Annotated in this window: 47 protein-coding genes and 1 pseudogene (1 of these 48 only partly in view); 24 read left to right on the forward strand and 24 right to left on the reverse strand. The window is 73.8% G+C overall.

What is annotated here, in order from left to right:
• Positions 1-40 precede the first annotated feature (40 nt).
• Together ACIPK4_RS26390 and ACIPK4_RS26395 are read left to right on the forward strand one after the other, a co-directional pair.
• Positions 41-112: a hypothetical protein gene (locus ACIPK4_RS26390; protein ID WP_402316881.1), complete on the forward strand. Its 72-nt coding sequence runs from the start codon at positions 41-43 to the stop codon at positions 110-112.
• The gene (locus ACIPK4_RS26395; protein ID WP_402316599.1) at positions 97-468 is read left to right on the forward strand and encodes a hypothetical protein; all 372 of its coding nucleotides are present in this window, start codon (positions 97-99) and stop codon (positions 466-468) included. The genes ACIPK4_RS26390 and ACIPK4_RS26395 overlap by 16 nt, the downstream gene beginning before the upstream one ends.
• A gap of 45 nt (positions 469-513) precedes the next feature.
• Here ACIPK4_RS26395 and ACIPK4_RS26400 read toward each other — a convergent pair whose 3' ends face one another.
• Entirely contained in the window at positions 514-768 is a 255-nt protein-coding gene (locus ACIPK4_RS26400) for a phosphopantetheine-binding protein (protein WP_054222263.1), read from the reverse strand.
• A gap of 134 nt (positions 769-902) precedes the next feature.
• Between ACIPK4_RS26400 and ACIPK4_RS26405 the strand changes: the two genes are divergently transcribed.
• Positions 903-2,411 carry an AMP-binding protein gene (locus ACIPK4_RS26405; protein WP_402316603.1) on the forward strand — a complete coding sequence of 503 codons (1,509 nt, stop codon included), beginning with the start codon at positions 903-905 and terminating at the stop codon, positions 2,409-2,411.
• Between the two features lie 46 nt (positions 2,412-2,457).
• Here the strand turns inward: ACIPK4_RS26405 and ACIPK4_RS26410 are convergent, their stop codons facing one another.
• Positions 2,458-5,064 carry an AAA family ATPase gene (locus tag ACIPK4_RS26410; RefSeq protein ID WP_402316605.1) on the reverse strand — a complete coding sequence of 869 codons (2,607 nt, stop codon included), beginning with the start codon at positions 5,062-5,064 and terminating at the stop codon, positions 2,458-2,460.
• A gap of 128 nt (positions 5,065-5,192) precedes the next feature.
• A complete protein-coding gene (locus tag ACIPK4_RS26415) occupies positions 5,193-5,531 on the reverse strand; it encodes a PqqD family protein (protein ID WP_385194846.1) in 339 nt (112 codons plus the stop codon).
• Between the two features lie 597 nt (positions 5,532-6,128).
• Between ACIPK4_RS26415 and ACIPK4_RS26420 the strand changes: the two genes are divergently transcribed.
• Positions 6,129-7,976 carry a 2-oxoacid:acceptor oxidoreductase subunit alpha gene (locus tag ACIPK4_RS26420; protein ID WP_402316884.1) on the forward strand — a complete coding sequence of 616 codons (1,848 nt, stop codon included), beginning with the start codon at positions 6,129-6,131 and terminating at the stop codon, positions 7,974-7,976.
• Between the two features lie 40 nt (positions 7,977-8,016).
• A complete protein-coding gene (locus ACIPK4_RS26425; RefSeq protein WP_402316887.1) occupies positions 8,017-9,018 on the forward strand; it encodes a 2-oxoacid:ferredoxin oxidoreductase subunit beta in 1,002 nt (333 codons plus the stop codon).
• A 31-nt stretch (positions 9,019-9,049) separates the two neighbouring features.
• On the opposite strand, the gene ACIPK4_RS26430 is transcribed toward ACIPK4_RS26425, so the two are convergent.
• Entirely contained in the window at positions 9,050-9,304 is a 255-nt protein-coding gene (locus tag ACIPK4_RS26430) for an acyl carrier protein (protein WP_402316608.1), read from the reverse strand.
• A gap of 218 nt (positions 9,305-9,522) precedes the next feature.
• Between ACIPK4_RS26430 and ACIPK4_RS26435 the strand changes: the two are divergent.
• Positions 9,523-9,867 (forward strand): annotated as a pseudogene (locus ACIPK4_RS26435) (glycosyltransferase family 2 protein); the annotation flags it as partial.
• 56 nt (positions 9,868-9,923) lie between these two features.
• Here ACIPK4_RS26435 and ACIPK4_RS26440 read toward each other — a convergent pair.
• Positions 9,924-12,647 (reverse strand): BREX system ATP-binding domain-containing protein, encoded by a 2,724-nt coding sequence (locus ACIPK4_RS26440; RefSeq protein WP_402316611.1) that lies wholly within the window; start codon positions 12,645-12,647, stop codon positions 9,924-9,926.
• A 457-nt stretch (positions 12,648-13,104) separates the two neighbouring features.
• Between ACIPK4_RS26440 and ACIPK4_RS26445 the strand changes: the two genes are divergently transcribed.
• The 3 genes from ACIPK4_RS26445 (at position 13,105) to ACIPK4_RS26455 (ending at position 16,017) form a co-directional block, all read left to right on the forward strand.
• Positions 13,105-13,971: a 4'-phosphopantetheinyl transferase family protein gene (locus tag ACIPK4_RS26445; protein ID WP_402316614.1), complete on the forward strand. Its 867-nt coding sequence runs from the start codon at positions 13,105-13,107 to the stop codon at positions 13,969-13,971.
• A gap of 148 nt (positions 13,972-14,119) precedes the next feature.
• Positions 14,120-15,766: an acyl-CoA carboxylase subunit beta gene (locus tag ACIPK4_RS26450; RefSeq protein WP_402316616.1), complete on the forward strand. Its 1,647-nt coding sequence runs from the start codon at positions 14,120-14,122 to the stop codon at positions 15,764-15,766.
• A complete protein-coding gene (locus tag ACIPK4_RS26455) occupies positions 15,763-16,017 on the forward strand; it encodes an acyl-CoA carboxylase subunit epsilon (protein WP_402316618.1) in 255 nt (84 codons plus the stop codon). The genes ACIPK4_RS26450 and ACIPK4_RS26455 overlap by 4 nt, the downstream gene beginning before the upstream one ends.
• Positions 16,018-16,263: 246 nt before the next feature.
• Here ACIPK4_RS26455 and ACIPK4_RS26460 read toward each other — a convergent pair whose 3' ends face one another.
• Positions 16,264-16,989: a TetR/AcrR family transcriptional regulator gene (locus tag ACIPK4_RS26460; RefSeq protein ID WP_402316620.1), complete on the reverse strand. Its 726-nt coding sequence runs from the start codon at positions 16,987-16,989 to the stop codon at positions 16,264-16,266.
• A gap of 112 nt (positions 16,990-17,101) precedes the next feature.
• On the opposite strand from ACIPK4_RS26460, the gene ACIPK4_RS26465 reads away from it, so the two are divergent.
• Complete coding sequence (locus ACIPK4_RS26465; protein ID WP_402316622.1) at positions 17,102-18,187, forward strand: alpha/beta fold hydrolase; 1,086 nt, start codon at positions 17,102-17,104, stop codon at positions 18,185-18,187.
• A gap of 54 nt (positions 18,188-18,241) precedes the next feature.
• Entirely contained in the window at positions 18,242-19,132 is an 891-nt protein-coding gene (locus ACIPK4_RS26470; RefSeq protein ID WP_402316625.1) for a sigma-70 family RNA polymerase sigma factor, read from the forward strand.
• A 161-nt stretch (positions 19,133-19,293) separates the two neighbouring features.
• Here the strand turns inward: ACIPK4_RS26470 and ACIPK4_RS26475 are convergent, their stop codons facing one another.
• From ACIPK4_RS26475 to ACIPK4_RS26515, 9 genes are all read right to left on the reverse strand, one after another.
• Positions 19,294-20,571 (reverse strand): acetyl-CoA carboxylase biotin carboxylase subunit family protein, encoded by a 1,278-nt coding sequence (locus ACIPK4_RS26475; protein WP_402316627.1) that lies wholly within the window; start codon positions 20,569-20,571, stop codon positions 19,294-19,296.
• Entirely contained in the window at positions 20,564-21,928 is a 1,365-nt protein-coding gene (locus tag ACIPK4_RS26480) for an MFS transporter (RefSeq protein ID WP_402316630.1), read from the reverse strand. Before ACIPK4_RS26480 ends, ACIPK4_RS26475 begins: the two co-directional genes overlap by 8 nt.
• Positions 21,915-22,649 (reverse strand): thioesterase II family protein, encoded by a 735-nt coding sequence (locus ACIPK4_RS26485; protein WP_402316633.1) that lies wholly within the window; start codon positions 22,647-22,649, stop codon positions 21,915-21,917. The genes ACIPK4_RS26480 and ACIPK4_RS26485 overlap by 14 nt, the downstream gene beginning before the upstream one ends.
• Positions 22,646-25,717: a type I polyketide synthase gene (locus ACIPK4_RS26490; RefSeq protein ID WP_402316636.1), complete on the reverse strand. Its 3,072-nt coding sequence runs from the start codon at positions 25,715-25,717 to the stop codon at positions 22,646-22,648. The genes ACIPK4_RS26485 and ACIPK4_RS26490 overlap by 4 nt, the downstream gene beginning before the upstream one ends.
• Positions 25,714-28,329 carry an amino acid adenylation domain-containing protein gene (locus ACIPK4_RS26495; protein ID WP_402316639.1) on the reverse strand — a complete coding sequence of 872 codons (2,616 nt, stop codon included), beginning with the start codon at positions 28,327-28,329 and terminating at the stop codon, positions 25,714-25,716. Before ACIPK4_RS26495 ends, ACIPK4_RS26490 begins: the two co-directional genes overlap by 4 nt.
• A 42-nt stretch (positions 28,330-28,371) precedes the next feature.
• A complete protein-coding gene (locus ACIPK4_RS26500; protein ID WP_402316641.1) occupies positions 28,372-28,977 on the reverse strand; it encodes a hypothetical protein in 606 nt (201 codons plus the stop codon).
• A 101-nt stretch (positions 28,978-29,078) separates the two neighbouring features.
• Positions 29,079-30,359, reverse strand: coding sequence for an MFS transporter (locus tag ACIPK4_RS26505; protein WP_402316643.1), 1,281 nt, complete (start codon positions 30,357-30,359; stop codon positions 29,079-29,081).
• The gene (locus ACIPK4_RS26510) at positions 30,356-32,956 is read right to left on the reverse strand and encodes an ATP-grasp domain-containing protein (RefSeq protein ID WP_402316646.1); all 2,601 of its coding nucleotides are present in this window, start codon (positions 32,954-32,956) and stop codon (positions 30,356-30,358) included. The genes ACIPK4_RS26505 and ACIPK4_RS26510 overlap by 4 nt, the downstream gene beginning before the upstream one ends.
• 72 nt (positions 32,957-33,028) lie before the next feature.
• Positions 33,029-33,295, reverse strand: a complete 267-nt coding sequence (locus ACIPK4_RS26515; RefSeq protein ID WP_054227458.1) for a hypothetical protein — start codon at positions 33,293-33,295, stop codon at positions 33,029-33,031.
• 318 nt (positions 33,296-33,613) lie between these two features.
• On the opposite strand from ACIPK4_RS26515, the gene ACIPK4_RS26520 reads away from it, so the two are divergent.
• A complete protein-coding gene (locus tag ACIPK4_RS26520; protein ID WP_402316649.1) occupies positions 33,614-34,837 on the forward strand; it encodes a helix-turn-helix domain-containing protein in 1,224 nt (407 codons plus the stop codon).
• 99 nt (positions 34,838-34,936) lie between these two features.
• Here ACIPK4_RS26520 and ACIPK4_RS26525 read toward each other — a convergent pair whose 3' ends face one another.
• Positions 34,937-36,133, reverse strand: coding sequence for an MFS transporter (locus ACIPK4_RS26525; RefSeq protein WP_402316652.1), 1,197 nt, complete (start codon positions 36,131-36,133; stop codon positions 34,937-34,939).
• 145 nt (positions 36,134-36,278) lie between these two features.
• On the opposite strand from ACIPK4_RS26525, the gene ACIPK4_RS26530 reads away from it, so the two are divergent.
• From ACIPK4_RS26530 to ACIPK4_RS26565, 8 genes are all read left to right on the forward strand, one after another.
• The gene (locus tag ACIPK4_RS26530; RefSeq protein ID WP_402316654.1) at positions 36,279-37,556 is read left to right on the forward strand and encodes an ATP-grasp domain-containing protein; all 1,278 of its coding nucleotides are present in this window, start codon (positions 36,279-36,281) and stop codon (positions 37,554-37,556) included.
• Positions 37,553-39,844 (forward strand): ATP-grasp domain-containing protein, encoded by a 2,292-nt coding sequence (locus ACIPK4_RS26535; protein ID WP_402316656.1) that lies wholly within the window; start codon positions 37,553-37,555, stop codon positions 39,842-39,844. Before ACIPK4_RS26530 ends, ACIPK4_RS26535 begins: the two co-directional genes overlap by 4 nt.
• Positions 39,841-41,787 carry an alpha/beta hydrolase family protein gene (locus ACIPK4_RS26540; protein ID WP_402316659.1) on the forward strand — a complete coding sequence of 649 codons (1,947 nt, stop codon included), beginning with the start codon at positions 39,841-39,843 and terminating at the stop codon, positions 41,785-41,787. The genes ACIPK4_RS26535 and ACIPK4_RS26540 overlap by 4 nt, the downstream gene beginning before the upstream one ends.
• A 66-nt stretch (positions 41,788-41,853) precedes the next feature.
• On the forward strand, positions 41,854-43,056 hold the full coding sequence (locus tag ACIPK4_RS26545; RefSeq protein ID WP_402316662.1) for a fatty acid desaturase family protein: 1,203 nt from the start codon (positions 41,854-41,856) through the stop codon (positions 43,054-43,056).
• Positions 43,053-44,030, forward strand: a complete 978-nt coding sequence (locus tag ACIPK4_RS26550; RefSeq protein WP_402316663.1) for a proline dehydrogenase family protein — start codon at positions 43,053-43,055, stop codon at positions 44,028-44,030. The genes ACIPK4_RS26545 and ACIPK4_RS26550 overlap by 4 nt, the downstream gene beginning before the upstream one ends.
• A gap of 74 nt (positions 44,031-44,104) precedes the next feature.
• Complete coding sequence (locus ACIPK4_RS26555; RefSeq protein WP_402316665.1) at positions 44,105-45,235, forward strand: aminotransferase class V-fold PLP-dependent enzyme; 1,131 nt, start codon at positions 44,105-44,107, stop codon at positions 45,233-45,235.
• Complete coding sequence (locus ACIPK4_RS26560) at positions 45,232-48,384, forward strand: amino acid adenylation domain-containing protein (protein ID WP_402316668.1); 3,153 nt, start codon at positions 45,232-45,234, stop codon at positions 48,382-48,384. The genes ACIPK4_RS26555 and ACIPK4_RS26560 overlap by 4 nt, the downstream gene beginning before the upstream one ends.
• Positions 48,381-49,574 (forward strand): cytochrome P450, encoded by a 1,194-nt coding sequence (locus tag ACIPK4_RS26565; RefSeq protein ID WP_054220580.1) that lies wholly within the window; start codon positions 48,381-48,383, stop codon positions 49,572-49,574. The genes ACIPK4_RS26560 and ACIPK4_RS26565 overlap by 4 nt, the downstream gene beginning before the upstream one ends.
• Positions 49,575-49,748: 174 nt before the next feature.
• Here the strand turns inward: ACIPK4_RS26565 and ACIPK4_RS26570 are convergent, their stop codons facing one another.
• Positions 49,749-50,654, reverse strand: coding sequence for an aminoglycoside phosphotransferase family protein (locus ACIPK4_RS26570; protein WP_402316672.1), 906 nt, complete (start codon positions 50,652-50,654; stop codon positions 49,749-49,751).
• A 125-nt stretch (positions 50,655-50,779) separates the two neighbouring features.
• On the opposite strand from ACIPK4_RS26570, the gene ACIPK4_RS26575 reads away from it, so the two are divergent.
• On the forward strand, positions 50,780-51,238 hold the full coding sequence (locus tag ACIPK4_RS26575) for a MarR family transcriptional regulator (protein ID WP_402316674.1): 459 nt from the start codon (positions 50,780-50,782) through the stop codon (positions 51,236-51,238).
• A gap of 103 nt (positions 51,239-51,341) precedes the next feature.
• Here ACIPK4_RS26575 and ACIPK4_RS26580 read toward each other — a convergent pair whose 3' ends face one another.
• The 5 genes from ACIPK4_RS26580 to ACIPK4_RS26600 all read right to left on the reverse strand — a co-directional run bounded on the left by ACIPK4_RS26580 (position 51,342) and on the right by ACIPK4_RS26600 (position 53,922).
• Positions 51,342-51,851 (reverse strand): hypothetical protein, encoded by a 510-nt coding sequence (locus ACIPK4_RS26580; RefSeq protein ID WP_402316676.1) that lies wholly within the window; start codon positions 51,849-51,851, stop codon positions 51,342-51,344.
• Between the two features lie 22 nt (positions 51,852-51,873).
• Positions 51,874-52,926, reverse strand: coding sequence for a MerR family transcriptional regulator (locus ACIPK4_RS26585; protein ID WP_402316890.1), 1,053 nt, complete (start codon positions 52,924-52,926; stop codon positions 51,874-51,876).
• A gap of 95 nt (positions 52,927-53,021) precedes the next feature.
• The gene (locus tag ACIPK4_RS26590) at positions 53,022-53,312 is read right to left on the reverse strand and encodes a hypothetical protein (protein WP_402316679.1); all 291 of its coding nucleotides are present in this window, start codon (positions 53,310-53,312) and stop codon (positions 53,022-53,024) included.
• Entirely contained in the window at positions 53,255-53,683 is a 429-nt protein-coding gene (locus tag ACIPK4_RS26595; protein WP_402316681.1) for a hypothetical protein, read from the reverse strand. Before ACIPK4_RS26595 ends, ACIPK4_RS26590 begins: the two co-directional genes overlap by 58 nt.
• Positions 53,647-53,922, reverse strand: a complete 276-nt coding sequence (locus ACIPK4_RS26600) for a hypothetical protein (RefSeq protein WP_402316684.1) — start codon at positions 53,920-53,922, stop codon at positions 53,647-53,649. Before ACIPK4_RS26600 ends, ACIPK4_RS26595 begins: the two co-directional genes overlap by 37 nt.
• A gap of 78 nt (positions 53,923-54,000) precedes the next feature.
• Here ACIPK4_RS26600 and ACIPK4_RS26605 point away from each other — a divergent pair, with 78 nt between their 5' ends.
• Positions 54,001-54,618, forward strand: coding sequence for a DJ-1/PfpI family protein (locus ACIPK4_RS26605; RefSeq protein WP_402316686.1), 618 nt, complete (start codon positions 54,001-54,003; stop codon positions 54,616-54,618).
• A gap of 418 nt (positions 54,619-55,036) precedes the next feature.
• Here the strand turns inward: ACIPK4_RS26605 and ACIPK4_RS26610 are convergent, their stop codons facing one another.
• Positions 55,037-55,480, reverse strand: a complete 444-nt coding sequence (locus ACIPK4_RS26610) for a MarR family winged helix-turn-helix transcriptional regulator (protein WP_402316687.1) — start codon at positions 55,478-55,480, stop codon at positions 55,037-55,039.
• A 100-nt stretch (positions 55,481-55,580) separates the two neighbouring features.
• On the opposite strand from ACIPK4_RS26610, the gene ACIPK4_RS26615 reads away from it, so the two are divergent.
• Positions 55,581-55,973, forward strand: coding sequence for a nuclear transport factor 2 family protein (locus ACIPK4_RS26615; protein WP_376197450.1), 393 nt, complete (start codon positions 55,581-55,583; stop codon positions 55,971-55,973).
• Positions 55,974-56,063: 90 nt separating this feature from the next.
• On the opposite strand, the gene ACIPK4_RS26620 is transcribed toward ACIPK4_RS26615, so the two are convergent.
• Positions 56,064-56,540 (reverse strand): hypothetical protein, encoded by a 477-nt coding sequence (locus ACIPK4_RS26620; RefSeq protein WP_402316691.1) that lies wholly within the window; start codon positions 56,538-56,540, stop codon positions 56,064-56,066.
• A gap of 182 nt (positions 56,541-56,722) precedes the next feature.
• On the opposite strand from ACIPK4_RS26620, the gene ACIPK4_RS26625 reads away from it, so the two are divergent.
• Positions 56,723-56,828, forward strand: the beginning of a protein-coding gene (locus tag ACIPK4_RS26625) for an alpha/beta hydrolase (protein ID WP_402316694.1). 908 nt of this gene lie beyond the right edge of the window; 106 of the gene's 1,014 nt are visible here — the first part of the coding sequence; it begins with the start codon at positions 56,723-56,725; its stop codon lies off the right edge, out of view.

A 56,828-nucleotide genomic window follows, 5' to 3' on the forward strand; every position in this document is an offset into this window, starting at 1 on the left:
GTGGCACGACGTCACCTGCGTCGTGGACGAGGACTTCGCGATGCTCACCCTGCGCAAGTCCCGGCTGGAGTGGCTCCAGCAGCGGCTGCGGGCGGCATGCCGCTGTACGTGATGGAGCCGCCGCTGCACTCCCCGGCGTTCGGCGGGCTGCGCCGCCGCGTCGAGGACGAGGTCCTGGCGGGGCTCACCTTCCGCGACCCGCACCTGCCCGTCGTCGCCGACCAGGACGGGGCCGTGCTCACGACGGGCGACGAGGTGCGCACCCTGCTGCTCGACGGCTGTGTCCGGCCGGTGGACTGGCCGGGCGTGCTCGGCTCGCTGCGCGACAAGGGCGTCGGAACCCTCTACGTGGCCGGACAGGACGCCCTGTTCGGCCGGGTGGGGGCGGCGACCCGCAACTTCAAGGTCGTACCCGTCAACCCCCGGCTGGCCATGCGGCCGCGCCGCCGGACCGCGACCGCCGCCTGAGGGCGGCGGCCGCGGCCGCGGCGGCGGGTCCGGTGCTGCGGCCGGTCAGCGGTTCGCGGCCTCGCGCAGCGCGCCGATCTGCTCCCACAGCACCGCGGGGGTGGCGAAGGTCTCCAGCGACAGCGCCTCGTCCGTGAACCGGACGTCGTACGCCCCCTCCAGGGACCCCAGGAGCTCGACCACGCCGAGCGAGTCCAGGCCCACGGCCCGCAGATCGGTGTCGGCCTCGAGCGGCTCTTCCGCACTGAGGAACGGCAGGTACTCCCGCAGCAGTTCCTCGAAATTCTTGTCCCAGCCCATGGTGACCCCAGTCTTTCCGCAGTGTCGGTCTCGTTTACCAAGCACGTGACGCTAAGACCGGCGGCGGCCGCCCGGGAACCCCGGCCCGACCCCTAACCCGCGAAGAAATCAACACATCTCTTTCGGAGTGATGCATGTCTGACACCAAGCGCCACGCCTTGTACGAGCGCTTCCGCCGCGGGCTGGCCCTGTCCCCCGACCGCCCCGCCCTGCGGATCGGCTCCGAGACCCACACCTATCGCGAGCTGCACGAGCAGGCCCTCACCTGGGCCGGTTCCCTCGGCGCCGCCCGGGTCGTGGGCGTCCTCGCCGGCAAGAGCGCGACCGCGTACGCCGGCATCCTCGGCGGGCTCTACGCGGGCGCCACCGTCGTCCCCCTGCACCCCGACTTCCCCGCGGTCCGGACCCGGCGCATGCTCGAACTCTCCGGCGCGGCCGCCCTGATCGTCGACGACCAGGGCCGCGCCGCCCTCGGTGAGGGCCTCGACGTCCCCGGCATCCCGCTCGTCGCACCCGACCCGGACCGCGCCCTCGACGAGCCGCGCCCCGTCGAGGCCACCGACACGGCGTACATGCTGTTCACCTCGGGTTCCACCGGCCGCCCCAAGGGCGTGCCGATCAGCCACGGCAGCACGCACCACTACTTCGAGCTCCTCGACGCCCGCTACGGATTCACCCCCGACGACGTCTTCACCCAGACCTTCGACCTGAACTTCGACTGCGGCATGTTCGACCTGTTCTGCGCCTGGGGCGCGGGCGGCGTCGTCGACGTCGTACCGCCGAGCGCCTACCTCGACATGCCGGCCCACCTCGAACGGCGCGGGATCACCGTCTGGTTCTCCACCCCCAGCGCCATCGGCCTCATCCGCCGCATGGGCGGCCTGACCGCGGGCGCGCTGCCCACGCTGCGCTGGAGCTTCTTCGCCGGCGAGGCGCTGCGGGTGCAGGACGCCGCCGACTGGCAGGCCGCCGCGCCCGCCTCCACCCTGGAGAACATCTACGGGCCGACCGAGCTGACCGTCACCATCACCGCGTACCGCTGGGACCCGCAGACGTCACCCGGCCAGGCCGTCAACGGGCTCGTCCCGATCGGCGCCGTCCACGCCGGTCACGACCACGTCCTCCTCGACGAAGACGGCGCCGAGACCGCCGTCGAGGGCGAACTGCTGATCACCGGACCGCAGATGGCCACCGGCTACCTCGACCCGCAGGACGACGGGGGCCGCTTCGTCGAGCGCGACGGCCGCGTCTGGTACCGCACCGGGGACCGGGTCCGCCGACTGCCCGGCGGGGACCTGATCTACCTGGGCCGGCTGGACTCCCAGGTCCAGGTCCAGGGCTGGCGGGTCGAGCTCGCCGAGGTCGACCACGCACTGCGCGCCTGCGCGGGCGTCGAGGACGTGGTGACCGTCGCGCGGCCCGTGGACGGCAGCACCGAGCTCGTCGTCTTCTACACCGGCGAGGTCCGCCCCGCGGCCGAACTCGCCCGGAGCCTGCGCGAGGTCCTGCCGCACGGCATGTTGCCCCGCCGCTTCGAGCACGTTCCCGAGTTCCCCCTCAACTCCAACCGCAAGGTGGACCGGCCGGTGCTCGCCGCCCGGGCCGGCGACCTGCTCGCACCGCGCGCCCGGCGCGCGGCCTGACCCGGGCGTGCGGTCCCCGGCCGGGCCGGGGACCGCGGGCGGCCCCTCAGACCACGGCCGCCGGCGCCACTGGCTCCAGGCCCATGGGCAGGTCGCCGCGCGAGGTGATCTGGAGCTTGCGGTACACGCGCGTCAGGTGCTGCTCGACCGTGCTGACCGTCAGGTAGAGCTTCGCCGAGATCTCCCGGTTGGTCAGCCCCTGCGCCGCCAGCGTCGCCACCCGCTGCTCGGAACTGCTGAGCTTCGCCGCGGCGCCCGCGCCCGCACCCGCACCCGTGCCCGCACCGGCACCCGCACCCGCACCCGCCTCGGGCGGCGTCCGGTCCCGGGCGGCCGGAGCCGCCAACGGCGCATCGGGCAGGATCTCCCGGCACAGCGCGGTGGCGTCCGACTCCTTCGCCAGGTTCCACGCCGAACGGATCATCGCGCTGCCCTTCGAGGCAGAACCGTCCGCCTGGAGCGCCCGCCCCAGCTCGGCCATCGCCCGCGCCGTCTCCACCCGGTCCCCGGAGCGGTGCAGCGCGTCCACGGCCTGGCCCAGTACGGCCGTACGCCGCTTGGGATCGCCGGCCAGCGCCCGGATCCGCAGCGACACCCCCTGCACCCAGGGCCGCTGCGCGTCCGGCAGGGCGAGCTGCCGCAGGGCGAGCTGCTCGGCCCGCGCCCTCTCGCCCAGTCGCAGCAGCGCCTCCGCCGCATCCGTACGCCACGGCAGGAACGCCGGCCGGTCCATGTGGCCGCTCTCCATCAGGCGTCCGGCCTCCAGGAAGTCCGCGAGCGCCGCGTGCGGCTGATTGACCGCCAGCCGGTACAGCCCGCGGGCCCGCAGGAACGCCAGCCCGTACAGGCCCGTGAGCAGGCCCTGCGGCACCTGCCGGTCCGCGAGCCGGGACGCCTCCGTGAACCGGCCCATCGCCGTGCACGCCCGGATCAGCACCGCCGCCGGTGCGCACGGGAAGCTCCCGCCGCGCTCCGGAAGGGCCTCCAGGGCGGCCGTCGCCTGCCCGTGTGCACCCCGCAGATCGCCCATCCGCAGCAGCGCCTCGGCGTGCAGGGCGGCGAACACCGCGTGCCAGCCCGGCGCCTGGCAGCGGCGGGCCTCCTCCAGCAGGGTCCGGCTCCACGGCACGGCCCGCTCGGGATGCTCCGAGCAGATCAGCGACCGTACGGCCTGCGCCAGCGGCGCCACCGTGGCATCGGTCAGCCGGGCCGACTGGAGCAGCCGCTCGCTCACCGCGGCCGGGGCGTCCACCAGCGTGTCCAGCGGGGAGGCGGCCGGCTCGCCGACGGCGTCCGGCAGCAGCCCGGCGGCCTCGGCGACCTGCCCCTGCGCGAGCAGCAGCGCGGCCAGCGGCTGCACCTGCTCGGTGTCCAGCAGGCCGGCCCGCGCGGACTCCAGCAGCGCGCCCAGCCGCCGCTCGGCGGCCGCCGGGTCGAACCGGGCGGTGATCTGCGCGAGCCGCACCCGGATCCCGCGGCGCACGTGCTCCTCGCCCCGTCCCTGCACGGCGAGTTCCAGCAGCCGCGACGCCTCCCGCGCGTCATTGCGTACGAGGAGCTCCTCGGCCGCGTCCCGCAGTACGGCGACCTCCGCGGGCCCGCACTCCACGGGGCCGCCCCCGTCACCGGCGGCCAGCAGGTGCCCGGCCACGGCGAGCACCGGCCCCCGGTCCTCGCCCAGCACCCGGGCGGCCGCGACGTGCAGCGCGGTCCGGGTCTGCGGATCGCAGTCCTCCAGTGCCGCGGCACGTGCCGCGGGGTGACGGAAGCCCGTCCCGTCCAGCAGGCCCGAAGCCTCCAGCGCGGCCAGCCCGCGCCGGGCCGCCGCCGCGTCGAGCCCGGTCAGCCGGGTGACACGGGCGGCGGACGCCTGCTCGCCGAGCAGCGCCACCGCCCGGGCCAGCGCGGGCCCGTCCGGCCCGCTGCGCCGCAGGCACGTCGCGACGGCCTGGGCGAACGGCCCGCCCGGCTCGGGGCCGCCGGCGTCCGCGTCCGCGAACCCCGCGGCCTCCTCGACGAGCGCGCGCAGCAGCAGGGGGTTGCCGCCGCTGATCCGGTGCAGCTGCACGGCGTCCTCGGGGCGGCCCCGTACGAGCGCCACCTCGTCCGCGGTGAGCCGCTCCAGGCGGATCCGCCGGAAGTGCGGCTGGCGCATCAGCTCGGTGGTGAACGCGGGATCCTGCGCCGGGACGTGCAGTGCGCCGGCGACCACGACGAGCACCGGGGCGGTCCGCGCGTGCCGGGCCAGGTACTGCACGTACTGCAACGACTCGCGGTCCGCGTACTGGACGTCGTCGACGCAGAGCACGACCGGGCCGTCCATGCTCAGTTCGCGCAGCTCCGCGCAGAACGCCTGCATCGCCTCGACCCGCGAGGGCGCCCCGGGGCCGTCGGACGGCCTCGGCAGGGCGAAGACCTGCTCGCTGTTGACCAGCTGGCGCAGCACACCGAGCGGCACCTGCTGTTCCTCGGCGGCGCCCACGGCGTACAGGACCGTCGCGCCGGTCGCGGCGGCCCGCTCGGCGACGAGGTCGACGAGCGCGCTCTTGCCGCATCCCGTGCCTGCCTCGATCAGAACGATCCGGGAGCGCCCCGCGGCGCAGTCCGCGAGTGCCGTCTCCAGGAGGTCGATTCCGGCTTCCCTGCCCGCCAAGCCCGCCTGTGTCATAGTCGCCCCCGCCGTTGAAGGTCCACCCCTAACCGAGGACAGGATGGAGTTCGGCTGCTACAGAGGGAGTCGAGGAGGAGCGGAGATCGGGACGGGAACCGGCCAGGACGGCCTCAGGGCGCCGGCTGTACGCACAGCAGACCGGCGTCGCGCATTTCCTCGACCCAGATGTCGAGATCGGCCCGCGCGTTTTCCGGTGCGGTGTTCCACAATTCGGCGAGCGTGTCGGCGGCGATTCCCGCATCTCCGTCGTGGCGGCGCAGCACAATCCACATGGCGGTGCCCACCGGACCGCACCGGAAACGGCCCGGACCGGCAACGGAATCGGCGCGCAGTTCCAGACAGCCGTCCGCATCCACGGCGGCGGCGACCACACCAGGCGTCGGTCGGACGCGCACGGCCACCTCCAGTGCCGGATCCGAGAAGTGTCGGCACCAGCCGATCGAGGACACCTCAAGTTATGGGCGAACGCCCGCCGGATCCATGGCGGCCGCCGCACTCTGGGGTGGCAGTTCGGTCCCACCCCCTACGGAGGGGTGAAAGCGCCCGGTCGGAAGTAGGGGGAGCGGACCGCCGCGGGAGCGGTGCTTCCGGCGGAATACCGCCCCCATTCCGGCGTAAAAGAACGTACGCGTGAGCCGCCGTCGGGGCTGCCGACTGGGCATCGACTGAAATCGACGGGCCAAACCGGATCGCTTCCGTTTGGCCGAATACCGTACGGGCTGCCGGTGGAATGGGGCGGTGGAAAACCGGGTGTCCGGATTTCCCGCGCGCAGCGACCGTTCCTCGACCGGTCCTCCAGTGGTCCTGGACGGCTTCGCGAGCGCGTCCGTGCTGGTGTCCGAGGACCGGCGGCGGGATGCCGGGAGCGGTGCGGCAGGCCGGTCCGAGCCGCTCAACGGGCGGTCGAGTCTGACGCGATCGCGGTTCGCAAGGCTGATCCCTGCCCTGCTCATCCTCGGAGGTACCAGGTGAATCCGCCCACGCCCGTCGTCACCGACGACGTCCCGGACGTCGTCCCCAGCCAGAGCGGGACAGGGCCCAAGGAAGTGCGCCGTCTCGACCGGGTGATCATCCGTTTCGCGGGTGACTCGGGTGACGGCATGCAGCTCACGGGTGACCGGTTCACCTCGGAGACGGCCTCCTTCGGGAACGACCTCTCCACGCTGCCGAACTTCCCGGCCGAGATCCGTGCCCCTGCCGGCACCCTGCCCGGTGTCTCCTCGTTCCAGCTGCATTTCGCCGATCACGACATCCTGACGCCGGGCGACGCCCCGAACGTGCTGGTGGCGATGAATCCGGCGGCGCTGAAGGCGAACATCGGGGACGTCCCGCGCGGCGCCGAGATCATCGTCAACACCGACGAGTTCACCGAGCGGGCCATGGCCCGCGTCGGCTACGCGGCGTCCCCGCTGGAGGACGGCTCCCTCGACGCCTACCAGCTGCACCCGGTGCCGCTGACGTCCCTGACCGTCGAGGCGCTCAAGGATTTCGGGCTCTCCCGCAAGGAGGCCGGCCGCAGCAAGAACATGTTCGCGCTGGGCCTGCTGTCCTGGATGTACCACCGGCCGACGGAGGGTACGGAATCGTTCCTGCGGCAGAAGTTCGCGAAGAAGCCGCACATCGCCGAGGCGAACGTGGCCGCGTTCCGTGCGGGCTGGAACTTCGGCGAGACGACAGAGGACTTCGCGGTCTCCTACGAGGTCGCCCCGGCGACCAGCGCGTTCCCGACCGGCACCTACCGCAACATCTCCGGGAACCTCGCCCTGTCCTACGGGCTGATCGCGGCGAGCCGCCTGGCGGACCTGCCGCTGTACCTCGGTGCGTATCCGATCACCCCGGCCTCGGACATCCTGCACGAGCTGAGCAAGCACAAGAACTTCGGCGTGCGGACGTTCCAGGCCGAGGACGAGATCGCCGGGATCGGCGCGGCGCTCGGCGCGGCCTTCGGCGGCGCCCTCGGCGTGACCACCACCTCCGGCCCCGGCGTCGCCCTGAAGTCCGAGACGATCGGGCTGGCGGTGTCGCTGGAGCTGCCGCTGCTGATCGTGGACATCCAGCGCGGCGGCCCCTCCACCGGCCTGCCGACCAAGACCGAGCAGGCGGACCTGCTCCAGGCCATGTACGGCCGCAACGGCGAGGCCCCCGTGCCCGTCGTGGCGCCGCGGACCCCCGCGGACTGCTTCGACGCGGTGCTGGACGCGGTGCGGATCGCGCTGACGTACCGGACCCCGGTGTTCCTGCTCTCCGACGGATACCTCGCCAACGGCTCCGAGCCTTGGCGGATCCCCGAGGTGGAGGAACTCCCCGATCTGCGCGTCCCCTTCCAGACCGCCCCGAACCACGTACTCGCGGACGGCACCGAGGTGTTCTGGCCGTACAAGCGCGACCCGCAGACCCTGGCCCGCCCCTGGGCGGTCCCGGGGACGCCCGGTCTGGAGCACCGGATCGGCGGCATCGAGAAGCAGGACGGCACGGGCAACATCTCGTACGACCCGGCCAACCACGACTTCATGGTCCGCACCCGCCAGGCCAAGATCGACGGCATCGAGGTCCCCTGCCTGGAGGTCGACGACCCGGACGGCGCCCGCACCCTCGTCCTGGGCTGGGGCTCAACCTACGGCCCCATCACCGCCGCCGTCCGCGAACTCCGGACGCTGGGCGAGTCGGTGGCGCAGGCCCACCTGCGCCACCTCAACCCCTTCCCCCGCAACCTGGGCGAGGTCCTCGCCCGCTACGAGCGCGTGGTCGTACCGGAGATGAACCTCGGGCAGCTCGCCACCCTGATCCGGGCGAAGTACCTCGTCGACGTCCTGTCCTTCACCCAAGTCAACGGCATGCCGTTCAAGGCCGCGCAGCTGGCCGACGCCATCCAGGAGGCGAACCGTGGCCAGTGAACTCCTCAAGCTCGTGCCCAAGGCCGAGGCCAAGCAGTCCATGAAGGACTTCCGATCGGACCAGGAGATCCGGTGGTGCCCCGGCTGCGGCGACTACTCGATCCTGGCGGCGGTGCAGGGCTTCATGCCCGAGCTCGGGCTGGCGAAGGAGAACATCGTCTTCGTCTCCGGGATCGGCTGCTCCTCGCGCTTCCCGTACTACATGAACACCTACGGGATGCACTCCATCCACGGCCGCGCCCCGGCCATCGCCACCGGCCTGGCCACCTCCCGCCGCGACCTGTCCGTCTGGGTCGTCACCGGTGACGGCGACGCCCTCTCCATCGGCGGGAACCACCTGATCCACGCCCTGCGCCGCAACGTCAACCTCAAGATCCTGCTCTTCAACAACCGGATCTACGGACTCACCAAGGGCCAGTACTCGCCCACCTCCGAGGTCGGAAAGATCACCAAATCCACGCCGATGGGCTCCCTCGACGCGCCCTTCAACCCCGTCTCCCTCGCCCTCGGCGCCGAAGCCACCTTCGTCGCCCGCACCGTCGACTCCGACCTCAAGCACCTGGGCGGCGTGCTGCGCGCGGCGGCGGAGCACGAGGGCACCGCCCTGGTGGAGATCTACCAGAACTGCACGATCTTCAACGACGGCGCCTTCACCGCCCTGAAGGACAAGCAGGAGGCCCAGGAGGCGGTGATCCGGCTGGAGCACGGGCAGCCGATCCGCTTCGGCGCCGACCTGCACAAGGGCGTCGTACGCGATCCGGCGACCGGCGACCTCGACGTCGTCGAGGTGACCGCGGAGAACGAGTCCCGGATCCTGGTCCACGACGCCCACGCGGCATCACCCACCACGGCCTTCGCACTCTCCCGGCTCGCCGATCCCGAGACGCTCCACCGCACGCCCATCGGGGTCTTCCGCGACACCGCACGCCCCGTCTACGACACGCTCATGGCGGACCAGCTCCAGGCGGCCGTCGACGGCCGGGGCGAGGGCGACCTCGCCACCGTCCTGGCCGGCACCGACACCTGGACCGTGGTCGCCTGACGGACGCGCGCCTACTCAGCCGTGGGTCGACTCAGCCGTGGGCCGCCCGGGACATCCTCCCCAGGGCGGCCCACAGCACGGCGGGGGTGGCGAACGTCCCGGGGTCCAGCGCGTCGTCGACGAAGCGGACTCCGTACGCACTCTCCAGCGACCCCAGCAGCTCGACCGTACCGAGGGAGTCCAGGCCCACCGCCCGCAGGCTGGTGTCGGGGGCGAGCGGCTCGCCGTCCGAGAGGAACGGCAGGTACTCGCGCAGCAGTTCCTCGAATCGCTGGTCCCAGTCCATGGTGAACTCCCCGTCCGTCGCCCGGCCCGCCCCCGCGCGGGACGGCGTTCCCGGGCAAGCGACGCTACGAGCCCCCACCCCCACGCAGGTACCCCTGCCACCCCCTAATCCGCCACGCGGCGCCCGGCCCCGAGGCGACTGCCGGCCGACCGGCCCGGGTACGCTCGCCGTTCACCCGGTCCCCGGCACATCGGGACGACGTCTTCCGGCGGATCGCCGACCTGGCCTGGCGGGCGATCGACCGCGGCTGGGACGTCCTCCACGAGCCGGCGCTGGCCCTCCAGCACCCGAAGACGTCCCCGGCCCGGCACGCGGTCCACTACAGGATGACGGCCCGCAACCGGGTCTGGCTGGCCAAGCGGCACCTGCCCGCCCTGCTGGTGCCGGTCTACCTCGGCGTGTGGACGGCGCTGACCGTGGCCCGCACCCGTTCGGTGGCGGGGCTGCGCGCCCGGTTCGGCGGGTTCGCCGAAGGCGTCCGCACGTCCGCAGGCCCCCGGCGCCCGATGCGCCGGCGGACGGTGTGGCGCATGACCCGGCTGGGGCGGCCGCCGGTGATCTGACCCTCCGGAATCCGGCCGGGCCGCGTACTGCACGGCGGCTTCGCGACCGCCGCGCGTCACAGGGCCGCGCGGCCGACCGGCGTCAGGTCCATCGGGAGGTCACCGCGCGAGGTGATCTGGAGCTTGCGGTAGACCCGGGTGAGGTGCTGCTCGACGGTGCTCACCGTCAGGAACAGCTTCGAGGAGATCTCCCGGTTCGTCAGCCCCTGGGCCGCCAGCGTGGCCACCCGTTGCTCCGAACCGCTCAGCTTCGCGCCGCCGGCCGCCCCCGCTTCAGTCCCCGTTCCCGCCCCCGTGGCCGGGGCCCGGTCGCGGACCGGTGGCGTCAGGGCTGCGTCCGGGAGGATCTCCCGGCACAGGGCGGTGGCCCCGCTGTCCTTCGCGAGGTTCCAGGCGTTGCGGACCATGGTGTTCCCCTTGGGGGAGCCCTCGGCCTGGAGGGCTCGCCCGAGGTCGGCCATCGCGCGCGCCGTCTCGACGCGGTCGCCCGAGCGGTGCAGCTCCTCCACGGCCTGCCCCAGCAGGGCGGTCCGGCGCCGGGGTTCACCGGTGAGGGCGCGCAGTCGCAGGGACACCCCGCGTACCCACGGGCGCCGGGCGTCGGGGTGGGCGAGCTGTTCGAGGACGAGCTGTTCGGCCCGCCGGGTCTCGTCGAGCCGCAGCAGGGCCTCGGCCGCGTCGGTGCGCCAGGGCAGGTGGGCGGGGCGATCGATGCCCCAGGCCGCCATGAGACGGCCGGTTTCGAGGAAGTCGGCGAGCGCGGCGTGCGGCTGGTTGACCGCGAGGCGGTGCAGGCCGCGGGCGCGCAGGTACGACAGCCCGTGCAGGCTGGCCGGCAGCCGCGGCGGCAGCTGTCGGTCCGTCAGCCGGGAGGCCTCCGTGAACCGTCCCATCGCACTGCACGCCCGGATCAGCACGGCCGTCGGGGCGCAGTGGAAGGCGCTGCCGGTCCGCTCCGGGAGGGCCTGGAGGGCCGCGGTGGCGTGGGCGTGGGCGCCGGGCAGGTCACCGCGGCGCAGCAGGGCCTCGGCGTGGAGGGTGGCGAAGAGCGAGGTCCAGCCGGGGGCGTGGGCGCGCTCCGCGTCCTCCAGCAGGTTGCGGCTCCAGGTGACGGCCCGGTCGGGTTGATCGGAGGCCGTGAGGGAGCGGATCGCGTGGGCGAGCGGGGTGACGGTGGCGTCGGTGAGGCGGGTGGACTGCAGGAGGCGTTCGCCGACCGCGACGGGGGTGTCGAGGGTGGTGTCGAACGGCGAGGCGGCGGTGGGCTCTGCGGCCGGGGCGGGGCCGGAGACGGTGAGGGTGGCGGCCTCCGCGAGCCGGCCCTGGGAGAGCAGCAGGGCGGTGAGGAGCCGGGTGTCCTCGCCGTGACCGCCGTAATGGGGGTGCCCGTCGGGCCCGTCGTGCCGGTCGTGGCCGTCTTGCCTTGAGTGGCGGTCGTGGCCGTCGTGGCCGTCGTGGCCGCCGCCGGGCCCGGGCGCGGCCGCGTCCCGGTTCCGGGCCTCCAGCAGGTCCGTGAGCCGGCGCTCGGCCGCGGCCGGGTCGAAGCGTGCCGTGACCTGGGCCAGCCGCATCCGGATCCCGTGGCAGGTCTGGGCGTCGGCGCCCTGCCTCAGGCCGAGTTCGAGGAGCTCGGTGGCGCCGCGGGCGTCGCCCTGGGCCAGCAGCTCCTCGGCGGCTTCGCGCAGGACTCCGGCGTCGGAGGGCTCGCCCGGGGCGTTGTCGCGGCCGGCGGCGAGCAGGTGCCCGGCGACGTCGGTCGCCGGTTCGCCGTCCGCCCGCAGCAGCCGGGCGGCCCGGCGGTGCAGGTCGGCGCGGGCGGCGGGCGCGGTGTCCTCCAGTACGGCGGCCCGCGCGGCGGGGTGCCGGAAGCGGGTGCCGTCCAGGAGACCGCAGGCCTCCAGCGCGGCCAGGGCCCGGCGGGCGGCCGCCGCCGGCCCGCCCAGCAGCCGTACGACCCGCTCCGGGGTGGCCCGTTCGCCGAGCACCGCGGTGGTGCGGGCTGCCGCGAGTGCGGTCGGCCCGCTGCGGTGCAGGCAGGTGGTGACGGCCTGGGCGAACGGGCCGCCCGGCTCCGGCGCGTCGCACGGCCCGTCCCCGCCCTCCTCGACGAGGGCGCGCAGCAGGAGCGGGTTGCCGCCGCTGATGCGGTGCGGCCCGTCGGCCGGCCGGAGCCCGCCGAGGAGGGCGGCGACCTCGTCGTGGCCGAGCCGGTCGAGACGGACCCGGCCGAAGTGCGGCTGGCGCATCAGCTCGGTGGTGAACACCGGGTCCGGGTCCTCGGCGTGCGGGGAGCAGGTCAGCAGGGTCAGGACGGCGGCTGACCGGGCGTGCCGGGCCAGGTACCGCAGGTACTGCAGGGAGGCGTCGTCGGCGTGCTGGACGTCGTCGACGACGAGCACGACCGGCCGCTCCGCGCTCAGCTCGCGCAGCCGCGCGCAGAAGGCCTGCATGGCCTCCACCCGCGCGGGTGCCGGCTCGGGCGCGGGCGCGGGCAGGGCGAAGCCCTCCCCGCCGTGGGCGAGCTGTCGCAGCACACCGAGGGCGACGTGACGCTCCTCCGGGCAGGCGACCGCGGACAGGACCAATGCCCCTGCCGCGCGGGCCCGTTCGGCGGCGGCGTCCGCCAGCGTGCTCTTGCCGCAGCCGGTGGCGCCCTCGGCCAGAACGATCCGCGCACGCCCCTCGGCGCACTCCGCGAACGCCGTGTCCAGCGCTCCCATCACCGCGTCCCTGCCCACCAACGTCACACGTGCCCCCGTCATCGAAACTCCACCCCTCACCCGGGTCAGGGTCGAAGCCGCTCCTACAGGGCCGGTCGAGCGAGAACAGAGCAAAACCCCGCCCGAGCGGGCGCCCGGCCCGCCCGGGCTCGCGAACGGCTTCTGGTGGGGCCCCGGTTAGGCCTCGGCGTGGCCCGCGGGCGGCCGCCGGCCCGGCCCGGGCGCAGGGCCGGGTTTCGCCCCGGCCCGGCCGGCTCCTGCCCCGGCCCGGGGGGCGCCCGCGAGCGCCCCCGGTCCGGCTCCTGCCCGCCCGGGGCGTGCCCCACGAGCGGCCCGGCCAGGACCCCGTCCGGGCCGTTGCGGCGGGGAGGCGTGGTGCGGGGCGGTATCGAGGGTTCCGCGGTGGAGTCTGTGGTGCCCTTCGAGCGGAGTTCGAGGATTCCTCGACCCGGCCCGCCGAGCGTGACAGCGCCACGTCACCGCCGCCGCCAGCGGAAACACATGCCACGAGAGGGCGATGCCGATGGAAGACCCGCAGCACGACAGCGCGCAGCACGACACCCCGCAGCGCATCACGGCGCCGGTCCACGTCACCGGTCCCGCCGGCCCCTGGGAAGGGGTGCGGGAGGGCATGGCCCGGCGCGGCAACGCCTCGGTGTTCACCACGTGGGGCGAATGGCTCACCGCCGCCCTCGCGGAGCCCGCCCTGCGCCCCCTCCTCGGCCGGGACTGGCAGCGCTACCGCCACACCACCGACCCGACCATCCGGTTCCGCTTCGTCGCCTCCCGGCTCGCGGTCCGCTACACGGCCGCCGCCGCCCTCGGTACCGATCCGGCCAAGCTCGACCTCTCGTACAAGCCCGGTGGACGCCCGTACCTGCGCGGCCTGGACCAGATCGACCTGAGCCTGACCCACACCGACGACCTGATCGCGGTCGGCATCAGCCGCAACGGCCGTATCGGCATCGATACCGAACCCGCCGACCGCCGGCTGGCCTTCGACCTGCTGCAGAACCAGGTGTGCACCGAAGCCGAGCGCGCCGAGCTCGCCGCCCTCCCCGAGGCGGAGCAGACCGCCGGCATGCTGCGCCTGTGGACGCTGAAGGAGGCGTACACGAAGGCCCTCGGCCAGGGCCTGCGCATGGGATTCTCCGAATTCGGCTTCGCCACCGGCCGTACGGGCCACAGCGGCCTGCTCGCCCCCGACGGCACCCCCGCCGCCCACGGCGAGTGGGCCTTCGGCACCTATCCGGTGCTCGGCCGCTATCTCGTCAGCGTCGCCTGCCACGACGCCGGGCTCGACCCGTCCCGCGACACCGCCGTGTCCACCATGCTCGACGAGGGGTTCGTCGCCATGGTCTCGGGACTGCTGGACCCCGTGTGACCGGGCCCGCTCCCGGCCGGAAACCGGCGGCCCGACCGGGAGCTCGACCGGCTCCCGGGCGGGAATCAAGCCAAGCTGTAGCGCCCGCGGTGAAGCTGGGCGACGCGACACCGGCCGGACCCGGTGCCTCTGTGTCGAAAGGGCCCGTATGAGCATCGTCGAGGAAAGACCACTGGAGACCGTACTCGCGCCGGACTCCCGACCCGCGGCTCCGATCTCCCCGCGCCGGGAGGAGACCCGCTTCGCGTCACTGCGCGAGCGGACCGCGGAACTGTACGCCGTACGCGCGCTGGCCGAGGCCGGACCGAGCGAACGCGCCACCGCAGCCCAGCACTCCAAGGGCAAGTTGACCGCCCGCGAGCGCATCGAGCTCCTGTTCGACGAGGGTACGTTCAGCGAGGTCGAGCAGCTCCGCAGGCACCGCGCCTCGGGCTTCGGCCTGGAGGACAAGAAGCCCCACACGGACGGGGTCGTCACCGGCTGGGGCAAGGTCCACGGCCGCACCGTCTTCGCGTACGCCCACGATTTCCGGATCTTCGGCGGTGCGCTGGGCGAGGCCCACGCCGAGAAGATCCACAAGCTGATGGACCTGGCCGAGGCGGCCGGCGCTCCGATCGTGGGCCTGTGCGACGGCGCCGGCGCCCGCATCCAGGAGGGCGTCACCGCGCTGGCCGGCTACGGCGGCATCTTCCAGCGCAACGTCCGCAACTCCGGCGTCATCCCGCAGATCTCGGTGATCCTGGGACCCTGTGCGGGCGGCGCCGCGTACTCGCCGGCGCTGACGGACTTCGTCTTCATGGTCCGCGGCACCTCGCAGATGTTCATCACCGGGCCGGACGTCGTCCAGGCCGTCACCGGCGAGGCCGTCACCATGGAGCACCTCGGCGGCGCCGACAGCCACGCCGGCGCCTCGGGTGTGGCCGCGTTCGCGTACGACGACGAGCAGAGCTGCCTGGAGGACGTGCGCCACCTGCTGTCCCTGCTCCCGTCCAACAACCGGGAACTCGCCCCCGCCGGCGACCTCGAGGATCCGGTGGACCGCCGCTGCGAGAGCCTGCTCGACCTGGTCCCGGCCAAGCCCACCCAGGGCTACGACATCCGCGACCTCATCGAGGAGGTCGCCGACCACGGGGACTACTTCGAGGTCCACGCCCAGTGGGCGCAGAACGTGGTCTGCGCCCTGACCCGCCTCGGCGGTCACGTCGTCGGCGTCGTCGCCAACCAGCCGGCCCACCTCGCGGGCGTCCTGGACATCCAGGCGTCCGAGAAGGCGGCCCGCTTCGTCCAGTTCTGCGATTCGTTCAGCATCCCGCTGGTGACCCTGATCGACGTCCCCGGCTTCCTGCCGGGTGTCGACCAGGAGCACAACGGGATCATCCGGCACGGCGCGAAGCTCCTGTACGCGTACTGCAACGCGACCGTGCCGCGGATCAGCCTGATCCTGCGCAAGGCCTACGGCGGCGCGTACATCGTCATGGACTCCCGGTCCATCGGCGCGGACGTCGCCCTGGCCTGGCCTTCGAACGAGATCGCCGTCATGGGCGCGGAGGGGGCGGCCAACGTCATCTTCCGCCGCGAGATCAACGCCTCCGACGATCCCGACGCCACCCGCGCGCAGAAGATCAAGGAGTACCAGACCGAGCTGATGCACCCGTACTACGCGGCCGAACGCGGCCTCGTCGACGACGTCATCGACCCGGCCGAGACCCGCGCGCGGCTCATCACCACCCTCGACATGCTGCGTACGAAGCACACGCAGCAGCCGAGCCGCAAGCACGGGAACGTCCCGCTGTGACCGCGCCCACGCCGGCTCCGGGCCCCACCCCGGACCTCTCCGACGACACGTCCGCCCTCGCGATCGCCGCCTCGATCCGCATCACCAAGGGCAATCCGACCGCGGAGGAGGTCGCGGCCCTGGCCGTGCTCCTCACCGCGCGGATCCGCCTGCAGAACGAGGCTCAGGCCTCACCGACGGAGGCCCGGGTGTACAAGCTGCCCCTGCGCCCCCGACCGTCCTTCATCGCGCCGGGCGCCTGGGCCTCGTAGGCCCTTCCCCACCGCCCGCCCCCCACCGAAGGACAGTCCGTACGCCGCCCGGCGGGCCACCCCCCGCCCCCGGGCGGCCACGGCATGTCCGGGGCCACCCCCCACCCCGGGCGGGCAAGGGATGCCCGGCGGCCCACCCCCGCCCCGGGCGGGCACGGCATGTCCGGCGGGCCACCCCCGCCCCCGGCCGAGCACGGCATGCCTGCGGGCCACTCCAGCCCCCGGCCGGGCACGGCATGCCGTGGATCAGCCCCGTTCGATCAGCGCGGCGACGCCGTCCAGGATGCGGTCCAGCCCGAAGTCGAGCGGATCGTCCGCGCGCGGGGTGAAGGCCCCGCCCGCGATGGCCGCGGTCAGCGCGGGGAACCGGTCGCCGTGCCGCTCCCACACGGCCGCCGTGAGCCGGGCCCACTCCTGGCGGCCCTCCTCGTCGTCGTCGACGAGTTGCTGCGCCAGCCCCCGGACGTGTCCGACGACCAGCAGGAACGCCGCGTGCTGCTGCGCGTACGGGAGCCCCGTGCCCGACAGCGCCGCCAACGCCGAGTCGAGCCAGGCCAGCTGACGGGGTCCCATCAGCTGCCGCCGCATGCCGGTCGCGACCACCATCCACGGCCGGCGCCGGTACTGCTCCCAGCACGCGCGCGCCCACGCCTCCAGCTGCGGCCGCCAGCCCCCGGGCACGGCGGTGGTGTCGGGAGCCGGGCCGAAGGCGGCGTCCACCATCAGGTCGAGCAGTTCCGCCTTGCCGGGGACGTAGCGGTACAGCGCCATGGTGGTCACGCCCAGGCGCGCGGCGACGCTCTGCATGGACAGCGCGTCCAGCCCCTCCTCGTCGGCGACGGCGAGCGCGCCGTCCACGATCCGGTCGACGCTGAGCGAGGGCTTAGGGCCGCGCCGGGGCTGGCCCTGCTCCCCCCACAGCAGCGCCAGGCTGACCGCCGGATCGCGCTTCTCGTCCCTGCTCCTGGCCATACGGCCCCGCTCCTCGTATCGCTGCGCGCCGGACCGGTTGACGGCACGTCCTAGAACTGTCTATAACATAAACAGAATCGTTTAACGCATACACAGTTTCCGGGGGTCCCTCATGCTCGCCACCGTCCTCGCCTCGTCCGCCGCCCTCCTCGCCACGCCCGTCACGGGTCTGCTGGGACACCGGGCCCTGCGCCGCGCCCGCAACGCCCGGCTGCTGACGATCGACGCCCCGAACGGCATCGACGAGCAGGGATTCGTCCGGATCGGCGGCATCGACCAGTGGATCTCGATCCGCGGCGAGGACCGGGCCAACCCGGTGGTGGTCGAGATCCACGGGGGCCCCGGCGCCTCCCACTCGATCTTCGCCGCGCGCACCCGGTCCTGGGAGAGGCACTTCACGATCGTGCGCTGGGACATGCGCGGCGCCGGCAAGACCTTCGGCCGCTCCGGACCACAGGGCCAGGGCGAGTTGAGCTTCGACCGGCTGTACGAGGACGCCCTCGACGTCACCCGCCACGCGCGGCGGCGCCTCGGTGTCGACCGGGTCGTCCTGGTGGCGAGCTCGCTCGGCAGCGTCTTCGGCCTGCGGCTGGCCCGCAGTCACCCCGAGCTGTACTCCGCCTACGTCGGCACCGACCAGAACATCCTGGACGCCGGCCGCGACACCTCCGTCCACGAGGCGCTGCTGGCCCGGCTGCGTGCGGCCGGCAAGCACAAGGACGCCGCCGCCGTCGAGGAGCTGGGCCGCGACCCGCACCGCCTGACCGCGGACCAGCGGGCCGCGTACGACAAGCTGACCGTGGCCTCCGACCCGCTGACGCTCGACACCCTCAAGAGGGTCGTGCTGGGCTCGCTGTGGTTGTCCCCGCTGCACACGCTGCGCGAGCTGGGGCAGTACTTCGCCGGCATGAAGTTCTCCGCGCAGTTCACCCCCGCCCTGGCCGCGTTCGACGACCGCGCCGACGGCACCCGCTTCGAGCTGCCGTTCTTCGTCTTCCAGGGCGACCGGGACGTCATCACCCCGGCCGAGCGGGCCCGGGCCTTCTTCGACGAGGTCGAGGCCCCGGTCAAGGGGTTCGCGCTGATCGAGGACGCGAGCCACTTCGCGTCGTTCCGCCACCCGGACCGGTTCCTGGACCTGATGCTGACCCGGGTCCGGCCCGTGGTGGTCGCGGCCGCAGGGGCGGGTGCGGCCTGAGTGGCACACCTGTACGACAATCAGGTCGGCGAACCGGCGCCGTACGAAAGGAACATGACGGTGGACGTACGTATGCGGCCGATGGACCACTTCGAAGCGGAGCGGCCCCGCCTGCGTGCGGTCGCCTACCGGATGCTCGGCTCGCTCAGCGAGGCCGAGGACGCCGTCCAGGAGACCTGGCTGCGCCTGGAGCGCACCGACGCCGAGGAGATCGAGAACCTGGCCGGGTGGCTGACCACCGTCGTGGCCCGCATCTGCCTCAACATGCTGCGCTCGCGCGAGACCCGCCGCGAGGAGCCGCTGGAGACGCGGATGCCCGACCCGGTCGTCTCGCGCGGCGAGGTGATCGACCCCGAGCACGAGGTGATGCTGGCCGACTCGGTCGGCCTGGCCCTGCTGGTGGTCCTGGAATCGCTCCAGCCCGCCGAGCGGCTGGCGTTCGTCCTGCACGACATGTTCGCCGTGCCCTTCGACGAGATCGCCCCGATGATCGACAAGACCCCGGCCGCCACCCGCCAGCTCGCGAGCCGCGCCCGCCGCCGGGTCCAGGGCCAGGCCCCGGTCCCCGACCCCGATCTCACCCTCCAGCGCAAGGTCGTCGACGCCTTCTTCGAGGCCTCCCGCGACGGCCGCTTCGAAGCCCTCGTCGCCGTGCTCGACCCCGATGTCATCCTGCGTTCCGACGGGTTCGCGGGCAGCGCCCGCCGGGCGGTCGTCCTGCAGGGCGCCGAGACGGTGGCCTCCCAGGCCGTCATGTACAGCAGCCTGGCCCCGTTCGTCCGTCCGGCGCTCATCAACGGCGCGGCCGGAGTCGTGGTCGTGTCCCCCGACGGCCCCCTGTCCCTCATGGCCTTCACGGTCACGTCCGGAAGGATCGCCGCGATCGACGTCATCGTCGACCAGGACCGCCTCCGCGCCCTCGGCCTCGCGGACTTCGGCGCCTGACCCCGCCACCCCGGCGGGGTCCGCGGCCACCCCGGCCAGCCGGGTCCGCGACCGCTTCGGCCGGGTCCGCGACCGCTTCGGCCACCGGCGTACGTACGCGGCGGGCACCCCCGAGCCGTGCGCCGGGTGGTTGGTCCGCCGCGTCCCGCCCGGCGACGGCCTCAGACGTGCCGGCGCTGCGGCGGGGAGACGTGGAAGACGAACGACAGGGCCTCCACCGTGGAGCGGGCGGCCGCCAGCGCCTCCTGCGCGGTCGCGGCCGCGCCACGGGCGCGCGCGATGCGGGTGAAGGACCCGGCGAGACCGGTGAGTTGCGAGCCCTCGGGCAGGAGCACGGTGACGTTCGGGTCGGTGAGGCCGGGGTCCCCGTCCGCCAGGCCCATGAAGGTGCCCGTGACCTCCGGGGCGGTGTACCAGATGGCCTCGCAGCGCGGGGCGCGCTCCGACTCCAGGACGGCGCGGATGTCCGGCAGGACCTTGAGGCCGGCGGCCTGGCGGGCCTGGAACTCGATCATGTCGACGCCCGTGGCGTCCTTGGCCAGGTTGAAGATCTCGTCGCCGCCCACCCGCAGATGGGTCTCGATGATCCGCGGGCCGTCGGCGGTGAGGACGATCTCCGTGTGCGTCGGCCCGAACTCGACGCCGAGGGCGTCCAGGACGCGCATCACGTGGTCGCCGATCGCCTCCTGGGCGGCGGCGTCCAGCGGAGCGGGCAGGACATGGCCGAGTTCGACCATGTCCCGGGGGTCGGAGTACTTGCGGGTGATCGCGACGACCACGTGTTCGGCGGCCTCCGAGAACGCCTCGACGCTGTACTGCGGCCCCGTGTGGTACTGCTCGGCGAGCACGCCGAGCCGGGCGATCCCCGGGAAGTCGCCGGTCGCCGTCCGGTAGGCGGCCGCCGCCTCCTGCGGGGTGTGCACGAGGGTGACCCCGAAGCTGGCCGTGCCCGCCGTCGGCTTGACGATGAACGGGTACCCGGCCTCCTCGCCGAACGCGAGCAGGTCGGCCTCGCCGTACGCGCGCCGGGCCGTCGTGTCCTCCACGCCCGTCTCGCGCAGCCGCTCCCGCATCGCGTGCTTGTCCTGCACCAGGCGTACGGTCTCCTGGCTGTGCGTGGCGACGCCCAGCGCCGCGCCCACCGCGGCCGCCCGGTCCTGGTCGTGCTCCCAGAAGGTGGTGATCCGGGTGACCGGCTGGATCGCGTGGACGGCCCGGGCCAGCGCGACGACCTCGTCCAGCGGGGCGTCCTGGCGCACCGCGAGCACCCGCAGGTAGTGGCCGGACTCGGTGATCCGGGCCAGGTGTTCGGGGCGGCAGATCACCGAGACCGCGGCCTCCGGTTCCAGCTCCAGCAGCCGGCCGGCGAAGTCCAGGCGGGGGCCGATCGCGAACATCAGGTAGTGGTTGCGAGCGGGGGAGGGGGTGAGGTCAGACATGGGCAGCGGCCTTTTCGGAGGAATGGGTGACGGAGAGGGGGACGGCGGCGATGGCGGCCGGAGCGGCCGTGTACGGCCGGGCCGCCACGGAGAAGGCCGCCGTCGCGGCGAGGAAGAGTGCGGCGACGACCAGCCAGCCGGCCGGGCCGGCCGGCAGCACGTACGCCGTCATCAGGAACGGGCCGGCGATCAGCTGGGCACTCATGCCCATGCTGAACACGGACAGGTACTGGGGGCGCGACCGCGCCGGTGCCATCTCGTAGGACAGCTCCCAGGCGGCCACGGCGTGCAGGTTCTCGCCCACGGTGAGTGCGACCACGGCCAGCACCACGGCCACCAGGGCGACGGCGAGGCCGGCGCCGTCCGCCGCCCCGAACAGCACGCAGGAGAGGACCAGCGGAACGCAGGCCCATCGCAGCAGCCGCAGCGCCTTCCGGGCGCCCTGGGCGAACCGGGCCACATACACCTGGAGGACCACCGTCAGGACGGTGTTGACGGCGAGGACCACGGAGCTCGCCCCCTCGGGGAGTGCGGCCCGCTCGCTCATCCACAGCGGCACGAGGATGAACAGGACCGAGTCGTTCAGCAGCAGGACGGAGTTGGCGAGCGTGGCCGTCAGGAACCGGCGGTCCCGGTACGGCGAGCGCGCCGGACCGGCCTCCGTACGCGGCTGCGGCTGCGGCTGCGGCGCGGGCTGCGTCCCCGTGCCCGGCTCCGGCTGCGTCGCGGTCTCCGGCGCGGTCGCAGTCCCCGGCGCGGTCGCGGTCGCCGTCGTGGCCGGGCGCGTCCCCGCCGTGCGGATCAGGAACGCCACGGCCACGAACGCCGCCCCGTTGAAGGCGAAGAGCGCGATGAACGCCGCCCGCGAGTGCGCGGCCTGCACGAGGGCCGCGAGGAGGAACCCCGCGGTCATTCCGACATTGCTCACGGCCCGCAACGAGGCCATGGTCCGGGTGCGCCGGTCCGGTGCCTCCAGCTCGCCCACCACCACCTGGAGCAGCGGCAGCGCCGCGCGCGTGGCCACCGTGATCAGGCAGGTGACGGCGAAGTATCCGGCGTACCCGTCGACGAAGGCGTACGCGGTGAAGCCCGCCGCCCGCGTCAGGGTCAGACCCACGTACACGGGCAGGGCCCCGACCCGCCCGGCCAGCGCCCCGAAGGGCGCCGGGCCGAGCAGGCCCAGTACGTTGGCCACCGTGAGCGCGCCGCCCACCGCCACGGCCGGGATCCCGACGAGGCCCACGAAGTAGAGGGTCGCGGCCGCCAGGAACATTCCGACGGCGATGGCGTCGACGGCCGCGCCGAGCGCGATCCTCCGGCCGCTCCTCGAGGCCGGGAGCAGGTCAGTGAACGTCATGCGGCAGCCCCTTGGCGAGCAGCGCGAGCGGTGGCCGCCGGATCAGGTAGAAGTGATCGCCCGGCACGGTGTGGTGGGCGAACGCCCCCCGCGTCACCGCCCCCCAGGAAGCCGCGTGCACCTCGCCCACCTGCGGGTCCGCGTCGCCCGCGACGGCGGTGACCGGGCAGGTCAGCAGCGGTCCGGGCCGGTGCTCGTAGGCGTCGAACATCCGGAAGTCCCCGCACACGTACGGCAGGATCAGCTCGCGGAAGTCCGGGTCGGACAGCAGCTCGGCGTCGGTGCCGCCCAGCGCCACCAGGGCGTCCGCGATGGCCTCGTCGTCCATGTCGGCCGTGTCGGGACCGTCGTCGGGGTGCGCCAGGTGTGGGGCGCGGGCCCCGGAGGCGTAGAGGTGGGCCACCGGCGAGCCGTCCGCCTGGAGCCGTCGCGCGGTCTCGTAGGCGACGACCGCACCCATGCTGTGGCCGAGGAAGGCCATGGGCCGGTCCTGAAGCGGGCGCAGAACCTGCGCGATGTCGTCGGCCAGCCGGTGCAGATCGGTGGCCGGCGGCTCGTCGAGCCGGGCCGCACGGCCCGGGTAGCAGACCGAGTGGATCTCGTACTCGGGCAGCTGCCGCGCCCAGTCGTGGAAGAAGGAGGGCGAGCCGCCGGCGTGCGGGAAGCAGATGAGGCGGTGCGTGGCCTCCGGGCGCGGAGTGGGGCACTTCAGCCAGGTCATCGTCGCTCTCCTGCAGTGATCAGCGATTCCACGAGGGCCGTCTGTTCGGCCAGGGTGGGGCCGGTCATCAGGGCGCGGACCGGAACGCGGACTCCCAGGTCGTCGCCGAGCCGACGGGCCAGCCGGACCACCAGGAGCGAGTCCCCGCCGAGGTCGAAGAAGTCGGACCCGGGCGTCAGTTCGGGCCGGCCGAGCAGCTCGGTCCACCGGGCGGCGACCGCCTCGCCGGGCGTGGCCGGGGCCGTCGCCCGAGCCCCGGCGGCAGCCGGCCGCGGAGGACCGTCACCGCCCGTCCCGCCCGTCCCGTCCGTCGGGCCGGCCGGTGCGGGTACCGCCCCGGCGGGTGTCCCCGGGCGGACCCGCGCAGCCGGTGCGACCAGCCGCGGTCCCGCGAAGGCGTAGCCGGGCAGGTGGGCCGTGCGGCCGGGTCCGGCCAGGGCCACCGCGTCCAGCGGCAGCCCGGCGCACCACAGGCCGGCCAGCGCCGCCGAGGTCTCCTCGGCCGGACGCTCCGAGCGTCCGGGCGCGAGGGCCACGGCGGTCAGCCCCGCGGCCTCGGCCATACCGCTCAGCGCCCTGCCGGGGCCGACCTCGACCGCCACCGCATCCGGGTGGGCCTCGGCGATCGCCGCCAGCCCGGCCGCGAACCGTACGGTGCTGCGCGCCTGTTCGGCGAACCAGCCGGCCTCGACCTCGCTGCCGGCCGCCACCAGGGTTCCGGTGACGTTGGACAGGTACGGCAGCCGTGGGCGCCCCAGGGACGCCTGCGCCACGGCCTGCCCGAGCTCCCGGACGGCCGGATCGATCATCGACGTGTGGAAGGCGTGGCTGGTCTGCAGCCGCCGGACCTTCTCCCGGTCGCCGAGCCAGGCCTGGAACGCGTCCACCGCGTCGCAGGGCCCGGCGAGGACCGCGCTCTCGGCGGTGTTCACGGCGGCGAGCTCCAGCAGGGGGCCGCCCGCCCCGGCGAACTGCCGGGCCAGCTCGAGGGCCTCCGACCCGCCCACGGCGAGGGAGAGCATCGCGCCCGTCGGGCAGGCCTGCATGGCCCGGCCGCGCAGCGCCACCAGCGCCGCGGCCTCGCCGAGCGGCAGGACGCCCGCGAGGGCGGCCGCCGTCAGCTCGCCGAGGCTGTGGCCCGCCAGGGCGACCGGGGCGAGACCCAGGCCGGTCAGCGCGGTGGCCGCCGCGTACTCCACGCAGAACAGCGCCGGCTGGGCCAGTTCGGTGCGGGCCAGCTCCCCGGCGGGGAAGGCCGGATCGAACAGGGCGGGGCGCAGCCGCGCCGCCAGAGCCGGTTCGAAGTGCGCCAGGCACTCCTCCAGTGCGGCGGCGAACCCGGGCAGCGCGTCCCGGAAGGGCAGGGCCATGCCGGGGCGCTGGCTGCCCTGGCCGGGCAGCAGGAACACGACGGGGGCCGGCTTGCCCGCGTAGGAGGGGGAACCGGCGGCCGCGCGCAGCCGGTCGGCGAGTTCCCCGTGGGTGCGCCCGGTGACCGCCGTGCGGTGGGGCAGCCCGGCCCGGCCGGCGGCCAGCGTGTGGGCGATGTCGCCCACGGGCGTGGAGGCCAGGGCGGGCAGCCGGTCGGCGAGGCGCCGAGCCGTACGCGCCAGGGCGTCCGGGCTCGCGGCCGACAGCATCAGCACCCGGTCCCGCGGAGCGTCGCCGGCCGCGGCCGGGGGCCGTACGGGGGGCTGCTCGACGATGACGTGGGCGTTGGTCCCGCCGATGCCGAAGGAGCTGACGCCCGCCCGGCGCGGACCGTCCGCGCCGTCCCAGTCGAGCAGGCCGGTGGGCACGTACAGCGGCGAACCGTCCGTCTCCAACAGCGGGTTGAGGCTGTGGAAGCCCGCCACCGGCGGGATCCGGCCCTCACGCACCACCAGCAGGGTCTTGATGAGCGAGACCAGCCCGGAGGCCGCGTCGAGGTGGCCGATGTTGGCCTTCACCGCGCCGACGGCGATCCGGCCCGGTGCGGCGCCGAGACCGCGCAGGACGGAGGAGGCGGCCGACCACTCGATGGGGTCGCCGACCCGGGTGCCGGTGGCGTGCGCCTCCAGGTAGCCCAGGGTGTCGGCGCCGATGTCCGCGGCCGCGAGGGCGGACCGGATGACGGCCTCCTGCCCGGCGGCGGACGGCGCCTGGTAGCCGGCCTTGGCCGAGCCGTCGTTGTTGACGGCGCTGCCGATGATCAGTCCGTACGGGTCGGCACCCTCCGCCAGGGCCTCCTCGGCCGGGCGCAGGACGACCGCCACCACTCCGGAGCCCGCCAGTGCGCCGTCGGCCGACGCGTCGAACGGGCGGCACTCGCCGGACGCGGAGAGGATGCCGCCGGGCAGGTGCACGTGGCCGGCCTGCGGGAAGTCGACGGCCGCGGCGACGACCACGGCCTGCTCGCACTCGCCGGCCAGCAGGGCCTGCACGGCGAGGTGCACGGCGACCAGCGACGAGGAACACGCGGTGAGCACGCTGAGCGCCGGGCCGGTCAGCCCGAGCCGGTAGGCGATCCGGGTGGCCATGTAGTCGGGCTCGTTGGCGCGCAGGGCCTCCTCGACGCCCGCCGCGTCCAGGGTCTGCGAGGTGAGCATGGCGCGCAGGTAGGCACTGCTGCTCGCACTGGCGTACACGCCGGTGACCCGGGTCTGCGTCAGCGGGTCGCAGCCCGCGTCCTCCAGGGCCGTCCAGGCGGCCTCCAGCATCAGCCGGTGCTGGGGGTCCATGAGTTCGCCCTCGCGGGGGCTGATGCCGAACAGCTCGTGGTCGAACCGGTCGGCGTCCACCAGCAGGCCCCGTACGGGAACGTAGTCGGGGTCGTCCAGGACCCCCGCCGGCTCGCCGTCCGCGAGGAGCCGTCCGCGGTCCAGGCGCGAGGTGAGGACGTCCCCGCGCAGCAGCGCCTGCCACCAGGAGCCGATGTCGCCGGCGCCGGGGAAGCGGCCCGCCATGCCGGTGACGGCGATGTCCAGGGACCGGTCCCGGTCGCCTTCGGGCGCGGCCCCAGCGGTTCCGGCGAACCGGTCGTCCCCGGGGCCGCCGGGAACCTCGGGGTGCGCGAGCGGTGCGGTCATCGGGCGGCTCCCTGCAGGGTACGGCGCTGGCGGGCCCGGGCGGCGCGCTCGCGGCGCGCCCGCTCGGCGCGGCCGTCGGCCGGAGCGGCCGCATCCGCGCCCGCCCCGCCACCCGCCCGTACGAGTTCGGCCTGGGCGTCGATCGTCGAGCAGCGGAAGAGCTCCACGACGGAGGGCCGTACGCCGGTATGGCGCCCCAGTGCCTCCTGGAGCCGGATGACGAGCAGTGAATGCCCGCCCGCGTCGAAGAAGTTGACGTCACTCGGCACCGAGGAGACCTCCAGGACCTCGGCCCACGCGGCCGAGACCTGCGCGACCGCGTCGCCGCCGCCGGCCGTCTCCTGCGCCGCCGCGGGCTGCGCCTGGGCCGCCTGGGCCGCCTGCGCCGCCCGCTCCGTGTCCGCCTCCTGTTCCAGGAGCGCGGCCAGGGCCGCCCGGTCCGCCTTGCCGTTGACCGTGACGGGGAAGGCGTCCATCGCCCGCAGCCGGGCCGGCACGGCGGCCGCGGGCAGCAGCTGCGCCAGTCGCTCCCGTACGGAGGGCAGCGCCGCGGGGTCGTCCGTCACGACGAACCCGGTGAGCCGGGTCCCCGCCGCGTCCGGAACGGCGACGGCATCGCGGACGCCGGGGCAGGACCGCAGCGCGGACTCGACCGCGCCCAGCTCCACACGGTGCCCGCGGATCTTGACCTGGTTGTCGCGGCGCCCGAGGAACTCCAGGGTGCCCGCAGTGGTCCAGCGGACCAGGTCGCCCGTCCGGTACATCCGGGCTTCGCCGCCCGCGTACGGGTCCGGGACGAAGGACTTCGCGGTGGCCTCGGGCTGCCCGAAGTAGCCCCGGGAGACACCGGTGCCGCCGATGTGGAGCTCGCCCGTGATCCCGGGCGGCACCAGCCGGCCCGCGCGGTCCAGGACGTACAGCAGGGCGCCCGGCACGGGACCGCCGATGTCGACGGGCCCGGCGGCCTCGAAGCGCCGGTAACTCGCCCAGACGGTCGCCTCGGTGGGCCCGTACTCGTTCACGAGCGCGGTGGCCCCGAGCAGTCCGGCATGCCGGCGCAGCAGGTCCTCGGCGAGCACCTCGCCGGCCGTGATCACCGTGGTCAGGCCGGCGGGCAGCCAGCCCAGCCGCTCGCCCGCGGTGAGGATCGCGTCGTACAGGGACGGCACGCACAGCAGGTGCGTCACCGCGTGCCGCTCGATCAGGCCGAGCAGCGCCTCCGGGTCGCGGTACTCGCCGGGGCCCGCCACGACGAGCTGTCCGCCCGCGGTCAGCGTGCCCCACAGCCCGGCGACGGAGGAGTCGAAGGCGAGCGGGGAGAGCAGCAGGAACACGGGCCGGCCCGGATAGACCTCGCGGCGCGCGAGGGTGGAGGCGGCCAGCTGGGCGTGCTCGACGACCACGCCCTTGGGTGTGCCGGTGCTCCCCGAGGTGTAGATGAGGTACGCGGGGTCCTCGGGGCGCGTCGACACCGCCGGGAGCACCTCGCCCTCCTCGCGCAGGGCACGCTCGTCGGCCGCGACGACGGGCAGGCCGGGCCCCGGGACCCGCTGCCCGAGCTCCCCGGTCACCACCACCGCGGTGACCCCGGCATCCGCGAGCACCGCGTGGATCCGCGCGTCCGGATGGGCGGGATCGACCGGGACGTACGCCGCTCCCGCGCGCAGCGCGCCCAGCACCGCGGCGACCATGGCGACGGAGCGGTCGGCCAGTACGGCGACCCGGTCGCCCGGGCGGACCCCGGCCGCGGCGAGCCGGGCGGCGATGCGGCCCGCCCACGCGTCCAGTTCGCCCCGGTCGGCCCGGTCGTCACCGCAGACCACCGCGGTCCGGCCGGGCTCGGTCCGGGCGAGTGCAGAGACCTGCTCGTGCACCGGCTCGCGGCCCTCGGCGGGCAGCGCGGCGCCCTGCCCGAACGCCAGCAGCTCCTGCTGCTCGGCCTCCTCCAGCAGGGGCAGCGCGCCGACGGACGGCACCCGGCCGCCGCTCAGCCCGCGCAGGACCGTGCGCAGCTGGCCCAGCAGCCGCAGGACGCCCGAGGCGGAGTACCGGTCCTCGCTGTAGCGCGCGACGAGCTCGGCGGCACCCGCCCGCTGGTCGGTGTCCCACAGGGCGACGGAGATCTCCAGCGCCCCCGACAGCGCGGCCGGGGCCGCGCCGTGCCGGAACTCGACCAGGTGGTCGGGGAGCGGGCCGTCCGCTCCGTCGGCCCACAGGGAGATCGACCGCTCCAGCGCCCGGTCGGTGTCGGCGAGGAGCTCGGCCGGGGCCGCCTCGTCCCGTACCGGGAGCACCACGGGCACCCGCAGCGCCCCGGCCACCGCACGGTCCGTGCCGGTCCGCCGCGTGAGCGTCACGGCGAGGGCCGCGAGGCCCACGGTCAGCGGGGTGACGCGGTGCTCGCGGGCCGTGCGCCCGACCGCCGCGCGCAGTGCGGTGTCGAGGGGCAGCCGCACCACGGCGGACCGCCCGCCGGGGGCTGGACGGACCCCTCCGATGCCCAACGGGCGATCGGTGGCGGCGGCGCGGACCTCGTCGGCCCACTGCCGGAACTCCTCGGTGCTGCGGGGGGCCTGGGGCTGGCCGGCCCGGACGGCGGACGGCGTTGACATCGGTACTCCTTCGGTGACGGTCGGGGCGCGTGGCGGCGGGGGTCAGTCGGCCAGCGTCATCGTCAGGTGGATGCGGTCGGTGCCACCCGCGTTGTACGCGGAGTGGTGACGCAGGGTGTTGAGGATGTGGACCCGGCCGTCGGTCGGCACGTGGTAGGTGTGGCCGCTGCGGAACAGCAGGCGGCTGTCCTCGTTGGTCGTGAGCGCCACGTGCGCGACGCGCGAGTGGTCGGTGTGCATGTGGTAGATCTCGCCCGGGTGCAGGGTGACCAGGCGCATCCGGCCGGGGCGGAACGGCAGGCTCTTGTAGAGCTCGTGGAAGTAGGTGTCCTTCAGCTCCTCGTTGAAGAACGCGAACTCGCTCTCCTCGAAGTTCTTCCGGCCGGTCTGCTGGTCGAACTGGCCGTTGCCGGCGTCGCGCCACGGGTCCTCGGCACCGGCGCGGTGGGTCAGGCCCAGGCGGCGCAGGCGGTCCTCCGGCTTGCCGGAGGGGGCGTCGGGGAGGCGGTCGAGGTACTGCTGGTACGCCTTGACGAGCTCGTCGTGGTCGAGCGTGAGACCGGGGACGATCTCGACGAGCTCGGGGTCGATGACGCTGAGGGTCGGCGTGGCCATGGTGATCTCCTGGATCGGTGTGAAGGGATGCATGAAGGGATGCGTGAAGGGATGCGTGAAGGGATGCGTGAAAGGAGGTGTGGAAGAAGAAGGAAAGGAAGAGAGGGGAAGCGGTGGGGCGCGCCGCCGACGGCTCAGGCGACCGGGCCCTCGTAGGTGCGCGGCCGCGGCGCCGTGCGTACGGCCCACGAGACGAGGGGGCGGGCGGCCGCGCCGATGGCGAGGAACAGGACCGCCAGCAGCAGCCAGCCGGGGCGCCCGAGGCCGAGGGCCAGGGTGCCGAGTACGGCGGGTGCGAGGGCCTCCGCGAGGCCGCCGCCGAGACCGAAGACCCCGGAGTACTGGCCCTGGGCGTGCGGGGCGGCGAGCCCGAAGGAGTACTCCATCGCGGCCGCCGCGTGCCACAGCTCGCCGAGCGTGTAGACGGCGGTGGCCGCCAGCAGGAGCACGGCGGAGGCCCAGGCGGGCAGCTCGCCGGCCGCCATCATCAGGACCAGCCCGGCCGCGATCGCACCGCCCGCCCAGCGCATCCGGGAACCGGCCGCCGCGGGGTCGCCGACGTTCTTGCTGACCGCGACCTGGAGGGTGATGACCAGGACGGTGTTGAGGACGAGGACACCGGAGACCAGCCAGCGGGGGGCCTCGGTGTGCTCGACGATCCACAGCGGGAGCAGGAAGGTCGGCACCGCGAAGTGCAGGGACATCAGGGAGTTGAGGACGGTGGCCGCGAGGTACGGCCGGTCCCGCAGGGCCTCCCAGCGGCCGCTGAGCGGCGGCGCCTCGACGGGCGCGAGCCGGGGCAGCCGCAGGAGCGCGAGGGCGCAGCCGGCGAAGGCGAGGGCCCGGCCGCCGACCAGGCTCAGATAGGCCGGCGCGGTGTCGAGCTGGATGGCCACTCCCGCGGCCAGCGCCCCGAGCGAGATGCCCAGGTTGGTTCCGGCCCGCAGGTAGGCGCGGAACCCGGCCGGATCGTCTCCGCCGAAGCCCCGTACCAGCGGTGCCCGGCTGGACTTGTCGGCCGCGAACACCACCCCGGTGAGGACCGAGATCAGCACGAACGACCAGAAGGCGTCGACGAGCAGGAAGCAGCACATGAAGACCGCACCCGAGAGCATCACCGCGATCTGCGTCTCCCGTGCCCCCCAGCGGTCCGCGATCCGGCCGCCGACGATGCCGGCCACCAGGCCGACCATCGCTCCGGCGAAGAGCCCGAACGCCACCTGCGACATGGGGAGATGGACGACGCGGGTGAAGTACAGGGCGCTGGACGACATGAACATCCCGCTGCCGAAGGCGTTGACGAAGGTCGCCCCGGCCAGGGTCCGCCGGGGACCCCGCTCCGGCAGGAGCCGCGCGAGCGGCCCCCGCCGGCCGGCCGTGTCGTCGGCCTGGAGCCCCTGAGGGGGCGTGGTCACGGCCACAGCGGGTCCCGGAAGTCCGCCTCGGGCCGCAGCTCCCTGCCCCAGGCGCGGATCTCGCGGCCGGTGACGCCCTGCGGGGCGATCACCAGGCGCTCGTCGAACCAGGCACCCACGTCGGCGAAGCGGGCGCGCAGCTGCTCTTCGTCCTGCGCCGACACGAGCACCTGTCCCACACGGTGGTTGGTGTTGTCGATGTCGCCGAGGAAGCGCTCGCCGGCCGGGAACTCGACCCGTGCGAACTCCACACCCGGCAGGGCGCGCAGCTCGGCGGGGGAGGGGCAGGAGAACATGATGCCGGCGCGGCCCTTGAGGTAACTGGTGCCGAAGATCCCGGGACGCCGCTCCACCGCGGCCGAGGGGGTCCGGCCGAGTGCGCCGTGCAGCGCCGCCTCGCCCAGGTGGATCCCGAACTTGGCCTGGATCTGTTCGTGGATCAGCCCGCCGCCGCGGCGGGCCGCGCACTCGCTGAACGTCAGCCGCCCGGTCTCGGGGTCGTGGAACAGCTCCATGTGGAAGACGCCGTCGCGCAGGCCGAGGGCCTCCAGGGCCCGGCGTACGACCGGTTCGGCCCGGTCGTACGCCCAGGTGTCGTCCTTGGGGTCGAAGTGCCACATCGAGAGCGGGGTCTGCTCGTCGATCATGGTCAGGCAGGGGGCGCCGTAGCGGCCGACCGCCATGAAGAGCAGTTCGCCGTCGTGCAGGAAGCCGTCCGCGATCCACTCCTCCCCGCCGACGTACTCCTCCAGGACGAAGGTGCGCTGTGCAGTGCGGTCCGCGCGGTAGCGGCGGCTGAGGGCGCGCAGCGCCTCCGCGCTGTCGACGACCGCGGTGCGCGCGGTCGCCGCGCCGGCGACGGGCTTGAGCACCGCCTTGTCGTACTCCCACACGACGCCGGAGACGTCGTGGACGTCGTCGATGACGGTGACCCGGGCGGCGGGGACCCCCGCCGCCGCCACCTTGCGCTTCTGGAGCGACTTGTCGCGGAAGTGCACGGCGGTGACCGGGTCGATGGCGCGGCAGCCCAGCTGGGCGGCGAGCACACCGGCGGTGACCAGCGCCCATTCGTCGGAGGTGTGGACGGCGTCGAAGCGGTGCTCGCCCAGTCCGGCCCGGTACAGGGCCATCAGGACGGCCTCGGGGCTCTTGTGGTCGTCGACGAGGAGGACCCTCAGTTCCCCGGGGACCTCGGCGAGTCCGTGGTCGTACCCGGCGGCGCCCCATACGACGACCGCGTCGATGCCCTCGCGCACACAGGCCTGCATGACGTACTTGTCGGTGCCCAGCAGCAGGACGCTGGGGCGCCGCCCGTCCTCCACCACCGTGTATACCTCGTCCTTCAGCGTGTCGATCGTGCGCCGGTCGGCCCGGATCTGCTCCATCCCCTCCGCCGTCAGGAAGATCCTCAGCGGGCTGGTGAGCAGGTCGGCCGTGGGGCTGATGCGCTTGCCGGGGCCGAGTTTGACTCCGACGAGGTGGACGCTGGGCAGGGCCTGGATCCGCTCGACCGCCTCCCGGTCCACGGACTCGACCACGCCGCTGACCTCGGTGCGGGTGCTGTGCACGGCGGCCGCGGCGCGCGGGGAGTAGACCAGGCCCGCGTACTGCCGGGTGAACTCCTCGGGGCGGGCGTAGGCGAGGGCGGTCAGATCGGCCTGGTTGGCGCCCAGGCACAGGTCGTGGAAGCCCGGGTTCATGTTGCCGTTGACGCGTGCGCCGATCTCGACCAGCGCGGGCCCCTGCGCCGTCATGATGACCTCGGCGTGGGCGGGGCCGTGCTCGATGCCGAGCGCCTCCAGCACCGTGTCGACGTACGCGATCAGTTCGGGGACCGGGTCGGCGTCGGGGGCGAGCAGGACGTCGAGGTCGTAGATGTTCTTGCCGTTCGGCAGGATCTCCTTCTCGTACTCCCACACCCCGCAGACGTAGCGCTGTCCGGCGGCGCTGACCGTGTCGACGATGTACTCGGTGCCCTCCAGGAAGGACTGCACGAGCGCCTCGGAGTTGCGCCGGTCGAAGATGTCGGTGGAGCCCAGCACCGCGCGGGCGGCCGCGAGGACCTCGTCCGCGGTGTGACAGCGGTAGACGTGGTCGGTGGAGGCCGAGCTCAGCGGCTTGACGATCACGGGGTACGAGCCCGCCCGCTCGGCCCAGTCGGCGAGGGCCTGCGGGTCACCGCTCTTGTGCTGGTCCGCGCAGCGCACCCCGGCACGCCGCAGGGCCTCGATCATCTCGTACTTGTCGCGGCGGGCGGCGGAGAGCGCCGTCCCGTTGGTGGCCAGGCCCAGGGCCTCGCTGAGCGCGTCGGCGAGCGGGACGCCGGGTTCCTGGCCCGCGAGTACGGCCACGGGGCCGAGCTCCCGGAGCGCTTCGACGGTCGTCTCGAAGGCGGCGGCGTCCGGGCAGTGGAACTGGTCCCGGTAGGCACCGGGATCCGGCTGGAGCATGGTCGACATCGGTTCGGCGGAGCTGTAGACGTGCACCACGTCGACGCCGAGCCGGGCGAAGGCCGGCGGCAGGAAGGTGCCCGTCGAGTATCCGTCGACGATCACTGCGGTCTTGACCGGGCGGGCCGGAGGCGAGTCGGAAGCCATCGGGTCCATCACTCTCTGGAGCGGTGTACGAGGTATGAGGGGCGGCCGTTGAGCCGGCCGGAGTGCCGGGGGTTACGAGCGCGGGGTCGGCCAGCCGATGTCGCTGCGGGCGGCGGTCGACACGACCGGGGCGGGCCAGCCGATGTCGCCGGCGACGACGGGGCGCTTGGGCTGGTTCGGCCAGCCGATGTCGCCGGCGACGGCGGGACGCTTCGGCTGGTTGGGCCAGCCGATGTCGCCGAAGGCGTTTCCGGACGCTCCGGCGACGGCGAGCAGGGCCACGAGGGCAAAGGCACCCGCAGCGACGCGAACCCGGATGACACGCATGAACGAACGCACTGCAACTCCTTGGCAGAGGAAAAGAGGGAGGTCCGCGACGCCGTCGTGACTGCCGCGATGCCAAGGAAGCTAATGCAGAGACTCGCCGTTTGGCAAGATGTTGCCAACCGATTGGCAATTCAAGCAATGGCCTGATTCCGACTGCGGCGGTTGCCCCTGTCCACCCCTTAGGCAAGAATTTGCCCAGCCGTCCCGATACGGGCTAGCCTCGCCTTGTCTGCGGCAGCGTGCCCCGCTGCGTGGAGTGCGACAGGACCGTCCGCCCCGCCCGCGGGCCCCCTCCATGTCCCTGTCCGTCCGATCCCTGGGGTTGATCACGTGTTGGAACAGCCGTTGTTCGGGCGTCGGCTCAAGCAGCTGCGGACCGAGCGGGGCCTGTCGCAGGCCGCCCTCGCCGGCGAGGGCATGTCCACCGGGTACCTGTCGAGACTGGAATCCGGCGCACGGCAGCCCACGGCGCGGGCCGTGGAACACCTGTCCGCGCAACTCGGGGTCGACGCGTCGGCGTTCGCGGAGTCCGTCTCGGACTCCCTGACCCGGGCGCTGGCCATTGCGGCCTCGGCCGACTCCGACGCGAACGTGGAGGAGGTCGAGCGCGCGCTCGCGGCGGGCGGCGGACAGGACCCGCTGCTGCGCTGGCAGGCCCTGTGGACGGTCGCCCAGTGGCGCCGGCGCCGGGGCGAGCACAAGAAGGAGGGGGAGTCGCTGGAGGAGCTGGTCCGGCTCGGCGACGAACTCGGCCTGCCCGAACTGCGCTCCCGCAGCCTGACCCAGCTGGCGCGCTGCCTGCGGGCCTGCGGCGAGATCACCCGGGCCGCCGAGGCGGCCACGGAGGCTCACCGGCTGGCCCGCGAGCACGGACTCCCGGTGGCGGACGTGGCCGCCAGCCTGCTGGCGCTGGTCTCGGTCGAGTCCGAGGGGGGCCGTCTCGCGGAGGCCCGTGCGCACGCGGACGAGCTGACCGCCCTCACCCGGGGGCGCACCGACACCCTGTGGGCCGAGGCGCTGTGGACGGCCGCCGCGGTACGGGTCCGGCAGGGCGATCTCACCAGCGCCCAGGAGCTCCTGGACCAGGCGCTGGCCGGGTTCCCCAGCGCCGCGAACCTGTCGCTGTGGACGCGGCTGCGGGTCGCCGCCGCCCGGCTGCACCTGCAGAAGACCCCTCCGGAACTCGATGTCGCCGAGCAGTACGTCGAGCAGGCCGAGACGAGCCTCGCCTTCGTGGGCATCCCGGCGCTGGGCCAGGAGGTGACCGCCATCAAGGCCGAGATCGCCTTCCAGGACGGCCGGTTCGCCGACGCCCGCACGCTCCTGGACCGGGTCCGCGGCACCGACCCGGACATGACGTACCGCAGTCGGGTCAGGCTGGACATCCTGGACAGCCGGCTGCTGATCATCGAGGGCGACGAGGAGGAGGGGCTGCAGCGGATGCGCCGCCTCGCCGAACAGGCCCAGGCGGCGTCGAACATCGACCTGGCCGCGGACATCTGGCGGCTGCTGGCCGAGACGCTCGCCCAGTCGCGCGGGGGCTCCCGCTCCTGACCGCCGCACCGCACGCCGCGGGGAACGACCCGTGGGAAAGGGGGTGTGGTACCGGCCTCGGCCGGTACCACACCCCCTTCCCCGTCGCGGCCCACGGTCTCACCCGAGCCGGCGGCCCACCACCAGACCCGCGCCCGCCAGCGTCATGAAGCCGCCGCAGCCGAGGATCATCCCGCCCCAGCCGTGGGCCTCGTACAGCGCGGTGCCGGTGAACGACCCCACCGCGCCGCCCGCGAAGCTGGCCAGCATGAACACCGTGTTGAGCCGGGCCCGGACCCCCTCGTCCAGGCGGAAGATGCGCACCTGATTGGCGATCTGCGAGCAGCTGCCGCCGTAGACCAGGAGGTTGCAGCCCACCACCAGGGCGGTCAGCGAGCGGTCACCGAGGAGGCCCATCAGCAGGAAGGCGGCGCTCACGGTGGCGAACGCCAGCAGGTTGACGTGACGGGGACCCCGCCGGTCGCTGAGCCGGCCCGCCGAGTAGGACAGCAGCGCCGCCGGCAGGCTGAACAGTCCGAACAGCCCGGCCCAGGCGACCCCCTTGCCGAACGGCGGACCGGCGAGGTGGAAGGCGAGCGTCGCCCAGAACGCGCTGAAGGCGGCGAAGACCGTCGCCCCCAGGAACGCCGACAGCCTCAGCTCCGGATGGGCCGTCACCAGCCGCGGCAGTGAGGCGATCAGCCGCCGGTAGGGCACCGCCCCGCCGGCCGCCCGTTCGGGCAGCAGCCTCGGCAGGACGAACACCAGCGAACCGGTCAGCGCGGCCGCGGCCAGGTAGGCGGTGCGCCAGTCGCCGGTGAAGCCCACGACCGCCCCCGAGAAGGTGCGCGAGAGCGTCGACCCCAGGGTCAGCCCGATGCCGATCACGCCCAGCGCGCGCCCGCTGTGGCCCGGGCCCGCCATCGAGGCCGCCGTCGGCATGATCACCTGCGGGAGCACGGTGGTGGTGGACAGGGCCGCGGTCGCCACGGTGAGCGTGGCCAGGTCGGGGGCGAGGGCCGCGGCCAGCAGCCCGGCCGTGGTGAGCAGGAGCAACGCCGTGGTCAGCCGGCGCAGCCGGGCCGCGTCCGCGAGCGGGACGACCAGGGCGATGCCGAGCGCGTACCCGACCTGCGCGGCGGTGGCGACCAGACCCGCCGCCGATCCCGAGATGCCCAGACCGGTGGCGATGGCGTCGAGCAGGGGCTGCGGGAAGTAGATGTTCGCGACGGTCAGGGCGCCGGCGGTCGCGAGCGCCACCCCTGTGCCGCGGCTCAGGCCTGCTCGGGGCGGTGTGTCGAGTGCTGTGACGGTCATGCAGGTCCCTCCGCGTACGGGATCAGTGGATGCTGCCGGAAACGATATTGCCAGCTGGGCAACCCTTGTGGCAATCTCTTGCCAATCCCTGGAAACAACCCCGGCCCGACAGTCTTGGGCCTTCCGTGAGCACAAGGTGGAGAACATGAGGAGCGCGCAAAAGCGCCCGGTGGCAGTGCTGGTGGACGCATACACCAGCGGCAACCACTTGCCCCCGGCATTTGCCAAGCTTGATGTCGACGTCGTGCACGTGCAGAGCACACCCGAGCTGATGACCTCGATGCGCCTGCCCGATCTCACGGCCTACCGGGCCGCCGTCCCGTACGGCACCCCGGCCGAAACCGCCGAACGGCTCCGGGAGTTCGACCCGATCTGCGTCGTCGCCGGCCAGGAGCCTGGAGTCGAGCTCGCCGACGAACTGTCCGAACTCCTCGGCCTGCCGACCAACGGCACGGCGCTCTCCCGCGCCCGCCGCGACAAGTACGAGATGATCGAGACCCTGCGGCGCGCCGGAGTCCGCTGCGCCGACCAGCTCAAGAGCGGCAGCGCCGAGGAGCTCGTCGACTGGGCCGAACGGCGCGGCGAGTACCCGGTGGTCGTCAAGCCGCTGTCCTCCGCCGCCACGGACGGGGTCGCGGTGTGCCGCGGACCCGAAGAGGTGCGCAAGGCCGCCGAGGCCGTCCTCGGCACCGTCAACATCTTCGGCGAGCGCAACGACGAGGTCCTCGTCCAGTCCTTCCTCCAGGGCGAGGAGTACATGGTCGACTTCGTCTCGTACGCGGGGCAGCGGGGCCCGTGCGGCATCTGGCAGTACCACAAGCGCCTCGACGGCACCCACCGGATCTACGACCGCGACTCGATCACCCCTCCCGGGTCGAGCCCCGAGCCGGAGATCACCGCCTACATGCACGAGGTGCTCGACGCCCTCGGCATCCAGTACGGCCCCACCCACGCCGAGGTCATCGTCACCCCGCAGGGGCCGGCCCTCGTCGAGATCGGCGCCCGCCTCTCCGGCGGCGTGCTGCCCGACTTCCACGACATCTGCCTGGGCGTCAACCAGGCCGACCTCACCGCCCTCGCCTACGCCCGGCCGCAGGAGTTCCTCGACCGGTACGCCGGCCGCCCCTACGGCAAACTGACCGAGGCCAGCCAGATCTTCGCCGCCACCACCCTCGACGGCGTCGTCGACAGCCTCGACCAGGACGTCATCGCGCAGATCGAGGCGCTGGAATCCGTCCACCTGGCCATCCCCAAGCTTGCCCCCGGCAGCCGCATCCGCCCCACGGTCGACCTCTACACCGCCACTCTCGTGGTGTGGACCCGCCACGACTCGACCGAGGTCCTGGAACGGGACTACGCACGCATCCAGGAGCTCGCGGACCGCGTCTACCGCCTGCGCGAGGACGCGAGGGCGGCCGCATGAGCACCACGTCCGAAGCCCGTCGCATGCTGCTGATCGGCGGCGGCGGGGCGATGACCCTCAGCGTCGACGTCGCCGTCCAGGCACTGGAGCAGGCGCGCTCCCGGGGACTGCTCACCCACGTGACCAACCAGGGCGACACGCTCGCCGCGACCCCCGAGGTCACGGCCGCCGCCGACGGCGCCACCGCAGTCGACTTCACCCGGCCCGGGGAGACCGCCGACTGGGCCGCCGCCGACGCCGGATCCGCGGGCGCGCCCGCCGTCGTCTTCGGCGTCCGCGAGATGGCCCAGGTCGCCGTGGCCGAGACCGCACAGCGCCTGGGAGTGCCCGGCAACCCGCCCGAGGCGGTCCGCCGGATCCGCACCAAGGACGCCTGCCGCGAGGCCCTCGCCGCCGCCGGATTCCGCCAGCCCGCCGTGCGCCTGTGCCACGGCGAGGCCGACGCCCTCGCGTTCCTCGCCGGGACGGCCGGCCCGTGGGTGGTCAAGCCGCGCGACGGCGCCGACAGCGCCGGCGTGCGCAAGGTCACCGGACCCGCAGACCTGCCGGCCGCGCTCGACCGGCTGCCGGACCCCGAAGCCCCTTTCCTCGTCGAGGAGTTCGTCCAGGGCGAGGAGTTCAGCGTCGAGGGCGTCTTCCTCGGCGGCGCCCCCCGCGTGCTCGCCGTCACCGCCAAGGAGAAGCTGGCGCCCCCGTACTTCGTCGAGATCGGGCACGTGCTGCCCGCCCCCCTCCCGCAGGACACCCGCCAGGAGATCGAGGACACGGTCGGCGCCGCGCTCACCGCCCTCGGGCTGCGCTTCGGTCTGTTCCACGTCGAGCTGTGGCTGACCGCCGAGGGCATCGTGCTCGGCGAGGTGCACGCCCGCATCGGCGGCGGCTGGATCCACCGGATGCTGCCCCACGCCAGGACGGGCCTGGAGCTGTACGGGGCCGTCTACGACGACGTGCTCGGCCGCCGGGTGGAGCTGCCGGCCCTCACCCGTGCCGCGGCCACCCGCTACTTCGCCCCGCCCGCCGGCCGCGTCACCGCCGTCGAGGGGTGGGAGGAAGCCGCCGCGCACCCGGCCGTGCTGCACGCCGAACTCCGCCTCGCACCGGGCGACGTCGTCGGCGACTTCCGCAGTGGCGGGGACCGGGTGGGCGCCGTGGTCGTGGGGGCCGACACCCCCGAGGAGGCCCGGGAGCTCGCCCGCGAGCTCGTCGACTCCGTCCGGATCACCGTCGAACCGCTCACCGGGACGGTCGCGGCGGCGGGCGCCGCCGGGACCGCGGGAGTGCCCGAGGTGGCCGTCACCGTGGAGCCGAGGCCCCTGACCAGCTCCTTCCAGATCTCCCACATGACCATCGAAACGGTCGACATCGTCCGGCTGCGGCTGCGCCGCGCCGACGGGACGACCGAGGGCGAGGGCGAGATCGCCGCGGACCTCGGCTACGGACAGGACGGCACGGCCATCGCCGCCGAGGCCGAGGCACTGGCCCGGACCCTGGCCGGCGAGTGCACCGCCACCGCGGACCCGGTGGAGCCGGTCCGCGCCCGCCTGGCGAAGGCCGCCGCCGACGGCGTCAGCGCGCCCGCCCGGATGCTCGTCGAGATGGCCTTCCTGGACCGCGCCGCCCGCCGGGCCGGCGTACCGGTGTGGCAGCTGCTCGGCCTGCCCGAGCCCGGCCGGGTCCGGCTCCTGCACACCGTGCCGATCGGCGAGGAGATCCCCCTCGACGGCAGGCCGCTGAAGATCAAGCTGGGCGGCTCCGACGACGAGGAGGTGCTGCGCTCCCTCCTCGGGGTCGACGCCCCGCTGATCCTCGACGCCAACCGCGGCTGGGACCGGGCCGACTGGGAGCGGCTGCGCCCCCTGGTGGCCGCGCTGGCCCCGGCCGTCCTGGAGGACCCGGTCCGCGACCCCGGGCTCATCCACGAGATCCGCACCGCGCTGCCCGGTACCGCCGTCCTCCTCGACGAGGGCGTCGCCACCCCCGCCGACGCCGAGTTCGCCGTCCGCGTGGCCGGCGGCCTCAACGTCAAGCTGATGCGCTTCGGCGGACTGCTGCCCGCCCTCGCCGCACTGACCACCGCGACCGAGTACGGCGCCGCCCGCATGCTGGGCTGTTTCCTGGAGCCGCCCCGCGCCATCGCCTACGCCGCCCAGCTTGCCGGGCTGTGCGACTGGTCCGACCTGGACGGGCACTTCTGGGTCAGCGACGACCCGGCGGTGGCGGCGTACGGACTCGACAGCAGCGCCCCGGGCATCCCCCGGATCGCGTACGGACGGGACACCGGCGCATGACCGCCGCCGGACGCCGGCTCCCGTACGGGAGCTGGCCCTCCCCGGTCGCCCCCGAGGACGCCGCCCGCGGCGACGCCCTGCTCGAATGGGTCGGTTTCCTCGGCGACGACGTCTGCTGGACCGAGGTGCTCCCCGAACAGGACGGCCGCAGCGGCCTGATGCGCCGCACGCCCCAGGGCATCCGGGAAGTGCTGCCGCCCGGCTGGGACGTACGCACCCGGGTCATCGAGTACGGCGGCCGGCCGTGGCTGGCCCTGACCGGCCGCGCCGAGGACGGCATCGTCTTCACGCACGGCCCCGACCAGCGGGTCTACCGCTGGCAGCCGGGCAGCGACCCGGTGCCGCTGAGCCCCGCCGGAGCCTGGCCCGGCGAACTGCGCTACGCCGACTTCGCCGTCCGCGGCACCGAGGTGTGGTGCCTGCGCGAGACGGTCGGCGACGAAGCGGCCGTGGAGGCCGTACGCCACCTGGTGGCCCTGCCCCTCGACGGCCGTGGCGCCGCCGACCCCGGCGCCGTACGCGAACTGGCCGCCACCCACCACTTCATGACCGGCCCGCGCATCGAACCGGGCGGCGACCGGGTGGCCTGGCTCGGCTGGGACCACCCCGACATGCCCTGGGACACCACCGACCTGATGGTCGCCGAGATCCAGGCCGACGCCACCCTCGCCCAGGCCGTACCCCTCATGGGCGGCCGCGGGGAGTCGGTCACCCAGACCGAGTGGGCCGCCGACGGATCCGGCACCCTCTACGCCGTCAGCGACCCGGACGGCTGGTGGAACGTCCATGCCATCGCCCGGGACGGCAGGCCCCGCAACCTCTGCCCGCGCCCCGAGGAGTTCGGTGAGGCGCTGTGGCGGATCGGCCTGCGCTGGTGCCTGCCCCTGCTGGACGGCCGGCTCGCCGTCATCCACGGGGTCGGCGAGCGCAGGCTCGGCATCCTCACCGCCGACGGAACCCTGACGGACTTCGAGGGACCGGCCACCGAATGGCACTTCGCGGCGACCGACGGCCGCCGCATCGCCGCCGTGGTCTCCTCGCCGGGCCAGCGGCGCACCGTCGTGCTCGCCGATCCGGCCGCCGGCACCGTCGACGTCGTCCGCGCCCCCTCCGGCGGCGCGCTCGACGCCTACGCCACCACGCCGTACCGGCGCACCTACCGGGGTCCCGGCGGAGAGAAGGTCCACGCACACGTCCACCCGCCGTACCACCCGGCCTTCACCGGGCCCGACGGCGAACTGCCGCCCTGGCTGGTCTTCGTGCACGGCGGCCCCACCAGCCGCAGCCACCTGGTCCTCAACCAGGAGATCAGCTACTTCACCAGCCGCGGCATCGGCGTGCTCGACGTGCAGTACGGCGGCTCCACCGGCTACGGCCGGGCCTACCGGGAGCGGCTGCGCCACAGCTGGGGACTGACCGACGTCGCCGACTGCGCCACCGCCGTCCGCGGCCTGATCGCCGACGGGCTCGCCGACCCCGCACGGATCGCGATCCGCGGCGGCAGCGCCGGCGGCTGGACGGCCGTCGCCTCACTCGCCGCCGAACCGGAGCTCTACCGGGCGGCCGGGATCTACTACCCCGTCCTCGACCCGGTGGCCTGGCGTGCCAAGGGCGGCACCCACGACTTCGAATCCCGCTACCTGGACGGCCTGATCGGCCCCTGGCCACAGGCCGCCGACCGGTACGAGAAGCAGTCCCCGCTGTCCGGCGCGGAGTCCATCCGCACCCCCTTCGTCCTGCTGCAAGGGCTCGAAGACACCGTCTGCCCGCCCGACCAGGCCGAACGGCTGCTCCAGCGCATCGACCCGGCCCGCGCCCCCCACCGCTATCTGACCTTCGAAGGCGAGGGCCACGGCTTCAGGCGTTCCGCCACCGTCGCCGACTCGCTGCGGGCCGAGCTCCGGCTCTACGGGCAGGCACTCGGCTTCGCCCCCGCGCACTGAGCGCGCTCCCGCGCACCGCCGCGCGGCTCCACGCTCCACGCTCAACGAACGAACAGAGGCATCCGCATGTCCGCATTCGAACAGCTCAACTTCGACCGGCTCGCGCCAGGCGTCCGCAAGGAACTCCGGGCCCTGCGCACCCTGGACAACCACCACGGTCCGCTCGCCATCCTCTTCGAGTACGCACTGATCGCCGCGTCCGTGGCGCTGTGCGTCGGCGTCTCGTACTGGTTCTACCCGCTGGCCCTGCTCGTCATCGGCTCCGTCCAGCGCTTCCTCGCCCACTTCCTGCACGAGTCCAGCCACAAGGTCCTCGCCAGGAACAAGGCCCTGAACCTGGCCGGCGGCTCCGTCTTCGCCGGTTACCTCGTCTGGCACCTCTACGGCCCCTACCGCAGCTCCCACGTGGGCAACCACCACCGCAACCTCGGCGACGAGCAGAACGACCCCGACTACTCCTTCCACATCGAGTGCGGGCTCTACGACACCGAGCGCTCCGACCGGCACTTCTTCCTCAAGGAAGTCGTCCTCTCCGCCCTCGGCCTGCGCACCTTCGCCTACCTCGGCTACATAGCCCGCGAGCGGGTCTTCTGCGACAGCTCGCAGATCACCGTCTCCGTGCCGGTCTCGCTGCGGACCGAGCGGATCGTCTTCCTCAGCCAGTGGGCCGCGATCTTCGGCGCCTGTGCCTGGTTCGGCGTCCTGCCCCAGCTCCTGCTGTTCTGGTTCGTGCCGCTGTTCACCACCAACGTGGCCATCGGCTGGCTGGCCGAGCTCTCCGAGCACTACCCCATGCCGGAGAGCGAGAACAAGCAGGTCCTGCTCACCCGCAACCGCCACGGCATCTTCCTGGAGCGGTTCCTGATCAGCCGCCACAACGACCGCTACCACCTCGTGCACCACATGAACGCGGGCATCCCGTTCTGGAACCTGGGCCGCGCCCACAAGGTCCTGCTCGCCGACCCCGGCTACGCCGCGTGGGACGGCCTGTGGGCCGGCGCCTTCACCCGGCCCCGCTCCCGCCGCGACAAGGAGACCGTGATCAGCTACGCGGCCAAGTACCGCCTCTGGCGACAGGCCGGCGGCGACCCCGCCGCGGCCGGTCCCAGCTTCGCCCAGCTGATGATGCTCGCCGCCCAGGCCGGAACCCCCGTGGACCCCGCCTCCCCGGCCCCCGCCTCCCCGGCCCCCGCGGCCGCTGCTCCCGCCGCCCCCGCCGGGGACGGCCTCCCCTCCCGTACCGAAGAGAAGATCAAGGTGCTGTCATGACCTCCGCCATGTCCCAGCGCGCACTGCACCAGGCCGCCGGCCAGGGCCTGCGCCTCCTCGCCGCCGACGAACGCTGCCGCGAGGCCTTCACCACCCCCGGCTCCGTCCTCCAGGACGTGCTCTCGCCCGCCGCGCGACGCTACGTCCTGGCCCCCGGCCGCGACGAGTTCCTCGGCCACCTGCAGACCCTGCGCGCCAAGTCCTACCGGATCGCCGTCGAGTTCGTCGGCGAGGAGAACTCCGACCCCGCCGAGATCGAGCGGGTCGTCGACGAGTACCTCGCCGTCCTCGAACACGATCCGGAGCCCGCACAGCTCGGCTTCGACCTGTCCAACCTGGGCCTGACCGTGTCCCGGGAACTCGCGGTCAAGAACACCGCCCGGATCACCGAGGCCGCCGCCGTCCGCGGCAGCGAGGTCGTCCTCAGCATGGAGCGCGCCCCCGCCGTGGACGCCGTGCTCGACGCCTACCGCGAACTCGCCGCGGACCACCCCAACCTCGGCGTCACCCTCCAGGCCTACCTGCACCGCACCGCGCAGGACCTCGACTCCCTCCCCCTGGAAGGGCGCAAGGTCCGCCTGGTCAAGGGCGCCTTCAACGAGTCCACCGCGAACGCACTGGGCCGGGGCCCCGCCCTCGACCAGCGGTACCTGGAGCTGGCGGCGGAACTCGCCCGCCGCGGCGCCCGGGTGAGCCTGGCCACCCAGGACGCCACGGTCCTCGCCGAGGCGAAGGAGCGCGGCCTGCTGGAGCGCGTCACCGAGATCGAGATGCTGCACGGAGTGCGCCCCGACCTGCTGCGGACGTACCGCGAAGCCGGCTACGCCTGCCGCATCTACGCCACCTACGGCGAGAACTGGTGGCTGCACCTCCTGCACCGGCTGGCCGAGCACCCGCCGATGGTGCTCACCGCGCTCGCCGACATCGCCGAGCGCCACCACGACCGCGGCCACACCGTGGGCGCCGGCTACTGACCGCGCCGCGGCCCACCACACCGCAGCGACGCGGCACCCGTACACGAACGAGCAGAGGCAGAGCAGTGGGAGACATGATTCACCTGAACACGGCCGGCGCCGGCCTGGTACCCGCGGACGTCCGGCGGACGATGGCCGAGGTCCTCGACCGTGAAGCCGCACACGGCTGCTACGAGACGGAGGAGCACTACTCCCCGATCGTGGGCGACGAGGTCTACCGGCGGATCGCCCGCGTGCTCGACGCCCCCGCCGAGGACGTGGCGCTCTTCGACAGCGCCACCCGCGCCTGGTGCGCCGTGGTGCCCAGGCTCCGCCTCGGCCCCGCGGACCGGATCTGGGTCACCCCCTACGAGTACGCCGGCAACCTCATCTCCCTGTTCAACCTGCGCGACCGCACCGGCTGCCGCATCGAGGTCGTCCCCACCCTGCCCGGCGGCGACCTCGACCTCGAATGGATGGCCGCGAACATCTCCGACGACGTGGCCCTGGTCTCGGTGACGCACATCCCCTCCGGCTGCGGCATCGTCAACCCGGTCGAGGAGATCGGCCGGCTGCTCGCGCCCCACCGCTGCGTCTACGCCGTCGACGCCTGCCAGTCCATCGGCCAGATCCCCGTCAGCGCCCGCCGCATCGGCTGCCAGCTGCTCACCGGCGCCGGCCGCAAGTTCCTGCGCGGCCCGCGCGGCACCGCCTTCGCGTACATCGCCCCCGAGCTGCGCGCCGCCCTGGCCACGGACTTCCACGACCTGCACGTGGCCCAGGTCGACTCGCCCACCGGCTACCGCATCGACGACCACAGCGCCCGCTCCCTGGAGCTCGCCGAACGCGGCACCGCCGCCACCGTCGGGTTCAACACCGCCCTCACCCTCTTCGAGGAAGGGACCCCGTACGACCACAAGGAGGTGTTCCAGGCGCTGCGCGCCACCGTGGAGGCCACCCCGGGCACCGAGCTGATCGCCCCGGGCACCACCCAGTCGGGCATCGTCTCCTTCCGCCACGACCGGGTCCCGGCCGAGGTGATCCGCGCCCGGCTCGCCGAACAGCGCATCAACGTGTGGAAGATCGTCGGCCACCACACGCCGATCTTCATGGCGGAACGCGGAGTGGAGACCGCCGTCCGCGCCTCCGTCCACTACTACAACACCTTCGACGAGATCGAGGTGTTCGGACGGGCCCTGCGCGCGGCCGTCGGAGCCGGCGCATGAGCGGCCACCGACCGCAGACCCTGCACACCGCGTTCGCCCTGCGGGCCGCCGAGCGCCCGGACGCCACCGCCGTCATCCACGGCGCCCGCCGCGTCAGCTACCGGGAGCTCGACCGCACGGCCGACGCCTGGGCCGCCGAACTCGGTGCGCACGGCGTCGCCGCGGGCGACCTGGTGCCCGTACTGCTTCCCCGGGGCGCCGAACTGGTCACCGCGGTCCTCGCCGTACTCAAACTCGGCGCCGCCTACGCGCTCCTCGACCCCGCCTGGCCCGACCGGCGAATTGGGGAGGTGGCCGCCGAACTCGGCGCGCCGCTGATCATCGGCGACAGCGCCGCCGGTGCCCGGGCCGGCCTCGTGGCCTGGACCCCGCCCCCCACGGGCCGGGAACGGCGCCCGCCGGCCGCGTACCGGCCTGCGGACACCGACCCCTCCGCCGCGGCCTGCGTGTTCTTCACCTCCGGGACGACCGGGCGGCCCAAGGGCGTGCTCACCCCCCACCGCGCCACCGCACGCCTGCTGCGCCCCGGCACCTTCGCCCGCTTCGGCACCGGCACCGTGATCCCGCTGGCCGCGGCGCTGCCCTGGGACGCCTTCTCCCTCGAACTGTGGGCCGCGCTGCTCAGCGGCGGCACCTCGCTCGTCGTCGACGAGCCGTACCTGTCCGGCCAGGCGATCCGCGAGGCGGTCGCCGAACACGGCGTCGACACCCTCTGGCTCACCAGCAGCCTGCTGAACATGACCGTGGACGAGGACCCGGACGCCTTCCGCGGACTGGCCCAGGTGATGACCGGCGGCGAACGGCTCTCCGTGCCGCACGTCCGCGCCTTCCTGCGCCGGCACCCCGAGATCGCCCTGATCAACGGGTACGGGCCGGTGGAGAGCACCGTGTTCGCCACCACGCACCGCATCACCGAGGCCGACTGCGAGCTGCCCGGCGGGATCCCGGTGGGACGGCCCGTGCCCGGCACCGCCGTCCACCTCGTCGACGGGGAGATCTGCATCGCCGGGGACGGGCTGGCCCTGGGCTACCTGGGCGACCCCCGGCTCACCGAGGAGAAGTTCCCCCGCCTCCCCCTCGCGGACGGCGGCACGACCCGCGTCTACCGCACCGGAGACCTCGGCCGCCTCGACGAGGACGGCGTACTCCACTACCTGGGCCGCGTCGACCGCCAGGTGAAGATCCGCGGACACCGCATCGAACCCGCCGAGGTCGAACGGCAGATCGAGGCGCTGCTGCCCGGCGTGCGCGCCTGCCGCGTCGTGGCCCGCCGCGACGCGGCCGGTACCGCCGAGGCCCTGCTGGCCTTCTGCGTGCCCGCCGAGCCGGGCGACCCGCTCACCGGCGCCGAGGACGCCCTGCGCGGCGCGCTCGTGTCCTACCAGCGCCCCGAGGCGGTGATCCCGCTCGCGGCCTTCCCGCTGACCGGCAACGGCAAGCTCGACGAACGGGCCCTGCTGGAGTCCGCCCCGGCAGCCCGGACCGCGCTCGCCCGGACCCCGGCCGCCGGGACTGCGCCGACAGCCGGGACTGCGCTCGCCCGGACGCCGGTCGCCGGGACTGCGCTCGCCCGGACCGCGGTCGCCGGGGCGGAGCCGGAGGAGGCGGCGGCGGGCGAAGACCCCCTGGTGGCACTGGCCGCCGGCGTGTTCGCCGCGGTGCTGGGCCTGCCGTCCGTACCCCCGCACGTCCCCTTCGCCGACCTCGGCGGGACTTCGCTGGCGGCCGGGCGCGTGTGCGCACGCCTGGCCGCCGAACTCGGCCGGCCCGTACCCGTATCGATGCTGTACGCCCACCCCAGCGCCCGGGAACTGGGCCGGTGGCTCGCCGCCACCCGCGCCGGAGCCGCCCCGGCCCCCACCGCACCCGGCGCCGACGTACCCCTCACGGCCATGCAGACCGGCTACCTCACCCAGCACCTCCTCGCCCCCGAGGACCGGTCGGCCCACTGCCTGCTGCTCTTCGAGATCGACGGCGAACTCGACCCGGACGCCCTCGAAACCGCGATCGAGGCCGTGCACGAACGCCACGAGACGCTGCGCACGGCCTATCTCGCCGACCCCCACCCCGTGGCCCGGCCCGGCGACTTCCCGGCCCCCGTCCTGGAACTCCTGGAGCCGTGCCCCGACACCGACACGGCGGTCGAGCTCCTGTGCGAGGTCCTCGGCGACCCCCTCGAACTCGCCGACGGCGAGGTGTGGCGCACCGCCCTGGTACCGGTGGAGGGCCGCGCCCGGCACGTGTTCGGCTGCGTCGTGCACCACATCGCCTTCGACGGGTGGTCCGAATCGGTGCTGAGCGGCGACCTCGCGGCCGCCTATGACGACGCCCGCCGGGGCGCCGCCCCCGCCCTGCCCGCCGCGCTCCCCGTCGCGGAGGCGGCCCGGCTGCACGCCGAACGGCTCGCCCAGACCGACCCCGGTCGCCGGCTCGCCGCCCTCGGGGCCGCGTTGGGCGACGTACCGGCACTGCAGTGGCCCGGGGCCCCCGCGCCGGGGACCGTCCCCGCCCGCGAGACGGCCCGCATCGAGCTCCTCCTCGACGAGGACGCCGGCCCCCGCCTCGACGCGGCCGCCGCCGGATCCGGTGTGACGCGGTACGCCGTCCTGCTCGCCCTCTACGGCCGGCTGCTCGCCGAGATCACCGGCGGGCGCGACTTCGCCGTCGGCGTGCCCGTGGCCCAGCGGGACGACATCAGGCTCCACGACGCCGTCGGCTGCCACATCGAGATGGCCTGCCTGCGGCTGCGCGGCCCGGTCCTCGAGGGCGGCCCGGCCGCCGTCACCGAGGCAGGCCGGATCCTGCGGGAGGCCTTCGTCGCCCAGGACGTGTCCTTCCACGCCCTCGTACGCCACCTCAACCCGCCGCGCACCGGCCGGCCACCGCTGTTCCAGACACTGCTCGTGCTCCAGGACAACGCCCCGGCCCGGCTCGACCTCGCCGGCCTGGACACCACGCTCCTGCGCCCGCCCTACCTGGACCTCCCGCTCGAAGTCCACTGCGAGGTCTGGCCCCGCCCCGACGGGCGGTTGCGGCTCGCGGTCAGCCACCGCACCGCCGCGGTCACGCACGCCGTCGCCCGTGAACTGCTCAAGGGCCTCGCCGACCTCGTCCACACCCTGCCGCTGCCCCAAGGAGATCCCCGATGACCGTGCTCGCCCCCGAGAGCGTCAACCTCGTCGACCCCGAGCTGTACGCCACCGGCGACCCCCACCCCGTCTTCCGCTGGATGCGCGACAACGACCCGGTGCGCTGGCACGGCGCCACCGAGTACCCGGGCTTCTGGTCGGTCACCCGGTACGACGACATCCGCGCCGTCTACGGCGACGCCCGCGTCTTCAGCTCCGCCCAGGGCATCCTGCTGCGCCCCCAGGGTCATGGCCAGGACCCCGGCGGCGGCCGCACCCTGGCACTGACCGACCCACCGCACCACAAGGCACTGCGGACCCTCGTCGCCGACTGGTTCACCACCCGCTCGGTGCGTGCACTGGAGGACGCGATGCGCGAGGCGGTCCGCGCGGTCCTGGCCCGCGCCGCCGGCCTCGGCACGTGCGACTTCGTCACCGATGTCGCGGCGCGGCTGCCGCTCTACGTCATCTGCCGGCTCATGGGCGTACCGGCGCACGAGCAGGAGATGCTCTTCTCCCTCACCAGCCAGGCCTTCGGCGCGGGCGAGCCCGAGACCCGCAGCATCGCCCACCAGCAGATCATGGCCTACTTCGTCGAACTCATGTACCGGCGGATGGACGAGCCCGCCGACGACCTGGTGAGCGCCCTCGTCAACGGCGAGGTCGACGGCGAACTGCTCTCCGAGGAGGACATCCTCCTCAACTGCGACAACCTCCTCGTAGGCGGCACGGAGAACGTCCGCCTCGCCGTCGCCGGCGGCATGCAGACCTTCCTGGACCGCCCGGCCGACTGGGAACGCCTGCGCGCCGACCGGAGCCTGATGCCCACGGCCGTCGAGGAGGTCCTGCGCTGGACCTCGACCGCCACCCACATCATGCGCACCGTCACCGAGCCCGTGCTCCTGCGGGAGCGCCAACTGGAGCCGGGCGACCGGGTCGTGATGTGGACCCCCTCCGCGAACCGCGACGAGCGCTACTTCGAGAACCCGGACACCTTCGACATCGCCCGCCGCCCCAACCGGCACCTGGCCCTGGGCGCCGGCGAGCACTTCTGCCTGGGCGCGATGATGACCCGTACGGAGATGCGGATCCTGTTCACGGAGCTCCTCGACTCCCCGTTCTCCATCGAACAGAGCGGGCCCGCCGTACCGTTGCGCTCCATCGTGGTCAACGGACTGGAGAGCCTCCCGGTGAGGTTCACGGCCAAGTGAGCTTCCTGACCGTCATGGCCCTCACACCCCCCGCACCGCGGGCGCGCCTCCCGCGCCCCACGTCCCCGGCCCCCCGCGCGTCCGGCGGTCCCGCCCTCGTGCGCCGCCTCCTCGAACAGGCCCCGCTTCGAGGCCGACGCCGACGCGTGACGCGTGACGCGTGACGCCGGGCGTTCAGCAGGCCTGGTGGTCGGCGATGGCCTCGGCCGCCGCGCGGTGACCGACCCGGGCCAGGACGGGGTTGCGGCCGCCGCGGTAGTAGTGCTCCGCGGTGAGGCCGAAGCGCAGGGCCCAGCCGCGGCCCCGGGCCCATGTGGCGTCGTCCACGCCCGCCGCCTCGCGGAACACCTTGCGGGTGTCGGCGGACAGCAGGGTCCAGGCCGCCATCGTGTCGCAGGCCGGGTCGCCGACGCCCACGCAGCCGAAGTCGATGACGGCGCTGAGGCGGCCCTGCCGGGCCAGCAGGTTGCCGGGCAGCAGGTCGCCGTGGAGCCAGACGGGCGGGCCGTCCCACTGCGGTACCCGCAGCGCCGCCTCCCACGCCGCGGTCGCGGCCCCGGCGTCGTGCGTTCCGTCGGCGCCCAGGTCCCGGATCGCGGCGCGGACCCCGGCGTCGGCCGTCCCCACCGGCCCGCCCCGGAACGACCGCGGCGCGCCGGCGGTGTCGATGCTCCGCAGCGCGGCGACGAACCGCCCCAACCCGGCTGCGGCGTCGTGCGGTGCGGTGACGGGCTCGTCGAACAGGTTCGCCCCGTCCAGCCACCGGTACACCGACCAGGGGAAGGGGTAGCCCTCGCCCGGGACTCCCCGGCCCAGCGGCACCGGCACGGCCAGCGGCAGGTGCGGGGCGAGGTGGGGGAGCCACCGCTGTTCGAGGTCGACCTGGTCGGCGGCGCCGGGCATGCGCGGCAGCCGTACGGACATCTCGTCGCCGAGCCGGTACATCGCGTGGTCCGTGCCGGCCGAGCGCACCTTCCGGACGGGCAGCCCCGCCCACTGCGGGAACTGCGCCGCGACCAGCCGCGCGACGAGCGGCCCGTCGATGTCGACCTCGTCGGGGTGCATCTTCGTACTGGACATGGGGAGGGACCGTACCGGCCGTTTACGTGGCCCCGCCAAGGGTTTTACCGGAAGGGCCCGGCGGCCAAGCCCCTGCCGCGAGACGCATCAGATCCGGTACATCCCTCGTGATGCAAGGCGGGCGCATGAACGGAGTTCAGCTCTTCCTGCTGGGCCGGACGCTGATGAAGATCGGCGAAGAGGCCATCCCGACCGGTGGCGTCGGCAAGCGCGCGACGAGCACGCGGTCGGTCCTGGTCGTGATGCCCGACGTGTACGCCCACCCCGACACCACCGTCGGCGAGATCGCCGTCCGCTCCGGCCTGCCGCAGAGCGCGGTGTCCGCCTGCGTGGCCCGGCTGCGCGAGACCGGCTCCGTGGCCACCGCCACCGACCCCCGCGACCGGCGGCGCACCCTCGTCCGGCAGAACCCCGACGTCTCCGACCGGCCGGCGGAGGTGGCCGCCGCCCCGATCGACGGCGCCCTGTCCACCGCGCTCGGCACGACCGACCCCGCCGAACCCGCCGAGGTCGTCGCCCTCTTGGAGGCGCTCGCCCAACGCCTCTCGCCCGAGATGCTGGCCCGCCTGACCCTGGAGGCCTAGGTGTAGGAGGCCATGACGTTGCGACGTGGGCGATGGGCCTCGATCGGCACCACTCGACGAGACGACGCCGCCCTTCCACGGCCAGGGGGTGCGTTCCTGTGCGTCACGCAGCGGAACCTGGCGCGGACGATCGCCGTGACCGCTCCCGCCTGTCGATGGCTTCAGCGACCTCTTGGATGGCGCCGCGAAGGAGGTCACCGTAGGGATTCCGGGGAAGGCTGGGAGCATGCGTTTCGGCCGCGTTGATGTGCTCGGTGGCAGCTTCGAAGGAGCCGAGCCGGCGGTAGTCGTCGGCGAGGTTGACGTGCAGGGAGGGGTAGAAGCCGGCGATGTGGAGGCCAGCATGGTGCTCCTGGACGCGCTGCTCGGTAACGGCGTCGGCGGCGTCCAGGGCCCGGATGTCCCAGGCGAGGGCTTGGGCAGGATCGTCGTAGAGATCTGCGAGGTAGTGAGCGAGAGAGCAGCGGTGAAGCGGGTCACCGGTGACGCCGATCGTGGACCACAGGTCCAGTAGCTTCCGGCGGGCGGAAGCGGTGCCACCGGCTTGTCCCTCGGCTACGGCGTGGCCTATTGCTTCCATGGTCGGGTCTGGGCTGGCGGGTGCGGGGGTCACGGAGTGTTCCTCGTTGTCGTTCTCAGGCGGCACGGTCGGGCTTGATGGGCATGGCCAGGGTGGTGAGATCGCCGCGGTCGGCGGAGCGGATCGTGACGGGTTGGTCGTGTCCTCGTAGGTCGAGCAGCACGTCAGGGCCGATCGCGGTGCTCACGGCGGGATAGAGCGTGGTCAGCTCGAAACAGATCTGGAGGGGTCGGCCCGTCGCGGTGGCTGGAAGGGTGATGCCGGGGTGTTTGTTGTCCGCTGACGCGACGTTCACTGCGTGGTCGGCGACATTCAGTGCGACGCGCTCGCCGGGTTGTTCTTCCAGGGCTCGCAGGAGCAGGTCCTTCGAGACGGTCGCACGAGTGGTGACTTCGCCCAGTGACGCGAGCATCAGCCGGTAGTCGGGGAACTCCTCGGGCAGCAATCGGCAGTGCTGGTCCTCGCGGTCGGCCGCGCGGAACCATATCCCGTTCGAGACGGCTTCCAGTCGCACCAGCGGACTGCGGCGGATCTCGGCGAGCGCGGCTCGCAGCTCGTCGCCGTTGACCGTGCCGGCCCACGTCTGCCTCGGCGCTTCAGCCGGCACCAGCGTTCTGGTGGAGAGTCGGTATCGGTCCGTCGCGGTCAGAGTCACTGCCTCAACGCTCGCCTCGAAGCGCAGACCGGCGAGTTCCGGCATCCCGCGCTCGTGTGCGGTCGCGGTCAGGACCTGCTCGACCGCGGCCGCCAGCACGGGCCCCTTCACGGCCGTAGTCGGAAGACCTGGCGCGTTGTCGAGCGCGGACTTGATGGCAGCAGCCCTCTGCTGCACGGCCGCTGCCTCCCCGACGACCTTCGCGACATGCTCATCGAGGAGCCGGGACGCCTCGTCAGCCTCGGAACGAAGCACAGCCTCGACAGCGGCCAGAGGCATGGCGAGCTCGCGGAGCTGACGCAATGTGGTCCCCCGAGCCACCTGGGCAGTGCTGTAGTAGCGGTAGCCCGAGACCACGTCGACCTCGGCAGGGGGCAGCAGCCCGGAGTCGGCGTAGAACCGCAGTGCGCTGGAGGTCAGCCCACTGCGTTGGGCGAAGGCCCCGATCGGCATCAACTCATCATTTGGCACCGCGTCATCATCGAGCTTCAACCAACTTGAAGGTCAACACCGACAAGCACCGACACCAACCTCATGGCCAGCAACACCTAGGACGCCCCGGTGGTCCCGGTGGTCCCGGTCGTCCCGGTCGTCCCGGCTGTCCCGGCTGTCCGGGTCCTCCCAGTGGTCCCGGCCGTGGGCCGGTCCGCCGTGCACGGGACGCGGGAGGCTGTCGGCGCCGTCGTACCGTGCACCGGCGTCGGCCGCGGCTTCGTGTGGTTGCGCACCAGCAGGCACAGCAGCACCTTGACCCCCAGGGCGGCGACCGGCAGGGCCGCCGTCACGTGCAGGGCGGCGACGAAGGCGTCCGCGTACGCCGTGCCCGAGGAGAGCTCCACCGCCAGCCGCCCCGCGAACCGAGTCCCACGAGCGCGGTCATCACGGTGAAGTTCCGGTCCCGGAACAGTGCGAACGGCACCAGCGGTTCACGGTCCTGCCGTCCGCGCTGATGTACGAGGAACCCCGCGACCAGCGCGACACCCGCGTCCAGCAGCGCCCAGACCCCCACGCCCCAGTCGTACCGCTCGCCCTCCTGCAGGCCGAACGCGAGGCAGAACAGCGCGGCGGTCGCGATCAGCACCCCCACCAGGTCGAAGCCGCGGCTGCGCCCGTTGCGTACGTCCGGCACCACCAGGTACGTCAGCACCAGCGCGGCCACGCCGATCGGCACGTTCACCAGGAAGATCCACCGCCAGCCGACGGTCGACACGAGAGCGTGGCCAGTACGGCGATCATCCCCCAGACGCCCATGGCGGCTCCGCGTCGCTGCGCGGGGAAGACCCCACCCAGGCCCTGCAGCCCGCGGGCCGCGATCAGCAGTGGGGCGCTCGGCGCGAGCCCGCACGCCACGCTGGCGAGCGTGACCACCACGCCGGCGGCGAACAGCCGGCGCGGCCCCCACAGGTCCCCGAGCCGCCCCGCGGTGATCAGCAGCGGAGTGCATGCCACTGTCCGCCGATTGGCCCGTGTACCGGGGGGCGCCCCCTGGCAGACTGGCCCCTCGCATGCCAGACGCAGGGAGTTGTGATGCAGGTAGCCGTGGTCACCTTCGACGGGTTCAACGAGCTCGACAGCTTCATCGCGTCGGCGCTGATCAACCGCTGCCGCAAGGACGGCCTCGAAGCCTTCATCACCACGCCCGCACCGGTGGTGACCTCGATGAACGGCGTGGAGGTGACCGGTCAGCGCCCCATGGAGTTCATTCCCGAGGCCGACGTCGTCCTGATCGGCAGCGGTGTGAAGACGCGCGACGTGGTCGCCGACGACCGGCTGCTCTCCCTACTGCCGCTGGACCCCGCCCGTCAGCTGATCGGTTCGCAGTGCTCCGGCGCGCTCGTCCTCGCCCGGCTCGGGCTGCTCGGCGGCATGCCGGCGTGCGCGGACCTGACGAGCCGGCCGTACGTCGAGGCCTGCGGTGTCACCGTCCTGGACGCCCCGTTCCACTCCGAGGGCAACATCGCCACGGCGGGCGGGTGCCTGGCCTCGCAGTACCTCGCCGCGTGGGTGATCACGCGCACGCTCGGTGAGGACGCCGCGCGCGGCGCGATCGGCTACGCGGCGCCGGTCGGCGAACAGCAGGAGACGGTCGAGCGCGCCCTGCGCGCCGTGAGCGGCGTCCGTACGGGAGCCCCCGCCCTGCGCTGACCCGCCTTCGGGCGGGATCCGCGCGGGCGTCGCCCCCGCGGAACCGGAGCCACGTGCCGCTCCCGTTCCGTGGCGATGCCCCAGGGCTGGCTGAGGGCGCAGACCGGGTGCGGCCCCCGGCCGGACCCGCGCGCCCCCAGGCCGCCGGGGTCCGCAGCCCGTCGGGGTCCGCAGCCCGCCGGAGGCCGCTCCCCGCTCCCGGGGAGGGGCCTCGGCGCGCAGGGCGCACAGCAGGTGGTCGGTGCACGGACGTCGACCGCCATGCGGGTGTGGGGGCTCGGAGCGGGCCGGACCGCCTTGGTGACGGCCTCGGACGCCAGGAGGGGGGCATCGTCCGCCGGCCCGCTGTCGACGACCGCGTCGGGCAGCGCCCTGCGGGCCGGGCGGCCGGGCGCCTCGGCCCCTCGGCCGGTCCCTGCTAGGCGAAGGGCCCCTCGGCCGTGAAGCGGCGCAGTTGGTGGGCGAACTTCGCGGCCTCGCCCGGCGGCCACCCGGACAGGCTGCCCATGATGTGCGCGGCGAGCCGTGTACGCAGCTCGGCGACCACGGACCGTCCCTCCTCGGTGAGGACCAGCAGGTGCGCGCGCCGGTCGGCGGGGTCCGCCTCGCGGCGGATCAGGCCGGCGGCCTCCAGCCGGGAGGCCCGGCGGGTGACGCCGGAGCGGTCGATTCCGACCTCGGGGGCCAGGTCGGCGGCGCTGCGGGGGCCGGTGCGGGCCAGTGCGCTGAGGACCGGGTAGGTCTGCTCGTCCACCCCCTCGCCCATGCCCTCGGTGAGCTGCCGGTGCAGCTGCGTACGGGTGGTGCGCCTGAGCAGGATGCCCAGCGCATCTGCGATCTCGTGTCCTACTTCGTTCTCCACGCCCCAAGAATAGCGTGCGCTGCGCACGCTACGGTGCTACAGTGAGGGAGAAGCGTGCGAAACGCACGCACTTTCCCTTCACGTTCTGCAAAGGACCGCCATGACGCGCACCGGTATCGAGGCCGCCCTCAACGACCTGATCTTCAACCGCGACCTCACCGTCCAGGAGGCCGCCGACCTGCACTTCACCCCGGAGTACCGCCAGCGCACGGACGGCGAGTGGGCCGACCGCGCCGAGTTCGTCGAGCACATCACCCACGTGCGCGGCGTCGTCGCCGGCGGCCACGTCGAGGTGCACGAGGAGCTGTACGACGGCAGCAGGTACGCCGACCGGCACACCGCCCACATCACCAAGAAGGACGGCTCGACCGTGCGCATGGAGGTCTACGTGTTCGCCGACCTCGCCCCCGACGGCCGCTTCGACCGCATCGAGGAAACCACCCTGATGCTGGAGGGCTCCGCCGCCGACCGCAACATCGGCAGCGCCCGCTAGTCCTGTGACCGGAAAGGTCCACCGCGCTGCCCGCGGTCGGGGAAGAACCCGCCGCCCGGTGGTCAGGCGGCGGGGACGGGGGCCCGGTGGTCAGGCGGCGGGGGCGGGGGCCGGGGCGGCGGGGGAGGAGGTCAGGGCGCGGATGGCGGTCTGCTGGGAGTAGGCGAGCAGGCCGATCGTCACCGCGCTCATGACGCACGCGAAGAACAGGTGGCCCAGGGTCGAAGTGACCGCCAGACCCAGGGCGTTCAGGAGGAAGTGGCTGCCGATCCGGAGGGCGACGAGCGCGAGGGCGACCTTGCGGGTCTCCTTGCCGCGCCACAGCGCCTTGGCGAGCCGGAGCCGCCTGCGCATCATCGTCAGCGAGACGATGATGTTCACGGCCAGCAGGAGCAGCAGCACGGGCCACGCCGAAGGGAAGGCCCGCAGGATGTCGAACGCGGCGGCGAGAACGCCTTCGAAGCCGAAGAACCAGATAGGGAGCCGGTAGTCGGCCGGCGTCATGGCGCCGGTGTCGGTCGTCTCGGCAGGTGCGGCCTTCGCGGTCTTCTTCTTCAGGATGTCCATGATGCTGCTGCCCCCGTGGTCGGTGTGATGATCGATATTCTGGCCGGGGGAGGGGCCCCGGAGGCAGAGCCCGCGGTCACGTGTGCCGTATGACAGCTGTCATGTGCCCCTCCGGTGCCACAGGCAGGGGGCCCGCGTGATGGGATACGCCGCATGCCTCTCATCGGATCAGAGGGCGCGTCATGAGCGCCCGTCGCACACCGGTGCCCTTCGACCCCGAACTGCGCGTCGCACTGGACGCCTTGGACGAGGAGGTGAAGGCGCCGATCACCCCCGAGACCCTCGCGG

The organism is Streptomyces sp. NPDC086989 (assembly GCF_044745505.1).
Lineage (GTDB): Bacteria > Actinomycetota > Actinomycetes > Streptomycetales > Streptomycetaceae > Streptomyces.

What these genes read in the sequence shown, in the direction of transcription:
- ACIPK4_RS26395 (WP_402316599.1), top strand. Translation starts at nt 97, where the DNA reads ATGCCGCTGTACGTGATGGAGCCGCCGCTGCACTCCCCGGCGTTCGGC.
- ACIPK4_RS26400 (WP_054222263.1), bottom strand. Translation starts at nt 768, where the DNA reads ATGGGCTGGGACAAGAATTTCGAGGAACTGCTGCGGGAGTACCTGCCG.
- ACIPK4_RS26405 (WP_402316603.1), top strand. Translation starts at nt 903, where the DNA reads ATGTCTGACACCAAGCGCCACGCCTTGTACGAGCGCTTCCGCCGCGGG.
- ACIPK4_RS26425 (WP_402316887.1), top strand. Translation starts at nt 8,017, where the DNA reads ATGAAGGACTTCCGATCGGACCAGGAGATCCGGTGGTGCCCCGGCTGC.
- ACIPK4_RS26430 (WP_402316608.1), bottom strand. Translation starts at nt 9,304, where the DNA reads ATGGACTGGGACCAGCGATTCGAGGAACTGCTGCGCGAGTACCTGCCG.
- ACIPK4_RS26445 (WP_402316614.1), top strand. Translation starts at nt 13,105, where the DNA reads ATGCCGATGGAAGACCCGCAGCACGACAGCGCGCAGCACGACACCCCG.
- ACIPK4_RS26450 (WP_402316616.1), top strand. Translation starts at nt 14,120, where the DNA reads ATGAGCATCGTCGAGGAAAGACCACTGGAGACCGTACTCGCGCCGGAC.
- ACIPK4_RS26460 (WP_402316620.1), bottom strand. Translation starts at nt 16,989, where the DNA reads ATGGCCAGGAGCAGGGACGAGAAGCGCGATCCGGCGGTCAGCCTGGCG.
- ACIPK4_RS26465 (WP_402316622.1), top strand. Translation starts at nt 17,102, where the DNA reads ATGCTCGCCACCGTCCTCGCCTCGTCCGCCGCCCTCCTCGCCACGCCC.
- ACIPK4_RS26470 (WP_402316625.1), top strand. Translation starts at nt 18,242, where the DNA reads ATGACGGTGGACGTACGTATGCGGCCGATGGACCACTTCGAAGCGGAG.
- ACIPK4_RS26475 (WP_402316627.1), bottom strand. Translation starts at nt 20,571, where the DNA reads ATGTCTGACCTCACCCCCTCCCCCGCTCGCAACCACTACCTGATGTTC.
- ACIPK4_RS26480 (WP_402316630.1), bottom strand. Translation starts at nt 21,928, where the DNA reads ATGACGTTCACTGACCTGCTCCCGGCCTCGAGGAGCGGCCGGAGGATC.
- ACIPK4_RS26485 (WP_402316633.1), bottom strand. Translation starts at nt 22,649, where the DNA reads ATGACCTGGCTGAAGTGCCCCACTCCGCGCCCGGAGGCCACGCACCGC.
- ACIPK4_RS26490 (WP_402316636.1), bottom strand. Translation starts at nt 25,717, where the DNA reads ATGACCGCACCGCTCGCGCACCCCGAGGTTCCCGGCGGCCCCGGGGAC.
- ACIPK4_RS26495 (WP_402316639.1), bottom strand. Translation starts at nt 28,329, where the DNA reads ATGTCAACGCCGTCCGCCGTCCGGGCCGGCCAGCCCCAGGCCCCCCGC.
- ACIPK4_RS26500 (WP_402316641.1), bottom strand. Translation starts at nt 28,977, where the DNA reads ATGCATCCCTTCACACCGATCCAGGAGATCACCATGGCCACGCCGACC.
- ACIPK4_RS26510 (WP_402316646.1), bottom strand. Translation starts at nt 32,956, where the DNA reads ATGGCTTCCGACTCGCCTCCGGCCCGCCCGGTCAAGACCGCAGTGATC.
- ACIPK4_RS26525 (WP_402316652.1), bottom strand. Translation starts at nt 36,133, where the DNA reads ATGACCGTCACAGCACTCGACACACCGCCCCGAGCAGGCCTGAGCCGC.
- ACIPK4_RS26530 (WP_402316654.1), top strand. Translation starts at nt 36,279, where the DNA reads ATGAGGAGCGCGCAAAAGCGCCCGGTGGCAGTGCTGGTGGACGCATAC.
- ACIPK4_RS26535 (WP_402316656.1), top strand. Translation starts at nt 37,553, where the DNA reads ATGAGCACCACGTCCGAAGCCCGTCGCATGCTGCTGATCGGCGGCGGC.
- ACIPK4_RS26540 (WP_402316659.1), top strand. Translation starts at nt 39,841, where the DNA reads ATGACCGCCGCCGGACGCCGGCTCCCGTACGGGAGCTGGCCCTCCCCG.
- ACIPK4_RS26545 (WP_402316662.1), top strand. Translation starts at nt 41,854, where the DNA reads ATGTCCGCATTCGAACAGCTCAACTTCGACCGGCTCGCGCCAGGCGTC.
- ACIPK4_RS26550 (WP_402316663.1), top strand. Translation starts at nt 43,053, where the DNA reads ATGACCTCCGCCATGTCCCAGCGCGCACTGCACCAGGCCGCCGGCCAG.
- ACIPK4_RS26555 (WP_402316665.1), top strand. Translation starts at nt 44,105, where the DNA reads ATGATTCACCTGAACACGGCCGGCGCCGGCCTGGTACCCGCGGACGTC.
- ACIPK4_RS26560 (WP_402316668.1), top strand. Translation starts at nt 45,232, where the DNA reads ATGAGCGGCCACCGACCGCAGACCCTGCACACCGCGTTCGCCCTGCGG.
- ACIPK4_RS26565 (WP_054220580.1), top strand. Translation starts at nt 48,381, where the DNA reads ATGACCGTGCTCGCCCCCGAGAGCGTCAACCTCGTCGACCCCGAGCTG.
- ACIPK4_RS26570 (WP_402316672.1), bottom strand. Translation starts at nt 50,654, where the DNA reads ATGTCCAGTACGAAGATGCACCCCGACGAGGTCGACATCGACGGGCCG.
- ACIPK4_RS26575 (WP_402316674.1), top strand. Translation starts at nt 50,780, where the DNA reads ATGAACGGAGTTCAGCTCTTCCTGCTGGGCCGGACGCTGATGAAGATC.
- ACIPK4_RS26585 (WP_402316890.1), bottom strand. Translation starts at nt 52,926, where the DNA reads ATGCCGATCGGGGCCTTCGCCCAACGCAGTGGGCTGACCTCCAGCGCA.
- ACIPK4_RS26605 (WP_402316686.1), top strand. Translation starts at nt 54,001, where the DNA reads ATGCAGGTAGCCGTGGTCACCTTCGACGGGTTCAACGAGCTCGACAGC.
- ACIPK4_RS26615 (WP_376197450.1), top strand. Translation starts at nt 55,581, where the DNA reads ATGACGCGCACCGGTATCGAGGCCGCCCTCAACGACCTGATCTTCAAC.
- ACIPK4_RS26620 (WP_402316691.1), bottom strand. Translation starts at nt 56,540, where the DNA reads ATGGACATCCTGAAGAAGAAGACCGCGAAGGCCGCACCTGCCGAGACG.